The sequence below is a fragment of the Aliifodinibius sp. S!AR15-10 genome (genome assembly GCF_031569985.1).
In the GTDB taxonomy this organism is placed as follows: domain Bacteria; phylum Bacteroidota; class Rhodothermia; order Balneolales; family Balneolaceae; genus JAMQKA01.
On sequence record NZ_JAMQKA010000032.1, the window covers coordinates 1 to 57,671 of the forward strand.

General features: G+C 45.8%; 56 protein-coding genes and 1 tRNA gene (1 of these 57 running past the window's edge). 34 read left to right on the forward strand and 23 right to left on the reverse strand.

Annotated features, from left to right (window positions below):
* The first annotated feature begins 41 nt into the window (after positions 1-41).
* Complete coding sequence (locus NC796_RS17665; protein ID WP_310686313.1) at positions 42-1,340, forward strand: TRAP transporter large permease subunit; 1,299 nt, start codon at positions 42-44, stop codon at positions 1,338-1,340.
* 680 nt (positions 1,341-2,020) lie between these two features.
* On the opposite strand, the gene NC796_RS17670 is transcribed toward NC796_RS17665, so the two are convergent.
* From NC796_RS17670 to NC796_RS17680, 3 genes are all read right to left on the reverse strand, one after another.
* A complete protein-coding gene (locus tag NC796_RS17670) occupies positions 2,021-2,851 on the reverse strand; it encodes a hypothetical protein (protein ID WP_310686315.1) in 831 nt (276 codons plus the stop codon).
* Positions 2,844-4,010: an integrase gene (locus NC796_RS17675; RefSeq protein ID WP_310686317.1), complete on the reverse strand. Its 1,167-nt coding sequence runs from the start codon at positions 4,008-4,010 to the stop codon at positions 2,844-2,846. Before NC796_RS17675 ends, NC796_RS17670 begins: the two co-directional genes overlap by 8 nt.
* A 183-nt stretch (positions 4,011-4,193) precedes the next feature.
* Positions 4,194-4,267, reverse strand: a tRNA-Arg gene (locus tag NC796_RS17680).
* 278 nt (positions 4,268-4,545) lie between these two features.
* Here NC796_RS17680 and NC796_RS17685 point away from each other — a divergent pair.
* Both NC796_RS17685 and NC796_RS17690 read left to right on the forward strand, forming a co-directional pair.
* Entirely contained in the window at positions 4,546-5,388 is an 843-nt protein-coding gene (locus NC796_RS17685) for a dienelactone hydrolase family protein (RefSeq protein ID WP_310686319.1), read from the forward strand.
* Positions 5,389-5,432: 44 nt separating this feature from the next.
* Positions 5,433-6,104, forward strand: a complete 672-nt coding sequence (locus NC796_RS17690; protein WP_310686321.1) for an FAD-binding oxidoreductase — start codon at positions 5,433-5,435, stop codon at positions 6,102-6,104.
* A 42-nt stretch (positions 6,105-6,146) separates the two neighbouring features.
* Here NC796_RS17690 and NC796_RS17695 read toward each other — a convergent pair whose 3' ends face one another.
* A complete protein-coding gene (locus NC796_RS17695; protein ID WP_310686323.1) occupies positions 6,147-6,743 on the reverse strand; it encodes a nitroreductase family protein in 597 nt (198 codons plus the stop codon).
* Between the two features lie 243 nt (positions 6,744-6,986).
* Here NC796_RS17695 and NC796_RS17700 point away from each other — a divergent pair, with 243 nt between their 5' ends.
* Positions 6,987-7,367, forward strand: a complete 381-nt coding sequence (locus NC796_RS17700; RefSeq protein WP_310686325.1) for a hypothetical protein — start codon at positions 6,987-6,989, stop codon at positions 7,365-7,367.
* A 650-nt stretch (positions 7,368-8,017) separates the two neighbouring features.
* On the opposite strand, the gene queA is transcribed toward NC796_RS17700, so the two are convergent.
* Positions 8,018-9,019 (reverse strand): tRNA preQ1(34) S-adenosylmethionine ribosyltransferase-isomerase QueA, encoded by a 1,002-nt coding sequence (gene queA, locus NC796_RS17705; RefSeq protein ID WP_310686327.1) that lies wholly within the window; start codon positions 9,017-9,019, stop codon positions 8,018-8,020.
* A 97-nt stretch (positions 9,020-9,116) separates the two neighbouring features.
* Complete coding sequence (gene dinB / locus NC796_RS17710; protein ID WP_310686329.1) at positions 9,117-10,205, reverse strand: DNA polymerase IV; 1,089 nt, start codon at positions 10,203-10,205, stop codon at positions 9,117-9,119.
* A 110-nt stretch (positions 10,206-10,315) separates the two neighbouring features.
* Here dinB and NC796_RS17715 point away from each other — a divergent pair, with 110 nt between their 5' ends.
* The 12 genes from NC796_RS17715 (at position 10,316) to rho (ending at position 24,888) form a co-directional block, all read left to right on the forward strand.
* A complete protein-coding gene (locus NC796_RS17715; RefSeq protein WP_310686331.1) occupies positions 10,316-10,600 on the forward strand; it encodes a hypothetical protein in 285 nt (94 codons plus the stop codon).
* A gap of 387 nt (positions 10,601-10,987) precedes the next feature.
* Positions 10,988-11,749, forward strand: coding sequence for a hypothetical protein (locus NC796_RS17720; protein WP_310686332.1), 762 nt, complete (start codon positions 10,988-10,990; stop codon positions 11,747-11,749).
* A 72-nt stretch (positions 11,750-11,821) separates the two neighbouring features.
* Positions 11,822-12,349, forward strand: coding sequence for a 2'-5' RNA ligase family protein (locus NC796_RS17725; RefSeq protein ID WP_310686334.1), 528 nt, complete (start codon positions 11,822-11,824; stop codon positions 12,347-12,349).
* A 98-nt stretch (positions 12,350-12,447) separates the two neighbouring features.
* Positions 12,448-13,851 carry a Glu/Leu/Phe/Val dehydrogenase gene (locus tag NC796_RS17730; RefSeq protein ID WP_310686336.1) on the forward strand — a complete coding sequence of 468 codons (1,404 nt, stop codon included), beginning with the start codon at positions 12,448-12,450 and terminating at the stop codon, positions 13,849-13,851.
* Between the two features lie 234 nt (positions 13,852-14,085).
* Positions 14,086-15,576 carry a sodium/proline symporter gene (locus NC796_RS17735; RefSeq protein WP_310686337.1) on the forward strand — a complete coding sequence of 497 codons (1,491 nt, stop codon included), beginning with the start codon at positions 14,086-14,088 and terminating at the stop codon, positions 15,574-15,576.
* Positions 15,577-15,756: 180 nt separating this feature from the next.
* Positions 15,757-17,622 carry a 1,4-alpha-glucan branching protein GlgB gene (glgB, locus tag NC796_RS17740; protein WP_310686338.1) on the forward strand — a complete coding sequence of 622 codons (1,866 nt, stop codon included), beginning with the start codon at positions 15,757-15,759 and terminating at the stop codon, positions 17,620-17,622.
* Between the two features lie 165 nt (positions 17,623-17,787).
* A complete protein-coding gene (locus NC796_RS17745) occupies positions 17,788-18,618 on the forward strand; it encodes a phosphosulfolactate synthase (protein ID WP_310686339.1) in 831 nt (276 codons plus the stop codon).
* 36 nt (positions 18,619-18,654) lie between these two features.
* On the forward strand, positions 18,655-19,452 hold the full coding sequence (locus NC796_RS17750; protein WP_310686341.1) for a glycogen/starch synthase: 798 nt from the start codon (positions 18,655-18,657) through the stop codon (positions 19,450-19,452).
* A 51-nt stretch (positions 19,453-19,503) separates the two neighbouring features.
* Positions 19,504-20,730 (forward strand): hypothetical protein, encoded by a 1,227-nt coding sequence (locus NC796_RS17755; RefSeq protein WP_310686342.1) that lies wholly within the window; start codon positions 19,504-19,506, stop codon positions 20,728-20,730.
* A 57-nt stretch (positions 20,731-20,787) separates the two neighbouring features.
* A complete protein-coding gene (locus NC796_RS17760; RefSeq protein WP_310686343.1) occupies positions 20,788-22,089 on the forward strand; it encodes an outer membrane protein transport protein in 1,302 nt (433 codons plus the stop codon).
* A 61-nt stretch (positions 22,090-22,150) separates the two neighbouring features.
* Complete coding sequence (locus NC796_RS17765; protein ID WP_310686345.1) at positions 22,151-23,479, forward strand: hypothetical protein; 1,329 nt, start codon at positions 22,151-22,153, stop codon at positions 23,477-23,479.
* A gap of 206 nt (positions 23,480-23,685) precedes the next feature.
* On the forward strand, positions 23,686-24,888 hold the full coding sequence (gene rho / locus NC796_RS17770; protein WP_310686347.1) for a transcription termination factor Rho: 1,203 nt from the start codon (positions 23,686-23,688) through the stop codon (positions 24,886-24,888).
* A 69-nt stretch (positions 24,889-24,957) separates the two neighbouring features.
* Here rho and NC796_RS17775 read toward each other — a convergent pair whose 3' ends face one another.
* From NC796_RS17775 to miaA, 7 genes are all read right to left on the reverse strand, one after another.
* Positions 24,958-25,695 carry a ThuA domain-containing protein gene (locus NC796_RS17775; RefSeq protein WP_310686349.1) on the reverse strand — a complete coding sequence of 246 codons (738 nt, stop codon included), beginning with the start codon at positions 25,693-25,695 and terminating at the stop codon, positions 24,958-24,960.
* 64 nt (positions 25,696-25,759) lie between these two features.
* Positions 25,760-26,089, reverse strand: a complete 330-nt coding sequence (locus NC796_RS17780; RefSeq protein WP_310686350.1) for a rhodanese-like domain-containing protein — start codon at positions 26,087-26,089, stop codon at positions 25,760-25,762.
* Between the two features lie 115 nt (positions 26,090-26,204).
* Positions 26,205-26,963, reverse strand: a complete 759-nt coding sequence (gene lptB / locus NC796_RS17785; RefSeq protein ID WP_310686351.1) for an LPS export ABC transporter ATP-binding protein — start codon at positions 26,961-26,963, stop codon at positions 26,205-26,207.
* Between the two features lie 251 nt (positions 26,964-27,214).
* Positions 27,215-27,916 carry a phosphoribosylformylglycinamidine synthase subunit PurQ gene (gene purQ, locus NC796_RS17790; RefSeq protein WP_310686353.1) on the reverse strand — a complete coding sequence of 234 codons (702 nt, stop codon included), beginning with the start codon at positions 27,914-27,916 and terminating at the stop codon, positions 27,215-27,217.
* Positions 27,917-27,918: 2 nt separating this feature from the next.
* Positions 27,919-28,257 (reverse strand): ATP-dependent Clp protease adaptor ClpS, encoded by a 339-nt coding sequence (locus NC796_RS17795; RefSeq protein WP_310686355.1) that lies wholly within the window; start codon positions 28,255-28,257, stop codon positions 27,919-27,921.
* 12 nt (positions 28,258-28,269) lie between these two features.
* On the reverse strand, positions 28,270-28,518 hold the full coding sequence (gene purS / locus NC796_RS17800) for a phosphoribosylformylglycinamidine synthase subunit PurS (RefSeq protein ID WP_310686357.1): 249 nt from the start codon (positions 28,516-28,518) through the stop codon (positions 28,270-28,272).
* Between the two features lie 264 nt (positions 28,519-28,782).
* The gene (gene miaA / locus NC796_RS17805) at positions 28,783-29,697 is read right to left on the reverse strand and encodes a tRNA (adenosine(37)-N6)-dimethylallyltransferase MiaA (RefSeq protein ID WP_310686359.1); all 915 of its coding nucleotides are present in this window, start codon (positions 29,695-29,697) and stop codon (positions 28,783-28,785) included.
* Between the two features lie 190 nt (positions 29,698-29,887).
* On the opposite strand from miaA, the gene dnaN reads away from it, so the two are divergent.
* From dnaN to NC796_RS17820, 3 genes are all read left to right on the forward strand, one after another.
* On the forward strand, positions 29,888-31,003 hold the full coding sequence (gene dnaN, locus NC796_RS17810; protein ID WP_310686361.1) for a DNA polymerase III subunit beta: 1,116 nt from the start codon (positions 29,888-29,890) through the stop codon (positions 31,001-31,003).
* Complete coding sequence (locus NC796_RS17815; protein ID WP_310686363.1) at positions 30,996-31,790, forward strand: SAM-dependent chlorinase/fluorinase; 795 nt, start codon at positions 30,996-30,998, stop codon at positions 31,788-31,790. Before dnaN ends, NC796_RS17815 begins: the two co-directional genes overlap by 8 nt.
* A gap of 123 nt (positions 31,791-31,913) precedes the next feature.
* Entirely contained in the window at positions 31,914-32,726 is an 813-nt protein-coding gene (locus tag NC796_RS17820) for a methyltransferase domain-containing protein (protein WP_310686365.1), read from the forward strand.
* A 91-nt stretch (positions 32,727-32,817) separates the two neighbouring features.
* Here NC796_RS17820 and NC796_RS17825 read toward each other — a convergent pair whose 3' ends face one another.
* Both NC796_RS17825 and NC796_RS17830 read right to left on the reverse strand, forming a co-directional pair.
* Positions 32,818-33,207 (reverse strand): VOC family protein, encoded by a 390-nt coding sequence (locus NC796_RS17825; RefSeq protein ID WP_310686366.1) that lies wholly within the window; start codon positions 33,205-33,207, stop codon positions 32,818-32,820.
* 87 nt (positions 33,208-33,294) lie between these two features.
* Entirely contained in the window at positions 33,295-34,176 is an 882-nt protein-coding gene (locus tag NC796_RS17830; protein WP_310686368.1) for a YegS/Rv2252/BmrU family lipid kinase, read from the reverse strand.
* Between the two features lie 191 nt (positions 34,177-34,367).
* Between NC796_RS17830 and NC796_RS17835 the strand changes: the two genes are divergently transcribed.
* From NC796_RS17835 to NC796_RS17875, 9 genes are all read left to right on the forward strand, one after another.
* Positions 34,368-35,015 carry a S24 family peptidase gene (locus NC796_RS17835; RefSeq protein ID WP_310686369.1) on the forward strand — a complete coding sequence of 216 codons (648 nt, stop codon included), beginning with the start codon at positions 34,368-34,370 and terminating at the stop codon, positions 35,013-35,015.
* 128 nt (positions 35,016-35,143) lie between these two features.
* Entirely contained in the window at positions 35,144-36,238 is a 1,095-nt protein-coding gene (locus tag NC796_RS17840) for a Gfo/Idh/MocA family oxidoreductase (RefSeq protein WP_310686370.1), read from the forward strand.
* Positions 36,239-36,583: 345 nt separating this feature from the next.
* Positions 36,584-37,243 carry an energy transducer TonB gene (locus NC796_RS17845; RefSeq protein ID WP_310686372.1) on the forward strand — a complete coding sequence of 220 codons (660 nt, stop codon included), beginning with the start codon at positions 36,584-36,586 and terminating at the stop codon, positions 37,241-37,243.
* Between the two features lie 183 nt (positions 37,244-37,426).
* Positions 37,427-37,624 (forward strand): hypothetical protein, encoded by a 198-nt coding sequence (locus NC796_RS17850; RefSeq protein WP_310686375.1) that lies wholly within the window; start codon positions 37,427-37,429, stop codon positions 37,622-37,624.
* 252 nt (positions 37,625-37,876) lie between these two features.
* Positions 37,877-38,128, forward strand: coding sequence for a hypothetical protein (locus tag NC796_RS17855; RefSeq protein WP_310686376.1), 252 nt, complete (start codon positions 37,877-37,879; stop codon positions 38,126-38,128).
* Between the two features lie 120 nt (positions 38,129-38,248).
* Positions 38,249-39,550: an ergothioneine biosynthesis protein EgtB gene (gene egtB / locus NC796_RS17860; protein WP_310686377.1), complete on the forward strand. Its 1,302-nt coding sequence runs from the start codon at positions 38,249-38,251 to the stop codon at positions 39,548-39,550.
* 257 nt (positions 39,551-39,807) lie between these two features.
* A complete protein-coding gene (folP, locus tag NC796_RS17865; protein ID WP_310686378.1) occupies positions 39,808-40,665 on the forward strand; it encodes a dihydropteroate synthase in 858 nt (285 codons plus the stop codon).
* A gap of 124 nt (positions 40,666-40,789) precedes the next feature.
* Positions 40,790-41,608, forward strand: a complete 819-nt coding sequence (gene cdaA / locus NC796_RS17870) for a diadenylate cyclase CdaA (protein WP_310686379.1) — start codon at positions 40,790-40,792, stop codon at positions 41,606-41,608.
* A gap of 84 nt (positions 41,609-41,692) precedes the next feature.
* A complete protein-coding gene (locus tag NC796_RS17875) occupies positions 41,693-42,586 on the forward strand; it encodes a DUF4097 family beta strand repeat-containing protein (RefSeq protein WP_310686380.1) in 894 nt (297 codons plus the stop codon).
* Between the two features lie 102 nt (positions 42,587-42,688).
* On the opposite strand, the gene meaB is transcribed toward NC796_RS17875, so the two are convergent.
* The 3 genes from meaB to NC796_RS17890 all read right to left on the reverse strand — a co-directional run bounded on the left by meaB (position 42,689) and on the right by NC796_RS17890 (position 48,169).
* A complete protein-coding gene (gene meaB / locus NC796_RS17880; protein ID WP_409070394.1) occupies positions 42,689-43,678 on the reverse strand; it encodes a methylmalonyl Co-A mutase-associated GTPase MeaB in 990 nt (329 codons plus the stop codon).
* A 255-nt stretch (positions 43,679-43,933) separates the two neighbouring features.
* Positions 43,934-46,072 carry a methylmalonyl-CoA mutase gene (gene scpA / locus NC796_RS17885; protein ID WP_310686382.1) on the reverse strand — a complete coding sequence of 713 codons (2,139 nt, stop codon included), beginning with the start codon at positions 46,070-46,072 and terminating at the stop codon, positions 43,934-43,936.
* A gap of 75 nt (positions 46,073-46,147) precedes the next feature.
* Positions 46,148-48,169: a methylmalonyl-CoA mutase family protein gene (locus NC796_RS17890; protein ID WP_310686383.1), complete on the reverse strand. Its 2,022-nt coding sequence runs from the start codon at positions 48,167-48,169 to the stop codon at positions 46,148-46,150.
* A 280-nt stretch (positions 48,170-48,449) separates the two neighbouring features.
* Between NC796_RS17890 and NC796_RS17895 the strand changes: the two genes are divergently transcribed.
* The 4 genes from NC796_RS17895 (at position 48,450) to NC796_RS17910 (ending at position 53,621) form a co-directional block, all read left to right on the forward strand.
* The gene (locus NC796_RS17895; protein WP_310686384.1) at positions 48,450-49,613 is read left to right on the forward strand and encodes an acyl-CoA dehydrogenase; all 1,164 of its coding nucleotides are present in this window, start codon (positions 48,450-48,452) and stop codon (positions 49,611-49,613) included.
* 221 nt (positions 49,614-49,834) lie between these two features.
* On the forward strand, positions 49,835-51,097 hold the full coding sequence (locus NC796_RS17900; RefSeq protein ID WP_310686385.1) for a PAS domain S-box protein: 1,263 nt from the start codon (positions 49,835-49,837) through the stop codon (positions 51,095-51,097).
* A 67-nt stretch (positions 51,098-51,164) separates the two neighbouring features.
* Positions 51,165-51,608, forward strand: coding sequence for a SufE family protein (locus tag NC796_RS17905; protein WP_310686386.1), 444 nt, complete (start codon positions 51,165-51,167; stop codon positions 51,606-51,608).
* Between the two features lie 168 nt (positions 51,609-51,776).
* Entirely contained in the window at positions 51,777-53,621 is a 1,845-nt protein-coding gene (locus NC796_RS17910; protein WP_310686387.1) for a response regulator, read from the forward strand.
* 163 nt (positions 53,622-53,784) lie between these two features.
* Here NC796_RS17910 and NC796_RS17915 read toward each other — a convergent pair whose 3' ends face one another.
* Positions 53,785-53,997 (reverse strand): cold-shock protein, encoded by a 213-nt coding sequence (locus tag NC796_RS17915; protein ID WP_310686388.1) that lies wholly within the window; start codon positions 53,995-53,997, stop codon positions 53,785-53,787.
* A gap of 369 nt (positions 53,998-54,366) precedes the next feature.
* Entirely contained in the window at positions 54,367-54,582 is a 216-nt protein-coding gene (locus NC796_RS17920; protein WP_310686389.1) for a hypothetical protein, read from the reverse strand.
* Between the two features lie 57 nt (positions 54,583-54,639).
* On the opposite strand from NC796_RS17920, the gene NC796_RS17925 reads away from it, so the two are divergent.
* Positions 54,640-55,143 (forward strand): cupin domain-containing protein, encoded by a 504-nt coding sequence (locus NC796_RS17925; RefSeq protein ID WP_310686392.1) that lies wholly within the window; start codon positions 54,640-54,642, stop codon positions 55,141-55,143.
* Positions 55,144-55,340: 197 nt separating this feature from the next.
* Here the strand turns inward: NC796_RS17925 and NC796_RS17930 are convergent, their stop codons facing one another.
* Together NC796_RS17930 and NC796_RS17935 are read right to left on the reverse strand one after the other, a co-directional pair.
* The gene (locus NC796_RS17930) at positions 55,341-56,291 is read right to left on the reverse strand and encodes an MFS transporter (RefSeq protein ID WP_310686394.1); all 951 of its coding nucleotides are present in this window, start codon (positions 56,289-56,291) and stop codon (positions 55,341-55,343) included.
* Complete coding sequence (locus NC796_RS17935; RefSeq protein WP_310686395.1) at positions 56,216-56,569, reverse strand: hypothetical protein; 354 nt, start codon at positions 56,567-56,569, stop codon at positions 56,216-56,218. Before NC796_RS17935 ends, NC796_RS17930 begins: the two co-directional genes overlap by 76 nt.
* A 562-nt stretch (positions 56,570-57,131) precedes the next feature.
* Here NC796_RS17935 and NC796_RS17940 point away from each other — a divergent pair.
* The gene (locus NC796_RS17940) at positions 57,132-57,638 is read left to right on the forward strand and encodes a class I SAM-dependent methyltransferase (RefSeq protein WP_310686397.1); all 507 of its coding nucleotides are present in this window, start codon (positions 57,132-57,134) and stop codon (positions 57,636-57,638) included.
* A gap of 18 nt (positions 57,639-57,656) precedes the next feature.
* On the opposite strand, the gene NC796_RS17945 is transcribed toward NC796_RS17940, so the two are convergent.
* On the reverse strand, positions 57,657-57,671 hold the final stretch of the coding sequence (locus NC796_RS17945) for a TrpB-like pyridoxal phosphate-dependent enzyme (protein ID WP_310686399.1). The gene runs 1,356 nt beyond the window's last position; only the last 15 of its 1,371 coding nucleotides appear in the window; its start codon lies beyond the right edge, outside the window; the stop codon is at positions 57,657-57,659.

Below are 57,671 nucleotides of genomic sequence, written 5' to 3' on the forward strand. Positions count from 1 at the left end.
ATCAGACACCCGCCGAAATTAAAGAAAACCAATAGGGACACATGGAACTTTACGAAATTCTGGTACTTGTTTTAAGCTTCGTCATATTGCTGGGCATCGGGGTGCCCGTGGCATGGACACTGGGGGTTTCCGGCGTCCTAACCATCCTGTTGAGCATTGACACAATCACAGCCTTCACCACGATGGCCCAACGCTTTGTCACCAGCCTCGACAGTTTTACCCTGCTTGCCATACCCTTTTTCATACTGGCTGGTCAGCTGATGAACCAGGGTGGCATTGCCACCCGGCTTATTAATTTTGCCAAAAATGTGGTGGGGGCACTTCCCGGTGGACTTGCCCACATAAACGTCGTAGCAGCTATGCTGTTCGGTGCCATTGCCGGCTCTTCGGTTGCTGCAGCATCTGCTATCGGTAGTATTTTGGGTCCCCGTATGGAGGCGGAAGGATACTCGAAAGAGTTTGGAGCTGCTATAAATATTACCTCTTCTACGACTGGGCTTATTATCCCGCCCTCCAACACACTCATTGTATATTCACTGGCCAGTGGCGGAACCTCCATTGCGGCTCTTTTTATTGCGGGATATCTTCCGGGAATCCTGATTGGGCTTTCGCTCATGGCTGTCGCGGCAGTCTGGACGCTGTACAAGGATTTTCCAGTCGGAGAGCGCGGCACATTTAAAGAGCTAATCAAATCGTTCTTCGTTGCATTCCCAAGTCTTTTCCTGCTGGTGGTCATCATTGGTGGTATTGTTGTCGGCATTTTTACTGCAACTGAAGCGGCGGCTATCGCTGTAGTTTATACGCTCGTACTTGGCTACTTTTATAATGAAATTTCTTTCGGCGATCTGCCCGATATTCTAATGAATGCGGTCAAAACCACAGCTATAGTCATGCTTTTAATTGCCACCTCGGTGAGCATGTCTTGGGTAATGTCCTTCGAAAGTATTCCACAGGCAATCAGCGATGGGCTGTTATCACTCAGCGAGAGCAAGGTGGTTATCTTGCTGCTTATCAACCTCATCCTGCTGTTCGTGGGTATGTTTATGGACATGACGCCGGCCGTATTGATATTCACCCCGATCTTTCTGCCTATTGTGACTGAACTGGGTATGGACCCGATTCACTTTGGCATTATGATGGTACTGAATCTCTGCATCGGTATTTGTACACCGCCTGTAGGTACACTTCTATTCGTTGGCGTGAGTATAGCCGATACAACGATACCGAAGGTCATCAAGCCTTTGTTACCATTATTTGCGGCTATGCTTATTGCCCTGTTGCTTGTCACATTCTGGCCGGCACTTAGCATGTGGCTGCCACAACTGTTTGGTCTTGCGTAAGCTGAATTTTCTTTAGTCTGGTTTTAAAATTTTATTGTAGCATTGGACAAAGCTTGGAATTTAGTTTTCATCCATTTTAAAATTTTTAACGGAGTAGAAAAATGAAATACTTTCCCAGTATTCCTACGCGTTGTTACAAATGGTGTTACATGAAGCTTTAAAATACGGCTTTATGAAGCCTACGATTTGATTTCGCTATGATTACGGATCAGTAAAGTTGAGGGTTGAACTTGCTACATTTTGGTAGACACCCAGTTAAGCCATAGATTGTCGCTGCAATTTATGACAAGAAACAATTATGAGTAAATAAGAACCTACAGCAAAGAATTTAAACTGGACGTAATCCAGCAAAGTTACCAACCAGCGGGATAATCTCAGCGAGTTGGCCGATGAGTTAGGCATCAAGGTTGGTCTTATCTATGCTTGGGCGATCGGTGTACAAAAACCAATCCCCGCAAAGTTTCCCGGGCAAAGGGATTCCCAGTCTTGCCAAATAAATAGATTGCTAGTTCACGAAACAACTCGTGTGGCCAGATATTCTTAACCATGGACTCGCTCCGTTTTTCTCTACCACTCTATCTAATTTATGGATACCCACTCTCCCTCGATAACCGGAGATTCAAAACGTAAATGGCTCTCTTATTATGGGATTTAATTTCATTTAAATTCTGGTTGATTTGCTATACTTTTTTAAGTGTGGTCTTAATACGATGCCTTAAAATAGACTTGTAAGCTTCTGGATTGACTAAGTAAATAGGAGCATTTAAAACCTCATATTTGTTTGCCGCTTCGCGTACAAGTTCATCGACTGGTTGTTGGGCTTTTACTTGGTTGATATCTCCTGTTGAACTGTCGATAAGAAAATCCTGAATCAATTCGTCAAGGTTCCCAACCAATGATTTATAAGTGTACTTTCCATGAAGACCAATCCTGATATTCAGAAAGGAAATAGCATCCTCCAGGCATGCAAATTGACCAATAATTCGCAGTTTCCCCTCCAGTCGATTCATAATATCCTTCGAACAGTCGGGAATTCGTGCTCTCCGGCAGGTCCAGGGGTGATCTTTCATTTTAAGAACTTCTTCCCCATACGTATTAGATAGGCTCTCTATCAGTTGGGAATAATGAGGATTGGTCTTTGTTCCCTCAGAGAAGTACACATCCAATGTTTTTTTGTGATTTATCTTCCCTTCGGCAAATTCTAACATTGCTTTCCCAAGATAAATAAGATGATCCTGATAAAGCGTTCTTAAGGCTTCAACAAAATCCGGTCGAAAAGTCTCGGCCGTTCGTCCTGAAAAGTTTTTCAGACAAATTTGCAGCTGCTTTCGGTATTGTTGGGTTTCCTTTAAGAATTCAATCGCTGTGATACTTGGTGCCAAGCATCTACTCGCCTCAGACTCAAAACCATGATTTAGGCGCAGTTTCGAAAAGTAATCAGCTGTGATCTTGAGTAGTAAATCTCTCTTGGGAATAGTATGGGTTGGAACTAGTGGGGCTATCTTAGGCACTTTTATCTTTGATTAATCCATTTTTGTTTGCGGTGGCCAGTAAGTCTTTAGCAACAAGGTGTACATAACGGTTGGTTACCTCCAGGCTTTTATGACCCAGCATATTTTTGACTTCTATGACATTAAATCCATTTCGAAGCAAAAAGGTAGCACAGGAATGCCGCAGGCCATGGAAGTTGATCGTATCTTTTAAATCAGCTTCTTCGGTTGCATAGAACTTAAAGCGTTTCGAAACATTATCGCCCGTCATAGGGATTTCAAGCTTTGAGTTTGATTTGGGACTAGGAAATACGAGCCCTTTTTTCGGATTGCCCATCAACTTCCTCCATGCTTTTAGTCGCCAGTATAACGGGTCAAATATAGGAACTGTCCGTTCCTGGCCATTCTTGGTATCAGTAACTCTAAGAAACTGTTCTTTCAGATGTACGTGCTCCCATCGAAGTTGAACAATCTCTTTTCTTCTCAACCCCGTATAGAATGCAAGGGTGATCAGGGGCTTGAACCATAGTTGCATCTGATCTGTGGATTGTATTGCTCTGGCTTTCTTATGCTTTAGCTGGTAATCTCGGAACTTCTTGAAAATTATATTCAGATCTTTTTCCTCAATAATTTTGTCCACCAAATTATCTCTTGTCTTCGGCAAGTTTATTTTGTCACAGGGATTGGACTCAATGAATTCTTTTTCCACAACCCAGTTGAAGAATGCTTTCAGGTGCTTCAAGTAATTCTTCTTTGATGCGTTGGCTAACTTATCACGAAGACAAAAATTCCTGATATCATCAGCTGTAATCCTGGTAACCGGCATGGTATGCCCGACCTGATCCATGAATTGCCGAATGATATATTTGTAAGTCCTTTTGGTCTTTTCGGTTACATTCGTTTTCTCTTTCAGGAACTGTTTCTGGAGGCTATTCATAATAGGGCTTAACACAGATGTTCCTTCGAGATCCTGCATCTTTTCATATTCTTGCAGATTCCAGTTGTCGTCGAAGGGGTTAATCTCTCCAGCTTGATAGAGCTTCTCGTATTCTATCCTCTTTTGTTCGGCGATCTTTTTGTATCGCGTCCCAAGTGAATACGCTTTCTGAATTAGTTTGCCATCAACCCGAGTTGCAAAAACGATAGAGTAGTAGTTGTTACGCTTTCGAAGACTGGCCATATGCTCTCACATAAGTAGTTAAGGTTGGAGAGTAATGTAACATCATATGTAACATCAGTCCAGTAAAAAATGTATGATTTGGGAAAAGTTTTCACTCGGATGGGAGGCTTCTAGGTGGTATATATCAACAAAAAACCCCGCCTATCGTTAAATAAGTGGGGTTTTTGAAGTGTTTTAGAGGAGTACGCCCGGAAGGATTCGAACCCTCAGCCTTCTGATCCGAAGTCAGACGCTCTATCCAGTTGAGCTACGGGCGCAAAAAAGTACTACTCATTTCAGAAAGAGTCGAAAGGTAAGGAATAATTACCTTTTGTTCATTTAAAAAAATAAGATCTAATTTCATGGGTCTATAAAATGAATTTAGAAAATAAGCCGCTTACCTTAACAGTCGGTTTTACCTATTCAAATATGTATTGGCACAATACCATACTATTTTTCTAAAAACAGATTAACTCCACAATCTGTAAAAATGATGCAACTTTTTTGCTGTAAATGTTATTACAATAGGTCTAACCACAAACTAATCAAAGGAGTTATGAAACAGTTAGGGAAGCTATTGTTTGGTGCTAGCCTTGTAATGTTATTAGCAGGATGCAGCTCTGATAAGAAGGATTATTTAGACCGAATGGCAGAAGAGCATGATGGAGATGTTCCCGTTGAGAATGCGGCTTCGGAAATAAGTCTGTCAAGTGCAGTAACAGGTGAAGAGGTGACCTATGCTACTGTGAATGGAGAGGATATTACCGGATATCTAACTAAGCCTGAAGGCATGGACCAAAATCGGCCGGGACTTATTGTTATCCACGAGTGGTGGGGTCTTAATGACAACATTCGTATGATGACTGACAAGCTGGCTGGTGAGGGGTATACCGCCCTCGCAGTGGACTTGTACAATGGGAGAGTCGCTGAAACGCCGGAAAATGCAGGTAAATATGCAGGCTCCGTAAACAGTGAAGAGGCGATTGACAATTTAAAACAGGCCTATAACTATCTTGCCGAGCAACAGGGTGCAGCCAACATCGGAACTATCGGGTGGTGCTTTGGCGGTGGATGGTCACTCCAAACCGCCCTGGCACTCCCCCAACAGGTTGATGCCACCGTTATATACTATGGGCGACTTATTATCGAGAACGAACAGCTTAAAAAGCTGCAGATGCCTATTCTTGGCATTTTTGGGGCTGAAGATAGCGGTATACCACCAGAGCAAGTTAAAAAGTTTGAAGCGGCCCTGAATGAGGTGGGCGTAACTAATTCCATTCACATTTATGACGGGGCCGGCCACGCATTTGCAAATCCTTCTGGAAACCGGTATCAGAAAGAAGCGGCTGGAGATGCGTGGACTAAAACAACGGCGTTCTTTGAGAAGCATTTAAAATAAAAGAGTAAAGTTAAACCTAAATAAGTAAATCAGGCAGATAAGTTATGTCGTACACTGTTGAGATCCAGAGTATCAAAAATGTAACCCATGATGTTAAGCAGTTTACTTGTCAAAAGCCTGAAGGGTTTACATTTGAGCCCGGGCAGGCGACCGAAGTATCGGTTAACAAGGAGGGCTGGAAAGATGAAAAACGCCCCTTCACCTTTACTTCCTTAAATGATGATCCGCACCTGCAGTTTACGATCAAAATTTATGATGATCACGATGGGGTGACCAAGCAGATCGGCAAGCTGTCCGAAGGGGATGAATTTATCATTGATGACCCGTGGGGCACCATCCAGTACAAGGGGCCGGGAGTTTTTCTTGCCGGTGGCGCCGGTGTGACTCCGTTCATCGCCATTTTTAGGGACCTCTACAAAAAAGGAGAAGTCAATGGAAATAAGTTGATTTTTTCCAATAAGACCGACAGAGACATTATCCTTGAAGATGAGTTCGAAGAAATACTTGGTGACAACTTTGTCAATGTGATTACAGATGAACCAACCGATGAGTATGTCTATCTCGATGGTTTCATTGATAAGGCATATCTTGAACAGCAGATCGACGATTTCGATCAACCGTTTTATGTATGCGGGCCAATGGCGTTTAATGAAGCTATGATGGATTACCTTAAAGAATTAGGGGCAAGCCCGGATGCCCTGATTTTCGAGGAGTAGCAGAAAAAGTGTGCGACGCACTTTTGAAATGTGCCAACACGTTTAACCATCCTGTCCGATAGGTTCACGGTTTTCCCAGTCGCCCTGGAAAACGAATTCATCTATCTCTTTTCGTTTGCGACTGGATGGCGGATCAGCGTCGCCGAGGTATCCCAGCGCAATCCCCGTGAACGGTTCATAGCCCTCGGGAATACTGAATGTCTCCCGTGCTTTGTCAAGGTCAATACCTGCCATCTGGTGCAGATAGAGGTCATGATTGGTAGCTTCAAATGTAAGATGTGCAACGGCTTGCCCCAGGTCATGTTTGGCTGCCCTGTTTGTAGAACCGTTTCTTGAAAATTGGATTTTAACAATCGTGAGGATAAGGACAGGGGCTTCCTGTGCCCATCGTTGATTACCCGGCAAGAGCACGTCAAGCATCCTCTGGTATTTTTGCGGGTGTTCTTTGGTGGCAACGATAAAACGCCAGGGTTGTTCATTATAAGAGGATGGAGACCAGCGGGCAGCTTCAAATAATTGGCGCAACAGTTCACCATCAACAGCTTCATCAGAAAAAGAGCGCGGACTCCACCGCTGTTGAATTAAATCATGAACAGGGTATTCAACATCTGTATTGAGATTGGTTGTTTCAGTACTCATAAAGTTAAATGAAATTATGTCGTTCAAGTTTAAACAAGATAACGACTCGCTATTAATCAGCATTCCCAAAAGGAAAACAGAAGAGAGACTGGCAGAATCCTGGAAAGAATTTGAAAATGATTTGACACCATGGATCTAGAAAATATATCCCGTCTCCAGATTTGAAGCTTTGCCCAAGGATTGATATCCTGTTAGTTCGTGTTATAAAGACAGAAATCAGAATAAGAATGAAGATAAAATATAATGAAACTCGTAGATCCTTCAGGTAAGGAAGTAACTAGTAAGCAAAACGAGAATGCACAGGAGCTTGAAAAGCAGGTATCTAAAAAGGTAGAAACACTGTTGGAGCCGATTTTGAACAAGGTAAAACTTTCTGGTGCTCAGGTACCGCAGCAGCAGCTTGTACAGCTTAGCTCTATGGCGCACCAGATGCTCTTTAACCGAATGATATATAATTTGATTCAAAAGGTAGGCATCGAAAATATCGATGAGCTGCTTGGCGAAGATGATGTAGAAGAGTTGAAAACAGAACTGAGTAACCAGATTCAGATGGTGGATCAAGCTGAAATGCAGCAAAAAATGCAACAGCAACAACAGCAGCAAAAAGACAATCCTGAAAGCTAGCGGTCGTCGATCGTATTTGGTAAAAGGCCTGCATCCTTTGGATGTGGGCTTTTTTTATTAGGGAATTTATACAGATAGGGACGTGAAGAATTGAGCAGAAAAAAGGATGGACACTAAAAAAGACCGGAGTTCTTTCCGGCCTTTTTGAATCAACTGTTATTAAAATAGGGAGAATATGCTATGCAGATCAACTATAATTTTATTTATTAACTTATTATATAACTAATATATATCTATTCATAAACTAATGGAGAATTATTAGGTAGGTCGTGTAGATACGTGAAGGGGATAAAGTCCACTCCGTAACAAAGAGAGAAATTGATATTTGTTCAGGAATGTTATAAGCCAGCGCTTTCTTGTTAGTCGATAGCCATTCGGAAATTTAATTGAGCAGGATTAATTATAAGAAAGGAAAGTTGATGTCTCTATCGATATGAATGGAAGAAAAAAAGAAAAAGCCCGTTCATCTCGGGCCTTTTTGAATCAACTATTTTAAATATAAGGTGTTGAGGGTATTCGGATCAAGTTAATTTTTTGATAAGTATTTAATCTATAAGTAATGTATAACTAAGTTGTGATAAAAAGGAATTAAGGTGTGTTTTATATAGTATAGATAGACACGAGATTGATGCTAAATTTTGAGAGGTAGGTTATAAAATAAGCATTGCATCGCCGAAGGAGTAGAAGCGGTATTGCTCGTCAATGGCATGCTGGTATACGCGATGCATCTCTTCAAAGCCCATAAAAGCAGCCACCAGCATTAAAAGAGTACTTTTAGGTAGGTGGAAATTAGTGATCAGCGAATCGACGGCATTGAATTGATATCCCGGCCGAATAAAGATGTCTGTCTCTTTTGTTTCTGGTTTAAAATGTCTTGGTCTATCAGAATTTGATTCGAGCACCCGAATGCTGGTAGTGCCTATAGCGGTCAGGTGTGAAGATCGATTCAATTTTTGGGCAGTAGCATCATCTATCTCGTACCATTCGCTGTGCATCGTATGTTCATCAATATCTTTCGTTTTTACCGGTGCAAAAGTTCCAAGTCCAACGTGCAGGGTTACTTCTGCCCAGCCAATGTCTGAGTCCCCGATTTTTTGTACGAGATTATCCGTAAAATGGAGCCCTGCAGTTGGGGCCGCCTTGCTACCCAGGTCGCGAGCATACACCGTCTGGTATTCCTCAGATAGCTCCTCATTCTGTTTAATATATGGCGGGAACGGGGTGTACTTGTAGGTTTCGTAAATGGGATCTCTCAGGCTTGGTGACAGGCGGAGTGTGCGGATCCCCTCCTCGTCAATCGAAAGTACTTCTGCCGAAATTTGATCCGCCAGTTCAACAACCCCCCCTTCTCTGAATTTTTTTCCTGGCCGCACCATCGCGCGTACGGTTTCTGGATTCAAAGTTTCAAGAACAAATATCTCGCGAGTTCCGCCATCGAACAACAGGCGGCATTTTTCGACTTTGCTATTGTTTGCTACCAAGGTGGTTTCAGCCGGGAGGTAGTCCAGGATGTTATAAAAGTGATCGTCGGTTATTGTTTTTGAAGAGCGATCATAGACCAACAGCCGCGCGTGGTCTCGGGGAGAAGCGGGCTCCTGGGCTATCAGTTTTTCGGGAAGCTCGTAATCAAAATCGGAAAGGGAATAACTCATGTCTGGATATTCTGGCAACAGCTAAGAATGAATGATTGACGGTGGAATCTAAAAAATATTTTAAGCCGATGTGAAGCATTTTTGACCCGGCGTGGGGCTAATCAAAAGGGAGTTCAAGTTGTTCGTATATGCCTTCATCATTGAGATTCAAATTGGAAAGCGTGATCCCCAGCAATCGCACTTTTCGCTTGCCGGCCTGGGTTTGTTCCAGCAGTATTTTTGCTGCTTCGGCTATATCACTTCCCTCATCAATATAATGGTCAAATGAGGTGCTTCTTGTTATTGTCTCGAAGTCTGAATAGCGAACTTTGATCGTGATCGTTTTGCCGGCCACATTTTTTTGCTTTAAGCGTTCGGATATTTTTTCTGCCAACTCATCAAAAAAATTATTGATCCACTCGATATCGTCTACATCTTCAGAGAACGTTCGTTCTTTGCCCAGCGATTTACGGATCCGGTCGGTTTTCACCTGCCGGTTGTCTACCCCGCGAACAATACGGTAGTAAAATCGCCCGGTCTTACCGAAATGCTCTACAAGATCTATTTTCGACCATTTTTTTAGATCCGCACCTGTTTTAATACCCAGAGAATGCATCTTTTTCTCTGTGGCATCCCCAATACCGTAGAATTCCCCGATATTGAGTTGCTCTAAAAAATCGGGGGCTTTCTCGGGCGTGATTACCGCAAGTCCGTCGGGTTTGTCGAGATCGGATGCGACCTTCGCCAAAAACTTATTATAAGATACACCCGCCGATGCGTTCAGGTTTACCTGATGTTTAATGAGCTCACGTATTTTTTGAGCAATCAGGGTGGCAGAGGGGATATCCTGGTGGTTTTCAGTGACGTCCAAGAAGGCTTCGTCCAGCGAAAGGGGTTCCACAAGGTCGGTAAACTGGAAAAAGATTTCACGAACCTGGCTTGAGACTTTGCGGTATACTTCAAATCGGGGCTTCACAAAAATGGCGTGGGGACAGAGTCGCACAGCTTTGGCGGCGGGCATGGCCGAATGAACGCCATATTTTCGAACTTCATAACTGGCAGCGGCTACCACTCCGCGTCCTTCCGGCGATCCACCCACAATGACGGGCTTGCCACGATACTCCGGGAAGTCACGCTGCTCAACAGATGCATAAAAAGCATCCATGTCGATATGTATGATTTTCCGTGTTTTTTCTGGTTTCGGCATAGACAATAAATTATTATACCGGAATTTAACAGTTATGCTTCGAATTTTAAGCATGTTCCCTATATTTACAGGCACAAAATTTCAACAAAGTTTATTGGAGGTTATCTCAGATGGAACAGGTAAGTGGAGAAATAGTTTTTTGGCTTCTGGCACTCGGGGCACTGACCGGATGGCTATCACAGTTAGTTATGGGGAAAGATGGATTTGGTTTAGTTCCTAACTTGATTGGCGGCGCGTTTGGCAGTTTGGTAACGGGCCTGCTGGCACTTTCACTTAATCTCCCGGGTACCCTCCTGTTTGGCTTTCTTGGATGTATGTCGATCTTATTCCTGGCGAATGTTTTTAGTGTCGGTTCCGCGCACGAGACAGGCATGAAAGTCAGCAAACAAGAGTAGGTGTTAAATATTTTTTAACTCCTATCTTAAATAGACGTTCGATTCCTGAATCGAATTTGATGGAATAAGGCCTATTTTTTAGGAGAATTGCCTCGTCGGCAAAATATTTTTCCTAATTTTGCATTAGTGAAAAAAATATTAGGACTTTTCCTGAAATTTTGTACTTTATGTGTAGGGATTGTGATGGGATGATAACAAAAAAGGCCTCGTTTTAGCGTCGAGGCCTTTTTTATCCCACCTGCCATTCTTCATTTGTTTCCCTTTTTTTGCCCTCTATCCAATTTTTTAGACTTATTTCCAGTCTTTATGTTCCTGGTGCAACTTTCAAAAGCGTAAATCCGTGCAAAAGAACTAATGAAATAAGATGAAAAATAGATTTTGCACGCTATGTCTACCGTGGGCTCTGACCGATCATCGTTAAAACAACTGCGTGAGCTGGACGCACAATTTGACGCACAGCTTGCCGAGTATTCATCCCCGAAGAAAAATCCCAAGCCTGCAAAAAAAGGCAAAAAACCGTTTTTACTTTACAGGTGGATTGCAAAATTACTGGTTGCCATTGGACTGTTGCTACTTCCCTTTTTCCTGTTAATTAGAGTCTCGCTATTTACGTATTCCTCATATGGATTGAATGGCTGGTTGGCACTCGGCTCTGGCGTGCTGGCTACAATCACGCTCTTGGTTTTTTATGGATCATATTTATCATTTCGGTTTAGTGGTAAGGCCCGGATGAGGAAATTTTTATTCCAGTCGACGGCTGTTATGGTTTTGTCTTACTGTTGCTATGCCTTGTTATACCTTTCTAGCATGAATGTTAAAAACGAGCAGGAACGCGCACATTACCGGTCGCTGCACCCAATCCTGAGAGTAACTGTTGCTACTGCAACGCTGGCGGATTCTGATCTTGTCATAACTGATATGCACCGAACGCCGGAGGAGTATCTCAAAATGGGTTTAACACCGCGCCAGCAGTCATTGCACTACCACCAGCCGACGGGTTATGTGCATGCAGTAGACTTGCGAACAAGGGGACGGGCGGAATGGAAAAACTGGTTGACCGCTCATCTGCTGAACATGCTGGGTTATCAAACGCTGCGTCATGTGGGTACGGCCGACCATTTGCACGTGCCTCTGCCGTTGAATGATTGATCAAACTAATGTAGCTTGCACACGGATATTTCAGGTTCTACCTAAGAATGTTGAATCAAAAAATGCTTACATATGAGTCAAAAGAAGACCTACTCATTGTGGCTTCGTCCATTTGGTGACGTTGCATACAGTTTGAAGGAGCGAATCAAAAAGCTAAGCGAAAAGAATAAAACTCCTGTTTTTGATCCTCATGTTACCCTGCTTGGGGGACTGCAACTCGGAGAGACAGAGCTGATACAACTGACCGATACGCTGGCGAGGTCGCTGCATCCTTTTGAGGTATTGCTCACACGGGCGGGATACACGGATACCTATTACCAGTCACTCTTTGTCCATGCCGAAGAAAATAAAGGCATCATAAATGCGAGAAAAACGGCAGAAAAGCTATTCAATATCTCCTCAGAAGAGGAGTATGTGCCCCACTTAAGTCTGCTCTATGGCGATCTGTCCAGGAAGGAAAAAGAGCGCATCCTCAATGTGATGGGACGTGAATTCCATATCCGGTTTGAGGTGCACAATGTGCTATTGATGAATACTACCGGGAAGCCCGCAGAGTGGAAAAAAATTCACTCCTCGGAGTTTAAGAAGCCAGATGAATGAGATGGTACTAATTGCTGTTGGACAGCATGTGATGCGTTGGCTAGCAAATGAGAATTTATTAAATAGACCCAGACGTACCCTAAAATCATTAGTTATTTATGTCAGACTATCAATTTTTTGCCCAGGTAAATAAAGCATTTGACAAGGCCGCTCAGCACTCTCGTTTTGATAAAGGCCTGTTGCATCAAATAAAAATTTGTAACACCGTTTATCACGTCACGTTTCCCCTTCGCAGGGATGACGGCAGCATTGAGGTGATCCAGGGTTGGCGTGTAGAACACAGTCACCATAAGTTACCGACCAAAGGGGGGATTCGATTTAGTACCACGGTAAATGAGGATGAAACGATGGCCCTGGCCGCCTTGATGACCTACAAGTGTGCAGTGGTCGATGTTCCGTTTGGTGGAGCAAAAGGCGGTATCAAGATCGATAAAAACAACTTTTCGGATGCTGAAATAGAGCGTATTACACGCCGCTATACCTTTGAGCTTATCAAAAAGGATTTTATTGGCCCCGGTTCCGATGTGCCAGCTCCCGATTACGGGACGGGCGCCAGAGAAATGGGCTGGATCCTGGATACGTACCGGCAGCTCTCAAACGATATAAACAGCGAGGGGTGCGTGACCGGAAAGCCTATTCCCCAGGGCGGAATCCGTGGGCGTACGGAAGCCACCGGTCGCGGAGTATTTTTTGGCGTGCGCGAGGCGTGCAAAAACAAAGACGATATGAAGGAGCTTGGCCTGGAGCCGAGCATTGAAGGTAAAACTTTTGTTGTGCAGGGACTGGGTAACGTCGGATACCACTCAGCAAAGTATATGAGCGAAGCCGGGGCTAAACTAGTAGGAGTAGCCGAAATTGAAGGTTCTATTTATGATCCCAACGGTATAGACCTGGAGAAGTTGGTGGAATACCGAAAAGAGACCGGTTCAATTATAGGCTTCGAGAGTACCAAGGAGCTGGAAAATAACAAGGCGGTCATGGAGGCCGAATGCGATATCCTGATACCTGCTGCTCTGGAGAATCAGATAAATGCAGATAATGCATCTAATGTGAAAGCCAAAATTATTGCCGAAGCGGCCAACGGTCCCACCACTTCAGAAGCCCATGAAATTATGAAAAGCCGGGGCGCTCTGATTATCCCGGACAACTATCTGAATGCGGGTGGAGTGACAGTATCCTACTTCGAATGGCTTAAAAACCTGTCTCACGTGCGCTTCGGGCGGCTAGAAAAAAGAGCCGAAGAGACCAGCTATCGAAAAATTCTTAGTGTAGTTGAGAATATCTCGGACCGAACATTTACGGAAGAGGAGATGCAGTCGCTGGCCCATGGAGCGGGGGAATACGAGCTGGTGGATTCCGGCTTGGAAGAGACGATGGTTAATGCATATAACGAAATTAATGAGCTCCGTAAAAAGCATAATATCGATCTTCGAACAGCCGCATTCCTGAATGCCATTGAAAAGGTTGGCATTATGTACGAACAGATGGGCATTTTCCCATAAAAAAGAAGCCCCGACTTTGCGGGGCCTCGCTTTGTATATAGGTATAATTCTAGAGCCTTGTAACAACTGGAGTAATCATCTTTATAAGCGTAGCCTTACTAGGCTCTGAAGACCAATACGCATTTAAAAACCGATTGTTACAATGTTTTCATTTTATATGATGATGTTTGTCGTTCCGGTTGCCATTATGCTATTTGGTTTCTGGCTGGCCCATAAAGCAAAAACAGGATAAGATTGGACGAAAGCCAGGTCATTTCCATAGCGGTCAATGAGTATGCAGTCGGGGCCTTTGTGGGATATCTGTTGTTATTGGTGGGAATCGGTCTCTACTCCTCCCGTTTTTCTTCAGAGGGAATCAGCGAGTTTTTTATTGGCGGGCGAAAGATGAACCGTTTTGTCATCGCGCTGTCTGCCGTTGTTTCGGGTCGTAGTGCATGGCTGCTGCTCGGAGTTACCGGCATGGCCTACAGCCAGGGCGCCTCTGCTGTTTGGGCGGTTATCGGGTATATTGTGGTGGAGCTTTTCCTCTTCCTTTATTATGCCCGCCGGCTGCGCAACTTTTCCGAAGCTTACGACTGCATCACCGTTCCCGACTTTTTTGCAGAACGCTTCAACGATAAAAATGGAACGCTGCGCATCGCCCTGGTTGTAGTATTCCTGATTTTCATGGTGGGATATGTCTCATCCCAATTTGTGGCCGGTGGCAAGGCATTTGCTTCCAGCTTTCATATTGAGCAGACAACCGGAATCGTGCTTTCGGCGGCTATAATCCTGGCCTATACCGTACTTGGTGGATTCCTGGCGGTCAGCCTCACAGATATGTTCCAGGCCATTTTCATGATTTTTGCACTGGTTGTGCTGCCGTTTATTGCTGTCATTGATGCCGGTGGACTCCAGGCAGTTCTTTCCGAACTCACCAATCTGGATGCCTCGTTGGTCGACCCATTAGCACTTTCCATGGGTGGGCTGTTCGGCTTCCTGGGGATAGGGCTAGGTTCACCGGGCAACCCTCATATCCTTTCCCGCTATATGGCGATCGATGATGTGGAGCAGCTTCGTTGGACAGCTGTGGTGGGCACTATCTGGAACGTGGTGATGGCCTGGGGCGCCCTGTTCATCGGGCTGGCCGGACGAGTCTATTTCCCTGAGGTGGAAATGTTGCTCGCCGCTGACCAAGAGAATCTCTATCCCGTATTGGCACAGCAGCACCTGCATCCCATCCTGTTTGGAGTAGTTGTTGCATCAATTTTTGCTGCTATCATGTCCACAGCCGACTCCCAGCTGCTGGTCGCGGCCTCTGCCGTTGTCCGGGATGTCTACGATCGCATCCTTGCAAAAGGCAAGGAGATCCCGCAGAAAACATTGGTGCTCTACAGCCGGATTGTTGTATTGGGTCTTGTGATTATTGCCCTCGCATTTGGCATTTTTGCACAGGAATATGTGTTTTGGCTGGTGCTGTTTGCCTGGGCAGGTTTGGGTGCCGCCATCGGGCCGACCTCTATTCTTGCGCTTTATTGGCGTGGCACTACTAAAGCAGGCATTTTCGCGGGATTATTTACCGGGACCGCAGTTACCCTTATTTGGTATTACGTGCCTGTTTTGAAAAACAGTCTTTATGAGCTGATCCCCGCCTTTCTCCTGGCTTTGCTGGCAACGTGGCTGGTCAGCCTCTTCACGAAGAAGCCCGAAAATATTGATGAGGCATTCATCGAGCTGGAGAAGTGAAGTGCGGATGATCGGAAGAAAAGGAGACCGGAAACCGGAAAATTTCCAAAAAAAATATAAAATCGATTTGACAGCAGTAACTAGAAGATATATGTCGTCTCCCGTCATTTTCTCCTTTCACCTTTCCCGCATTTTCCTTAGCCTTTCAGTCAGACAATAAGAACTTAAGGGATCGGGCTTGTGGAGAAAATAATATCCAAGGATAACAAGTGGTTGTGGAACGAAGGTAAATATCACCGGGCGTACGAATTACTTGGTGCTCATCTCACAGAGAAAGATGGTGAAAAGGGCGTTCAATTTACGGTTTGGGCTCCCAATGCCCATCGCGTAAGTGTTGTTGGAGACTTCAACAACTGGAATGGCGATGTTGATGTTATGGAAAAAGATCATGATAGCGGGCTGTGGAGCACTTTTGTCCCGGGGGTGGAAAAATGGGCATTGTATAAATATGAGCTAAAAACTGGAGAACACACTCCTCCTTTTCTAAAGGCGGATCCCTATGCATATGTAAGCGAGCTACGCCCTAAAGTGGCATCTTTGGTCTACGACGTGGACAGCTATTCCTGGGAGGATGATGAATGGATGGCCCAGCGGCAAGAGCGTCAGAGGCATGATAGGCCGATGTCGATTTATGAAGTACATCTGGGCTCGTGGCGCCGCAAAGGTGAGCACCAGGAATACCTGACCTACAGGGAGCTGGCTGATGAGCTGGTTTCTTACGTCAGTGAGATGGGCTTTACGCATATCGAGCTGATGCCGGTGGCCGAGCACCCGTACGATCCCTCATGGGGATACCAGATTATGGGTTATTTTGCGCCCACCAGTCGTTTTGGGGATCCGGATGACTTTATGTATTTCGTGGATCAGTGCCATAAAAATGACATAGGGGTACTGCTTGATTGGGTACCCGCTCACTTTCCACGGGATGAACAGGGGCTACAGATGTATGACGGGTCTCCGCTCTACGAATATGAAGATCCCAAACGGCGTGAGCAAAAAGACTGGGGTACCCACATTTTTGATTACGGCAAGGCGGGTGTGCGCAATTTCCTGCTTTCCAATGCTCTTTTTTGGTGCGACAAATACCATATCGACGGTCTGCGCGTCGATGCGGTAGCCGCAATGCTATACCTGGATTATTCCAAAGAAGACGGGGAGTGGTCGCCCAATGAGTACGGCGGCCGTGAGCACTTGGAGGCGATTGAGTTTCTCAAGCAGTTCAATGCCATGATCCACAAGGAATACCCCGGCATACTGACATTTGCAGAGGAGTCGACCTCATGGCCGGGGGTAACGCATCCTACCGAGCACGGCGGCTTGGGATTCGACTTTAAATGGAATATGGGCTGGATGAACGACACACTGACCTATATGGAGATGGAACCGGGCGATCGCCGCCTGAATGCGGACAACATAACCTTCCCGATGGTGTATGCCATGTCAGAAAACTTCGTGCTCCCCCTTTCACACGATGAAGTGGTGCATATGAAGAAGCCACTTGTATACAAAAGTCCGGGCTTCCACCATGAACAGTTCCCGAATCTAAGGTTGTTGTACCTCTACCAAATGGGCCATCCCGGAAAAAAATTACTGTTTATGGGTGGAGAGTTCGGTCAAACCAGCGAGTGGGCTGAAGATAAATCTCTAGACTGGCACCTGCTGGAATATGATCCACATCGCGGGGTGAAACGTTTTTACAAGGATCTGTTGGCCCTTTACAGGGAGGAAGAGAGTCTGTTCGAGCAGGATAACCGATATGAAGGTTTTGAGTGGACTGACCTGGGCCGAACACATGGCGGAGTCTTTTCATTTCTGCGAAAAGCCCGTGATCCCAGCAACCATCTGCTTTTTATTTTAAACTTTTCCGATGACGTCATCGGGGAGTATAAGCCGGGGCCGTTCCAGGGGGTGGATTACAAGGTAATATTGAATAGTGATTCTCGTTTCTATGGCGGTAACGATCAGGGTGGGATTATTGACCGATTTAATAATTCGGTACCGGTTGCCCCCTTTTCAGGGTTAATCCTTAAACCGGAAGAACAGTGAGACGGTTATTTTGCAATCAAATTTTGATCTTACCTGAGGATTCCTTACTAATAAAAGCCTGTTTCTATAAAATAACACGTGCGTCGGGGTGTTGTGAAGCAAACTTTATTAACAGGCTTCATTTTAGTATCTTAGACCGTTTAAATTTCAATTTCAAATAGGCAAATGGCATTTAAACTTAACCATCTTCCGAAACGAACGAGCAAACCGCGCGAAAAGGGTGTCACCCTAGTTTTGGACAAAGGCTTAAGTGTTAGGCAGGCTGAAGATTTTTGTGAATCCAGTTCCAACTATATTGACATTGTCAAGTTGGGCTGGGGCACGAGTTATGTTACACAGAATTTAGAAGACAAGCTCTCCGTTTACGCCAATGCAAACATCCCTGTTTATTTTGGGGGTACACTGTTTGAGGCGTATATGTTGCGCGACCAGCTGGATGGATATCGCCAGCTGCTGGATCGTTTTGGTATAGAATATCTGGAAGTTTCCAATGGCACTATTTGGCTCTCTGATCAGCGAAAGCTTGAGATTATACGTGATTTAAGTCGTGATTATACGGTGCTTTCAGAAGTTGGGAGTAAAAATCCCAATGATATTATTCCTCCTTACAAGTGGGTGAAAATGATTGAACGAGAGCTGGATGCTGGTGCCTGGAAGATCATATGTGAAGCACGAGAGAGTGGAACGGTCGGTGTCTTCCGGCCCAATGGTGAAGTTCGGTCGGGATTAATTGATGAGATTGCCGACCAGATCTCTGTGGAAAACTTGATTTTTGAAGCTCCCAAAAAAGAACAGCAGGTTTGGTTCATCAAAAAGTTTGGCAGTAATGTCAATCTTGGAAATATTCAGCCTTCCGAAGTGATACCTGTTGAGACTCTGCGTCTTGGCCTGCGAAGCGATACGCTGTTTGATTTCTACTCACTTAATGATGAAGAGATGGATCAGCTCTACATAGAAAAAGAGTTGAACGAAGAGAATAATGAGAACGACGAATAATATTACTCACCCCAATTTTATAGCCATCACAATTATATGAAAGTATTATACGCTGCTGCCGAGATATCTCCGTTTGCACGAATGACAAATACTGCGGATCTGCTGAGGTTTTTGCCGGCATCCCTTCAAGACAAAGGATACGAAATACGTATTCTGCTACCAAAATACGGCACAATCAACGACCGAAGGAATCGATTGCACGAGGTTATTCGGCTCTCTGGAATTGAGGTGGAGGTAGGCGACCAAATAGAAAGCATGCGTATAAAAGTGGCGAGCATTCCAAATGCCAAGCTGCAGGTCTACTTTTTGGACAATGATGCCTTTTTTGAGCGAAAAGCGCTGTTTCTGAATCCTGAGACCAACGAGCATTACGATGATAACGATCAGCGACTGGTCTTCTACAATAAAGGAGTGTTGGAAACAGTTAAGAAGTTGGGTTGGGAGCCAGACATTATTCATTGTCATGACTGGCCGGCCGGCTTGATACCATTACTGGTAAGGGAAAAATACAAGGACGTAGGCATTTTTAAGAATTCGAAAATTGTATACAACATCCATCACCCTGAAAATCACGGCATTTTTGACCAATCGCTGTTGGATCTGATCGGGTTGCCTGATTCATTTGATCGCGACCAAGTAGTGGAGGACGGCAAAGTTGATCTGCGAACAATTGGTTTGAAATTCAGTGATGCGGTGGTTACTGGTAATCATCTGACCGACCAACTCAATGGTTTGTTTGAGAAAATGGGCATTGAGCCAACCAAGATTCAAGGTTCCCCGGAAAGCGTTTCCAATCAGTTTGCCGACTATTATGATGAGTTGGCTGGTGAATAGCGCTGCATTAAATGATACCAAATTAGATTTTACATACTGTTAATTTAGCTTATGAATACTGCACAATATCGTGCATTAGCAAGCAGAAATATCCTGTTTCTGTTATTGACTTCGTGTTTGACCTTTTTAATCGTGGGATGTGAAGATCCCGGAGTTGTGGGAGGAGGTTTTACCGATACCAATACCGCTGTCAAGGTGGATACCCTGATGGTGAATGGTATTGAAACTGAGTCCTACAATTTTTATTCGGGTAATTTAACCTACTTTTCGGTCGGGCAATTCAGCGATCCCCTCTTTGGAGACATGAAGGCAACCGGTCTGATTCGTCCCCAGCTTATTTCAACAAGCTCTGAGATGGCGGACACTGCCAATATGAAGCTGCGACTGGTCTTTAACCAGGATGTTATCTATGGCGATTCCCTGCATACCGCTGAGTTTGATATTATAGAACTCAACCAGGTTTGGCGCGGTAATGCGTGGAATTTGAAGGATGAGCCTCAATTTGATGAGAATGCCACTGTCGCTTCCTTTACAGTTGAAAAGGAGGATTCGATAGAAGTAGATCTTTCCGAAAGCTGGATGCAGGCCTACCGGGAGTTTGCCACAAGCGAGGCCGCTGATCGCGATTCAACATACCGCATCAACTTCCCGGGTCTGGCGATAGTGCCAAAAAGTTCGGGTAAAATTATACCGATCGATGCCCAGGAAAGTGATTTTATTATTGAAAATCCGGAAAGCGATACCCTGCAGGTTTCCGCTCGCGATTGGGCCTACAGCCTTGATCGGGCGAATGTGAGTGCAGCACCCAGTCAAACATTTAAGCTGCACAGTACCTTTGAGCAAGTAATAAATTTTGATCTGGATCTGACACGGGAAAATATCGGGTCGGTGAATCTATCAAAGGTAGAACTGGTATTTTATGAGGATCGCTCAGAGTTGGACGGGTCTCTCAGCCAGATGCCTCCAAGCACAGGGCGCGCTCCCATTACTTCCGCACGGTTGCAGCTGGTAGAACCGAGCAACATACCCATTGTATTGCAAACGGGTTCGATTCTGTCCAATGCAAATTACGACGAGGAGGAAGGTAGTTACCGATTTGATATTACCTCGTTTACTAACAGCGTGCTGATAGACGGGATACCCTCGGAACTTAAGTTCTATGTTAGCCTAGAAACCAATAGTGGTATAATTCGGTCAAGTTTAATACACGATGAGGAGGCACCGGCAGAAAAGCGGCCTAAAATCATTGTCACATACGTACAAAACCAAGAAAGTTAAATATTGAAGAAATTCTTTTTCATAGCGGTTATATGTAACCTGGTAACGATTCAAGCTTTGGCCCAGACCCCTGGCGATCAGGCACAGACGGGCTCCATCTACTCAAAGATTGGTGTGGGAATGCCCGTAGATTTTACCTCATCCAGTGCTGACGGGATGGGTGCCTTGGGCGTTTCGTTCAACGAAACCAATGTAGCCGGATTGGCTAACCCCGCCACATGGGGCAACATGGCCTGTTTTGAACGCGAGGGTATGGGATGCTTTGCATTGGCCTCGGGCGGATTTTCATTGGAGCATGTACAGGGAACCGATAACCTGGGATTGAATGGGAGTTCAGGACGCACGGAAAGCTCTGTATTTTCAGCTAACCATTTTCAGCTTCAGCTTCCGGTAAAAAAGAATAGGATCGGAATTTCTGCATCGATCACCCCCTTGACGCGATCCAATTACAGTATCATTGGCCGCAATACATGGGCCTCAGGACCAGGTGGACAAGTAGATACGGCTACGGTACGGAATGTGGGATCTGGAGGAATTAACAGTCTTGAGCTGGGATTCGGCTGGGAAATTAACCGAAATATCTCTGTCGGTTATGCAGGTTCGCTTGTGCTGGCATCGATGGAGAAAGATGTAACAACGGTATTCCAGGAAAGTGGTTATCAGACTGTGGAATACAGTATGCAGACAAGCGGCACAGGTTTTGGAAATCGATTTGGCGCACTGATTACTCTTCCCAATGTATTAAAACAACGTGATTACCTGCGGATTGGTGCAGCGGTAAATCTGCCGGTGGTGATTGATGCCAAACGTACCCAGAAGTCTGAGAAACAACTGGGAACCAATACTATAGAAACTGTTACTGTAAGCGACGGTCAGGGCCTGGGCAGTGGAGAGTTGAGGTTGCCCCTCGAGTTAAGTGGTGGACTGACATACCAAATTAATCCCCGACTTTCGTTTACTACTGAGGCATTGTATGAACAATGGTCAGATTTTGGATACGATTTTAACAGCGGACTTCGAAAAGAGGAGCAGCTGGGGGACCGATATAAAGCTGCTTTTGGAATAAGATATTTTCCTTTTGTGTCAGGATCTAATAAATTTCTATCTCGTTTTAAATATCGAGCCGGGGTTTCTTACGATACAGGGCATTTAAATATCGATGGAAAAAAGATTGAAACCATATTATTTTCTGCTGGTCTTGGAGTTCCATCACCGAATTCTAACTCCTCTGTTGATATAAGTTTTCACTACGGTTTGAGAGGTACTGAAGCCCAAAATCTGGTCAAAGAATCGATTTGGGGAGTGAAGCTCTCTATTAATTTAGCTGAACTGGTGTTTAGTCAGCCCAAATTGCAGTAAAATATTTTCGGTACTTTAGGAGTTTTCTTACAACAAGTAAATATTCACCAAATACTGAGTCATGAAAAAACTGGTACTTGCAATAGGGTTATTGATACTTTGCAATCCATTTGCTTCTATTGCACAAGAAGCACAACCACCCATGGGGTTGGATGAGCTATCAGCTTATTCGATATACTACGAAAATTATAAAAATGAAGAATATGAAGGTGCTATTCGCTATGGCCGATGGATTTATAAGTCGATGCCCCAGAAGCTGAAAGGATATTCGCGCTTTGATCTGGAAACCAATCTTAACCGTTTGATAACAGCCTATAGCGAGGTTGCCAAGCAGAAAGAAGATCCCAGTGTTCGTTCAGCTTACCTGGATACGGCACAGACAATTTTTGAAAACGTTTATACTGAGTTCGGGGAAGACCAAATAAATATGTTTGACTGGAAGTTCAAGCAGGCCCGCTTCCTACAGGAAAATTCCGATTTTGTCGATAACGGTCTTTCAAAAGCGTACGGCATCTATATGGAGCTTTTCAAATCCGATCCTGAAAAGTTTACCAAACAGGGAGAGGGGTATTACGTTCAAGTAACCCTGCAGAACCTGATAAGTGACGGCAAGGAAGACCAAGCGCTGGCTATGATCGATACTGCAGAACCGTATGCCAGCCCAAAATTACTGGACTATTTTGACAAAGTTCGCAACCAGTTGTTTGACTCACCTGAAGAGCGTATCACGTTCCTTGAAGGCAAGCTCGAGCAAAACCCTGACAGCCTGGGTTTATTGCAGGATCTGGCAGATCTCTACAACCAGCAGGGACAAACGGACAAGGTCCGAGAAATTCGGAACAAGCTGTATGAAATTGAGCCAAATTTTGAGAATACGCGGGCACTTGCCGACTACGCCATTAACAACGCCAACTACGATCAGGCACTTAAATACCTGAAAGAAGCACTTGGCAAAACGGATGATCAGACTCAGAAGGCGGGAGTTGCCCTTGACATGTCGGAGGCTTACCTCAACAAAGGGGACCTGCAGCAGGCACGCAGCTTTGCTCGCCAGGCGATGAATTTTAATTCCCAATGGGGACAGCCACACATGCAGATGGCGTCCATTTACAGTCAGGCAGTACAACAGTGTACGGAAGGGCGAAAAATGGATCGAAAAGATAAGGTGGTCTACTGGTTGGTCTTGGATCATCTAGACCGAGCACGTCAGTTGGAGTCTTCTCTTGCAAGCCAGGTGCAAAATCAATACAGTTCATATAAGCCGGTTACATTGACAACTGAGGAGAAGTTTTTCTGGCAACCACCGTTGGAGGCAGGACAGGACATTGAGGTAGACAGCAACCTGATGCCTTGTTATGACTGGATTGATGAAACAACAACGGTTCGATAAGTTTTAAAATAAGCCAAACATTCTTATCTTCTCTAATAGATATTAGAATTCGCAGTGCAGCAGGCTAAGCTGCACTGCTCTTTTCTTCACCTCTCAAGAACTTCTTAACTTATTTACGTAGGACCAATCTTTTTGCTTCAGCCTGTCCGAGACGCAATTTGCATGTAGCTGAGCAGGATTGTTAGTTTAACTCAAATTATTGATGTATGGGACGTTCCAGAAACAAGAAAAATCGCGGTAGAAAAAACAAAGGCAAAACCAACGTCTTTGTACCCCGTTTTAATGAGAACCACAATGTGGAAGTGGCTGGTAAATATCGGGGAGTGTTAGAAATAAATGAGAAAACGTACGGTTTCGCACGAAAGATCGACCATGAGTTTAGTTATGAACCGCGCGATCCTTTTTTGAAGCCGGACGAGGTAAAACATCATGATCTGCGCCCGGGTCTTATTTTAGAAGGGGAATATGAAGAGGATGGACATGGTCACCGTCACATCCATTCTATCGAAAAGATCAATGACCGTGATCCCAAACACTGGCAGCTGGCTACCCGTTTTGAGCTTCAGACCCCTATCATGCCGAACCAGCAGGTTAAGCTGGGCTACGATGCCGACGACATCGAGATGCGGGTGATGGATCTGGTCTCCCCCATCGGAAAAGGGCAGCGTGCACTAATTGTAGCGCCGCCGCGAACCGGGAAAACGGTACTTTTGAAGAAGATTGCTGAATCACTCACCAAGCATCATCCGGACATCCATACCAGCGTGCTGCTGGTTGATGAGCGCCCGGAAGAGGTGACCGACTTTATGCGAAGCACCGATGCCCAGGTCTTTGCCTCTTCAAACGATAATCCCACCCAGAGCCACGTACGCGTCAGTGAATTGGCGCTGGGCTACGTAAAGCGCATGGCTGAGCTTGGGGATGATTCGGTGCTGCTGATTGACTCGCTGACGCGCTTGGGGCGAGCCTATAATAACATACAGAGTGGAAGTGGTAAAACGCTTTCCGGTGGACTTGATGTCCGCGCCCTGGAGATTCCGAAGAAAATTTTTGGTTCAGCCCGTAAAATTGAGGGCGGTGGATCGCTAACCATTATTGCCACCTGCTTGATCGAGACCAATTCCCGAATGGATGACCTGATTTTCGAGGAGTTCAAGGGAACCGGTAATATGGAGCTGGTGCTGGATCGCGAGCTGGCTAACGACCGAATTTTCCCGGCTATAAATATTGCCGCTTCCGGAACGAGAAACGAGGAGCGTTTCATCGAAGATTCGCTGGAGGAGCGGAATATGGTCCGCCGTTACCTGCTGAAGAAATCACCAAAGGAAAGTATGCAGAGCCTGCTGAAAGTGTTACGTAACACCGACAGCAACGAAGAGCTGCTCAACCAGATTGCTGCGATGGTGTAGGTAGCGTTTCACATCTTTCAAATAGAAAAGGCTGATATCTACTACAAATAGATATCAGCCTTTTATGTTTTATTCATCCAATACGTATTGAATACCGCCCAGCAGGTGCTGCCTGAACATTGGGTTGGAATAGCACTCTGAAGTGTGTCCACCGGCAGTGTAGAAGGCACGTCCCCCCAACGTTTCGTGGTACCAAGCCGCAGGGTGATTATCGCCGTTCGTTCCCCCCTCGTAGGTCGATTCGTCTAAATACGCCAAAACGTTCAGGTGATCCTGGATGTTTTTAAAGTTGTACCATTCATCGGTGCGGACCCATTCTTTGGGAAGGTGCTGAGTGGAGGGATGGCTTTGATCAACAACTCTGACTGTCGCCTCCTGAACTTCGGGATGGCCGTTAAAATAGGCTCCCACCAGCTTGTTATACCACGGCCAGTCGTACTCGGTATCACTGGCGGCATGAATACCCACAAATCCACCGCCGTTGGTGACATACTGCTCAAAGGCATCCTGCTGCTGCTCGTTCAGGATATTTTCGGTGGTATTGAGGAACACAACCGCATCGTATTGCGAGAGGTTTTGTTCATTGAAAACAGTCGCATCTTCAGTGTGGTCAATAGCATACCCATTGTCGGCACCAATCTCCTTCAAAGCTTTAACACCGGCTGGTATTGATTTATGGCGCCATCCGTCGGTTTTGGTGAATACAAGTAGACTTGCGTTGTCAGCATTCTGTGCATTTGTAGTTGGAACCGCACATATGCTCAGTAGAAAAAAAGAGATTGTTAAAAATAAAACCGAGTTTTTCATAGTAGGCCTGTTGGTTTAGTTATTTATTTAAGGAATCTCTCAAATTGAGATGCAATAAGCAAAATCAATAGATCGGCAGGCTGTTGTCAATCTCCCTGGCCCACTGGTTGATGCCACCTTTCAGGTTCTTGACATTTGAGAAGCCTTGGCCTTCCAGGAAACGGCACGCCTTTGCACTTCTGGATCCACTGCGGCACATGCACACAACTTGCTTGTTTTTATAATCATCCAGTTCTTCAAATCGGTCCTGTAGACTACCAACTGGAATAAGTGTCTTGTGATCGTAATCGATATCGGATTGGTGTTGTTCAAACGGTTCGCGTACATCCAGGATAAACAGATCCTGGCCGCTCTCTATCTTGTCCTTTAGCTGTTGAACAGTGATCTCTTCCATGGTGGTGTAGTGGTATTTTTTTGTTTTTTACTTATGTATAGACAGAACGAATCTCTATATGCCTATTTGAAAAATAAACAGACGTATTCGATGCGTCTCTACAGTTACTAAATATTTAATCATTGTCGTAGCGGTCCAGCCGAAATTGTTTGCCGAGATACAACTGTTTGGCTTCTTCATCCTCGGCAAGGAAGTCGGCAGACCCTTCTTTTAGAATCTTTCCTTCAAACATCAGGTAAGCCCTATCTGTAATGGCGAGTGTTTCATGCACATTGTGATCCGTAATAAAGATACCGATATTGCGATATTTCAGTTCGGCTACAATCTCCTGGATATCCTCCACGGCAATAGGATCTACACCGGCAAACGGTTCGTCGAGCAGTATAAATTTAGGGTCGGTGACAAGTGCCCGTGCTATCTCTGTTCGTCTGCGTTCTCCGCCAGAAAGACTGTAGCCCTTGCTGTCTACTACCCGTTCCAGCCCAAACTCTTCAATGAGTTCGTCCGCCCGTTCGCGAACCTTCTTTTTCGGCATATCGAAAAACTGCAGTACCGACTCTAGGTTTTCACGCACCGTTAGATTTCGGAATACGCTTGCTTCCTGCGAAAGGTATCCAATCCCCATACGGGCCCGCTTGTACATCGGCATGCCAGTGATATTCTTTTCGTTCATGAATATCTGCCCCTCATTCGGCTCTATCAGCCCGACAAACATATAAAAGGTAGTGGTTTTTCCCGCTCCGTTGGGACCAAGTAGCCCGACGATCTCTCCCTGCTTCACATCGATAGAAACGTTCGAAACAACTTCACGCTTTCGGTAGCGTTTGACCAACCCTTTGCTGTGAAGTTTCATCTGTTTCGAATCATTGGGCATGTTATTTGTAAGTATCGTGATGCTGTTGAATTAAATAGTAAAATATTTATTGGCAGGTTGTATTTTTCCTGACATTAATGAACAATAATCAGTGTGTCAGTGAACAATTATTAACAAGCAAAGAGCGTGGTGTAAGGTGTATAACGTGAAACAAACAGACTAAATACGGAGCATCAACCTTCTTCATAATCGTGACTGATTTCTAAGAAATGAGCAACCTTTGATAACTGATAACTGATAACTGATAACTGTTAAACTGTTACAACTTCATTTAGTATAGACTCAAAAATCAGCTTGCCATCTTCTGAGCCGATCATTTTCTCCACGGCGCGCTCGGGATGCGGCATCATACCAAGTACGTTGCGCTGTTTATTGCAAATCCCGGCAATATTGTCTACCGACCCGTTGAAGTTGGTTTCGTCATCGACATTGCCAGCTGCATCAGAGTATCGGAACAGGACCTGGTCATTATCCTGAAGCTCTTTTAAGCCTTCATCATCGATAAAGTAATTTCCCTCTCCATGGGCGACGGGGATTTGTAGCACTTGTCCCTTTTCAAGTCCACGCGTATAGATCGAGTTGGTCGACTCGGTACGCAGGTGCACTTGCTTGCAAACATAGCGCAGTTCCTTGTTGTGGAGCATAGCACCGGGCAAGAGACCTGCTTCCAGCAAAATCTGGAACCCGTTGCAAATACCCAGTACAGGTCCGCCCTGTTCGGCGAATTCCACGACTGATTGCATAATGGGTGAAAAACGGGCGATGGCCCCGCAGCGGAGATAATCTCCATAGGAGAAGCCGCCCGGTATCAGTAGGAAGTCAATGCCGGAGAGGTCGGTTTCTTTATGCCACAGAAAGGTGGTTTCTACATTCATGATATGGGCCAGCGCATGATAGGCATCATGGTCGCAGTTGGAGCCCGGAAACGTGATTACGCCAAAAGTTATAGACACGGTTATCCTTTAATTTCAGTGATTAGTTGAATTTCTTTTAGTATGCTGTTGACCTGGAAACACTCTTCAAACGATCCTTCATATACATTTGCCTTTCCTTCATTGTGTACCTTGAAGGTGAGTTTTTCGGCCTTGGCCTGGCTACACCCGGTGGCTTTCATAAGTTGGCCGATTACTTCGTCAAATGTGTGTTCCTCGTCATTATAGAGTATAACGCGCCACGGGGTCTCTTCCTTATCCTCTTCTTCCTCTTCTGTGAGTACTTCCACAGAGGGTGTTTCCGTTGGGTCGGGATCTGGTGTGGGATCGTTTGCCGCAAAAATGTGGAACGGATCTACCATAGGCATCTCCGTTTAGTTTTCGTTGATCGTAATTTCGAAATCTTCCATTACTTCGTTGGCCAGTAATTTAGTGCAGGCTGTTTCTGCAATCTCGCGGGCCTTTTCTTTTGAATCGGCCTCGATATCCAGTTCAATGAGCTTGCCGATTCGCACTTCGTTTACTTCTTTGAGCCCCAGATTTTCCAAGGCGTGATGCGCTGCCTTGCCCTGAGGGTCTAAAATGGATTTTCGCAGCGTTACGTTTACTTTTGCTTTGTACATAAGTGATTTAATTCAAATTGTATTTCCCGCCATTTAATAGATCATGTTGGCAGGTTTAAAATGGGTTAACAAAATGCCCTGTAAAGTCAGGAAAATCAGTTGTCAAAGTTAATAGTTCTAGGGCTTAGCTGCTAACCTGAATTTCCTACTATATTCGAAACGCGGATGAGCAGGATTGATCAGATAAAGGTTTATAAAAAAGCTATTAATGAGCTTCTATTTGTGCCCGTACATTGATTTAATTGAAACCAAGTTGCATCTAAGTTAGGATGGTAATTTCTCCATAATGATACCCAGGGCTTCCTTATTCGTGTGCTCATCCATGTCAATCCACTCCACGAAATCCCATCGCTTGAACCAGGTGATCTGCCGTTTTGCATAGCGGCGGGTCTGTGTTTTCATATCTTTGATCATCTTTTCCCGGCTTTTATCACTCTCAAGATAGTCGATGGCATCGCGGTATCCCACTGAATTGAGAGCCCTGGTTTCCCTGGTATAGCCCATATTAAGCAGTTTTTGCACCTCATCGAGAAACCCCAGTTCGAACATCTGGTCCACGCGCTGGTTGATACGGTCATACAACTTTTGTCGTTCCCGCTTCAATCCAAAGACATATGTATCACCGGGAATCTCGATCTCATCGTCGTCCGAATGGTAGGAGCTGAATGCTTTGCCGGTCTGCATCCACACATCCAGGGCGCGCAGGATACGTTGGGTGTTCATGCCATCCATCTTTTCGGCGTAGTGAGGATCCACATCCTCCAGCTGTGCGTATAACGATTCGACGCCCTCATCCGCAAGACGCTGTTCAAGGTGCTCGATATTTTCTTCATCGGCTTCCGGCACATCGTCAAACGGCTTGATCAACGACTGCACATGCAGCGTGCTGCCGCCAACAAACAGGACGTTTTTACCCTTCTGTTCGATCTCTTGCTCCCATTGCTGGGTCCGCTCATAAAAATCGACCGCACTGTCCTCCTCATCCGGTTCAAGAATTGAAATGTTGTAATGTCGCACCTCATGTAACTCGCGCTCGGTAGGCTTGGCGGTGCCGATATCGAGGTATTTATAGCACTGGCGGGAATCGGCAGAGATAATTTCAGCGTTGGTTGATTTAGCCAGGTTGATGGAAAGTTCTGTTTTTCCTACTGCAGTGGGACCTATTAGGAGAATACGCACGTATAAGGATCAATTTGATTAGGATTCAGACGAAAATAAGTGTCCTCAAAACAGAGGTCAAAAATAAGGTATTATATGGGCCACTTTGGTTGCTAAGAGAGCAAGGATTTATTAGTATAAGGTATCTTTTTGGAGTGCATCTCAAAGGTAAAATTAAGTGATTACCCTAATTTAGAAAACATTATTAGATATGAAATTTAATGCTTCAAGCAGTGACCTCGTAAAAGCGCTATCTGCTGTATCCGGCGCTGTCCCCAACAAGGCGACCCTCCCCATTCTGGAAACCATTTTATTTGAGAGCGAAGATGGGAAACTCCGCCTGACGGCTACTGATCTTGAGATCTCTATCATTGAGTATATGGAGGCCGATATTGATGTCGATGGTGCTGTTGCCATACCCGCACGGCGACTGATAGACACACTGCGCCAGCTGCCGGACATCCCGGTTTCATTCGATGTAGACGAGAAGTTTAATATCAAATTCCGCACAGACAAGGGTACGTACAAGCTGGTTGGAGAAGATCCTGATGAATTTCCCGAGGTGCCCGATCTCGATTCCGGTCAGAAGCTGGAAACGACCAAGGAGCTGATCCTCGATTCCATTGACAAAACGCTGTTTGCCGTCTCCAATGACGACCTTCGGCCCGCCATGATGGGCGTATATTTTGATATCGGTCCTGAAGAGACCAAGTTCGTGGCCACCGATGGTCACCGGCTGGTTCGTTTTGTGAAGTCGGAGCTGACCTCAGACCAGGAAGTGAATTTCATTGTCCCGGAGAAAGCACTGAGCCTGGTACAAAAAGCACTCCATGGGGAAGAGTGTGAACTGACTGTTACTGAAGATCATGCTCGTTTCAAAAGCGGAAACACGATTGTCATTACCCGCCTGATCAATGAGCAGTATCCCAATTATGAGTCCGTCATCCCGCGCGAAAATGACAAAAAGCTGGTCATCAACAAAGAACAGATGTTGGCAACCGTGAAGCGGGTCTCCATTTTTTCCAGCTCTACTACACGTCAAATTCGACTGCAGTTGGATAAAGATAAGCTCACCATCCGCGCTGAGGATATCGATATGAGCAGTGAAGCGCGAGAGACGATCAGCTGCGAGTACGATGAAGATTCAATGGAGATCGGTTTTAATGCGAAATACCTGGCTGATGTGCTGGGTAACGTAGACGGCGAAGAGGTCTATTTTGAATTCTCTACTCCAAACAGGGCAGGCATTGTTAAGCCACTGGAAGAGGAAGAAGACGAAGAGATGCTGATGCTTGTCATGCCGGTGATGCTTAATTCATATGCGTAATATCGTAACGCTAACAACTGATTTCGGGTTACAAGACTACTACGTGAGCGCTATGAAGGCGGTCATGCTGGGTATTGCACCGGACGTGCGGATGGTGGATATTTCGCACGAGGTGCCCGATCAGGATATCATGGCCGGATCGTGGGTGCTGCAAAATTCTGCGCCTCTTTTCCCACCCAACTCTGTTCATTTGGTGGTTATAGACCCGGGTGTGGGAACCGACCGTAATCCTATCGCGCTGAAAGTTGACGACCAGTATTACGTTGGTCCCGATAACGGTATTTTTTCTCTGCTTACCGAGAATAAAGAGTTTGAGGCCGTTCGCCTCACCAACCCAAAATACTGGAAAGAAAAACCGTCCAACACCTTCCACGGGCGTGATATTTTTGCTCCGGTTGCCGCCCATCTAAGCAACGGTGTTGAGCTTAGTGAACTCGGGGAGCCGGTCAATGAACTAAAGACATACCGCTGGGCGTCTCCCATTGCTGATAAAGACGGCCTGCAGGGGTGGATTATCCATATCGATAAGTTCGGTAACCTGGTCACCAATCTGCCTGACACCCTGATCGATGAAGTGATTGGGGAACGGCCTGTTAAAATTTATGTGGGAAACATGATTCTCGATGAACTCGTCAATACGTTTGGAGCGGTGCCCGAGGGAGAGCCGGCCGCATATATCGGGAGTGCGGGCATGCTGGAGATCGGGATCAACAAAGGAGATGCTGCCGAGATGATGAGCGTTAAAAAAGGAGCCCAGATTTCGCTCGTTTTGCAAAAGGAGGATTAAGACTGTAACACACTCTCACCCACTGCGTATTAATTGTTGTGTTCTCAATAAATTGTAAATGTTGAATGGAATGGGGACAACGAGCGTTTAAATTCAACATTCAGCATTTAACATTCAGAATTGATGAGTATGTCTTTAGAACTGAGGTCTCCCCTGCATGAACGAGCAGGAATTGAAATTCCTGAAGAAGCGGCACACCTGAACAAGCCATTCAACGGCACTATCTGTTCAAATAAGGGAGATGAATATGTCATCCAGAATAATATCATTGATCTGTTGGGTGAAATTCCTCCCTCCTTGTCATGGGCCCAGAGTACCAACCACTGGAAAGTCACTGCTGCACTGTACGAAGATATCTGGCGGAAACGTTCGCTTTCTATCCTGACCGGGGAAGAATTTCCGATCGATAAGGAGAAAGAGTTGCTCATCGAGTGGCTGGATCCGAAAGCGGGTAAATTATACCTGGATATCGGCTGTTCCACCGCGCTGTATGGACGTTTGGTGAAAAGAGCGCAGCCGGATTGCCGGGTTGTTGCCATCGATTTTTCTACCCAGATGCTGGAGGAGGCCCGCCTGAAAGCTGAAGCCGACCAAACCGATCTTTTCCTGCTACGCGCCGATGCCCATGAGCTCCCGTTTTTTGGCACTACCTTTGACGGGCTGATGATGGGCGGCACTTTGAATGAACTTACCGATCCGCTGAAAGTGCTCTATGAGTCGCGGCGGGTGATTAAAAAGGATGGCACTTTCTTTATGATGCACCTAATAAAATCGGGAGCTTGGTACGTGCGTCTGCTGCAGGATTCGGCAGAATTCAGTGGACTCAAGTTCTGGACTGTGGAAGAGAGCAACCAGCTTTTTGAACGGGCCGGTTTTTCGGTCGAAGACCAACTGGCTAAAGGGGTCGTTTGTTTTAGTAAATTAAAGCCCGCCTGATTAAGGAATACATAAAGAAGTAAATATCGTCAGTTCAATGTGAATAACTGTCATTGCCTACCCCCGAACTTTCATTAGGCTTTACCGGGCTTTAATCCCACATGCCGGAAGGCACAATCTCCAGGGAATGGCCATCCGGATCGCGGAAATAGCATGATTTGAAATCGCGGCCCCACGATTGCTCATGCTCTATTTCTATGCCTCTCGATTGCAACCAGGCTTTGGTTGCCTCGTACTCTTCTTTCGGCACTTCAAACGCAATATGCATATTCCCTTCTCCATAATGAGACGGCAAATTCTCACCTGCTTTTGTCTTATCTGCAATAAAACACAGCAGGATAGAGAAACCTGACTTAAAGAATATATGTCGCCCTTCTTCTTTACCAATAACCTCCAGTTGTAGTTTACCACTGTAGAAGGCCTCCGTCCGGTCCAGGTCTTTTACGTAAAGGGAGGTCTCTTTAATCTGGTTAAAATGCATATGCCAAGAAAATTTTATTACTGTTAATAATACACTCTTTCCTATCTCCAGCTCGATGCAAGTTCCGCATCGAGTTCACTAAAATATTCAACCCGAAACAATCACCCGCAGGGCCTGCTTTTCAATACGAAAGCTAAAATGATCAGTTGGCTCCACAATTTCGCCGTCGGCGTGCGCGTAGATGGAGGAATCGAGAGCAATGGATACCGATGATTTAAATCTTTTTTTCAAAACAACCTTTTCGCTAAAGGGTAATCCCACGGAGAGTTTCAGGAATTCCACCAACAGTCGTTGGACCGATATATCCCGGACGATGACCACTTCACAAACTCCATCTGTATTGTCAGATTCGGGTGAAATTTCGTATCGCCCTCCTTCAACTGCCCCATTTGCCACGATTATCATCCAAGATTTTCCTGCTGCTTTTTCTCCATCAATAATGCACTCATAATCAAATTTCCCGGAACGAAATAAGGCCTTCAGTGCAGACACAAAATACCGGGTGACCGCAGTTTTTAAAGAACTCTTTGAGGAATAATAATTTGTAAGACCATCTAGTCCGATTCCGAACGTGTTAAGGAAATAGCCACTGTTGGTTTTAATTACATCAACCGAGACTGTCTTTCTTTGGTGTAATACCTGGAGATCCGTTTCAAGTTGAGAGGTTAATCCCAGGCTTTTGGCAAAATCATTTCCGCTTCCCAGGGGTAGAACGCCCAAGGTCGCCCGTGTGCTAATTAATGCCTTTGCCACCTGCTGAACGGTTCCGTCACCCCCGGCCGCAACAACGTATTTATGATGTTTTGCTGCCCATTGCACGTGTTCTTCAATCGGATCTTTTTCTTTAATATAGATAAATCGTGCGTCGGGAAAATTATGCTTTATGAACTCGATCTGACCTTTAAAAAGGTGTGCTGCCTTTCCCCTGTTAGCTAACGTGTTTACAATAAAACAAAATGAACTGTGCACTATCCTTCCCCATTTCTCGATAACCGATTAAATGTACCAAATATTGATTGTTCTGATGCGTAAATAAATTAAAAGAATGAGATTCGGAGCTCTGTCTCTTAAAAAACTTACATAATAAATTGAAATAGGGGTGGCATTTTATATTTTAAACAGTATATTTCATATGATTTTTCATATAAAATAGCTGTCACATGAAAACATTGACCGATAAACAATCCAGGCTTTGGCAGTTTATCCTGCAATTTTATGAGGAATACCACCTGCTTCCCAGCTATTCTGATATGCAGGAGGAGTTTGGCTACAGCTCTACCAATAGTATCTACCAGCTGCTCAACAGCCTGGTTAAGAAAAAATACCTTACCAAGGATGGACCCGGCAATTACGACATCCATCCCACAAAACGATCTGAACTCTCGTCGGCTTTTCCTGGCATCCCAATTAAAGGACGAATAGCGGCGGGCGGCATGCATGAGGCCATTAGTCAAAATCTCGGGCATCTCCCCGTAGAAATCCACCCTGAGAAGTCTGACCACTACTTTGCCCTTATTGTTGACGGGGAAAGTATGATTGATGCCGATATACAGGATGGCGACTATATTATCATCGATCCGCGTCCGCCCAAAGATGGAGAGATTGGGGCTATCCTATACGGGGGTGAAACGACCTTGAAAACAATCCGCATGAAGCAGGATGGTGTTGAACTCCAACCCGAAAATCCCTCTTACGAACCGATCCATATTACACCTGACGAGTGGGAGCAGATCACTGTATTCGGAACCTTTATTGGCAAGGCGTGGAAAAAGAACGGGGACTGGGGCCTGATCTTTCGATCGGGGTAATACTTACTCCTGCTGTTTTACAACTTTTAAGCCTTTTTCTTCTCCAGGGCATTCCAACTCGTTGATATGCATTTATCAATTCTATTATATTGGTTTCACACCGAATTAAACCAATAAAGTGAAGAGTTATGGCTGACAACATATCCAGGAAGAGTTTTCTCAAACGTGCCGGTTCTGCACTTGCTGTTTCAACCCTTGGGTTTCCCAACATCATTCTCTCAAAAACGCAAGAAAAGCTAGGGGTTGCCCTGGTCGGACTGGGCAGCTACAGCACGGGGCGACTCGCGCCTGGTCTCCAGCGAACCGAGCACTGTGAACTGCGAGGCATTGTAACCGGATCACCCTCCAAGATACCGGTGTGGCAGGAGCGCCATAACATCCCGGACAGTAATGTCTACAATTACCAGAATATGCATCAATTGGCCAACAATGACGATATTGATGTGGTTTATATTGTAGTGCCTACCGGTCTGCATGCAAAATATGCCATCATTGCTGCCGAGGCGGGCAAACATGTGTGGTGCGAAAAACCGATGGCGATGAATGTGCAGGAGTGCCAGGCCATCATCGATGCTACAAATAAAAATGATGTACAATTGGCCATTGGGTATCGCATGCAGCATGAACCCAACACAAAAACCATTATCCGGTTTGGCAAGGAGGAAACATATGGGGCAGTTACTGGAGTACAAACCGGCGCCGGGTACGATGGCAGCCACCCCGAGGGTAACTGGAGACGTGATGCTGAGCTCGGTGGAGGAGCATTGTACGATATGGGAGTATATCCTATAAATGCGGCCCGATACTCTACCAGCATGGAGCCGATTGCGGCCAGCGGCATTCAGAGTTCCGAGCGCAAGGAGATGTATGACGAAGTGGATGAGACAACCGTTTTCGAGCTGGAATTCCCGGGCGGCGTCATTGCCAAAGGAGAGACCAGTTTTGGTAAATCGATGAACTACCTGGATGTGGACTGTACTGACGGGTGGTATCACCTGCGGCCGTTTCAATCCTACAGCGGTGTTCAGGGCAAGACCAGTGATGGCAAAACGCTGCCGCCCGACCCAAATCACCAGCAGGCGCGGCAGATGGACAACGAAGCGCTCGCCATCAAAGAGGGTCGTGACCCGATAGTACCTGGCTCAGAGGGATTTAAGGATATCCGGATTGTGCGGGCTATTATGGAGTCGTCTACTAAAGATGGAGCTCAAATCAAGTTATAGGACTACTGTAACCATGCCCCCGCTATGGATTAAGGCGGAAAGCACAAGTAGGTGTCGACACCCTGTTCAGCCCCTGATAGTGTGAATTTCAATCGGTAAATGTGTTTACATAGGTACCCTTATTGCATTTAAATCTTAGCTTTTAATTTTGTGGATCTCTCCCAGTAAAAGAGGGCCCACTCATATCGGAAGCTTTTAGCCTCCCTTACCTTTCAAAATCCCTCACATCCATATCAGTTTTTATCCTACATCGCTCTTGGACTTTTAAAATTATACTGTAATCGCTATAAGTACGTTTATTACATACTAACAGCAAAAACACCCACTTAAAGCGGGGGGGGTATTATGGGTCTTAAATGGAAAAAACCAGAGGCTGATTTAACAAATTACTACACCCTGTTTATTGAAATAGGCATAGTTGTGGTTTTGATTATCTTCCTGACTGCCACAAAAATGCCGATCAGGCAGGTACAAAAAGAGGTTGATTTGACGGTGGAGCAGGAGGTCGTAAGTATGGAAGAGATTGTGCAAACCAAGCAATTAGAGCGACCGCCAGCCCCTCCGCGACCACCTGTACCGGTAGCAGTCCCCAATGATGCCGTAATAGAGGATGAAATCCTGGATATCAGTGCAGATCTAAATTTGGCAGAACCGCTGGAGCTTCCACCTCCACCAAAAACAGAAAAGGAAGATAAAGAAGAGGACTTCTTTGTTGTCGTTGAACAGATGCCCCAACTCAAGGGCGGTCTCAGCTCGCTGCAACAGTGTGTGCGATATCCCGAAATGGCCCGTAAAGCAGGCATTGAAGGTCGGATTATCGTTCAATTCGTTGTCAACGAGCAGGGAAAGGTAGAAGATCCGAAGGTGATACGGGGAATTGGCGGCGGCGCTGATGAAGAGGCTCTGCGCTGTGTTAAGCTGGCTGAATTTGAACCCGGTCGTCAGCGAGGTGTGCCTGTTCGCGTGCAGTACAGTTTGCCCGTAGTCTTCAAATTGCAAAACTAGCCGCTGGTAAAATCATCTCCCAAAAGCATGAAAGGGCCTATGTTTCTTGAAGAAACATGAGACAAGAGTATGTTTATTGAAAAAGCTGCTGAAATCCATTATTTAGGTATTTGAGAAAAAGCAGAATTTTTTTAGTGTTTTTCTCGTTTCTATTCTTGAACATGAACTTAAGTTTATATGAATATGGCTGAGAAAAAAGAAAAGTTTGAGAAGATGATCGACAACCCCACATCATATCAGCTTAAGGCTTACTATGATGCGAAAGAAAAAGCCTGCCTCGATGCGATGAAATCGTCCAAATCCAAAAATCCACACAATAAAGGATCTCAACTAGCCGATTTTTGGGACTATGTTTATGAGCAGTTTTATGAGATACAATAAATTATATGATCTTTATCACCTTACCATTGCATTGTAGTACTGAATAACTTTTACAATTTATTAACTTAAAGTGTATACAGAAGGTTGCAGGAACTAATATTCCTGCAACTTTTTTATTTTAAGAATTTTAAAAAGATTAATTTTTCTTGAAATAGTAAATTACATGAACTTGCAACAGTATATTTTTGTGTAAAAATTAATATCTTTATACAAGTTAAATTATAGACTAACGTTACAATTATAAAAGTTGTTATGGACATTAAATTTGTAGAACGAGAAAAAATAAAGACCTCCAAGAAGAGATCATCTAAATTTAAACCTTTGCTGGAAGCGCTTGATCAGCTGGATGTAGGTGGTGACGCTATTGAAGTTCCTTATGAGGATGACAAAAATGTGAACTCTATGCGCACGGCTGTATACCAGTATAACCAGGAAAAAGGGGTCAAAATCAAAAGCGGGAAAGATTCCAAAAACAAGAAGATCTATTTCTACCGGGAAAAATAGATTCGCTACAAACAGGCCGGCCGGTAACCATTTGATACTTTCTAAATGGTAACTAATGGAATGCAAAAAACTACTTTTTGCTTACATTAATATCACCCCTTTGAAAGAACTGATCGTACCATGGCTATAACAACAGAAGAAGAATCTACCCGAGAGCTTGATCAACGATTTGACAAAAAGTATCTGATTGATTCGTATACCAGAGTTCGTAATTTTAGCCACGAACTTGTTGAGCCACTGGAGACGGAAGATTATGTAATTCAGGCCATGGAAAACACCAGCCCTGCCAAATGGCACCTGGCCCATACAAGCTGGTTTTTCGAGACTTTTATCCTTGAAAAGGCACTTGATGATTATGAGTCGCTGCACCCAAAATATGCTTACCTATTCAACTCCTATTACCTGCAAACTGGGCAGCCGCATAACCGTTCCGAGCGCGGACTAATATCTCGACCGACTGTAAGTGAAGTTTTTGAATACCGGGAATATATCGACCAGCAGGTGTTCGGTTTCCTGGAAGATGCAAGCCCGCAAGATCTTGCCCAATGGGGACCGGTGGTTGAAATCGGCATTAATCATGAACAGCAGCACCAGGAACTAATCCTCACCGACATTAAATACCTGTTTTCCCAAAACCCGCTAAAGCCGGCCTATCGTAATCTCAGTACGAACAAGGGACCGTCACCTGAGGAACTGGACTGGATCCAATTTGATGAAGGGATCTACTATGTGGGAAACGAAGGTGGTGAATTCACCTACGACAATGAACATCCCCGGCACCGGCGATTCCTGGAAGCATTTGCCGTGACCGACCGCCTCATTACCAATGGAGAATACCTGCAGTTTATTGAAGACGATGGCTATAACCGCTCCCCGCTTTGGCTGGATGACGGTTGGGCCACGGTGAATGAAAGAGACTGGAATGCCCCACTATATTGGGAAAAGAGAGGGGGCGACTGGCACAACTTTACGCTGGGTGGGATGAGCAAGGTGAATCCTGATGAGCCGGTTACTCATCTCAGCTACTACGAAGCCGATGCCTTTGCACGCTGGGCTGGGGCCCGCCTGCCTACTGAGGGTGAATGGGAAACGATTGCCGGCAATCTGCCTTATGAAGGTAATTTTGTGGACTCTGGAAATTATCACCCGCAAGCCCTGCAATCGCCGCAAGAAAACGGCTTCAAACAGGTATATGGTGATGTCTGGGAATGGACCCAAAGTGCCTACGACCCGTACCCCGGTTACAAACCGCTAGAAGGGGCACTTGGTGAATACAACGGCAAATTCATGTGCGGACAGTATGTGTTGCGCGGCGGTTCTTGTGCTACCTCTCAGAGTCATATCCGAAAAACATATCGCAACTTTTTCTATCCTGACGCCCGCTGGCAGTTTAATGGTCTCCGGCTAGCCCGCTCGCTTTAGGTTGAGTTGGTGAATTATTGAGTATTGAGTTTTCCTTTCGGAATTATCAAACATAGTTATTTCAGTAGAAATTTTTGAATAGCGTAATAAATACCTTCAGATATTAAAAATATGCTGCCCCCTGTTTAAAAAGGTTGGCATAATTACCAGATGAAATGGTTATCTGCTCAAGAAGGTACTCTGCGGCTACGTTCTTACGTTAATAAATTGTAATTTACTTTAAGTCATTCAACTTAACCAACAGACCGATATCGACTTTGGGATACTCGCTACAAACGGAAGCAGATCAACTGCGGTGCAGAGATAAAATGCTGGATCTCTCTACCCCTGTCATTATGGGGGTGCTCAATGCCACGCCAGATTCCTTTTCCGACGGCGGCAAATTCAACCAGCTGGACAGTGCCCTCAAGCAGATCAGCCTGATGGTCGAGGAAGGGGCTTCTATCATTGATGTAGGGGGGGAGTCAACACGTCCCGGTGCTGATCCTGTTTCCGATGAGGAGGAGTTAAACCGGGTAATGCCGATCCTGGAGCGCGCAATTCCACAATTCCCAGAAACTATTTTTTCGATTGATACTACAAAATACAAAGTAGCCCAAAAGGCGCTTGACAGTGGAGCCCATATTATAAATGATATTAGCGGGCTTCAAAAAGAACCCAGGCTCGCAGATCTCTGTGCAGAATATGATGCCGGGTATATCCTGATGCATTCCCAGGGAGATCCACAGACGATGCAGGATGATCCGTCTTATGACGATGTCATTGCGGATGTCCATCGTTTTTTTGAGAAGCAGGCGGCCCTGGCGAAAGGGAAAGGCGTAGAAAGCATTTTGCTGGATCCAGGAATAGGCTTTGGCAAAACACTGGAGCACAACCTGGCAATCTTGGCGAACCTGGAAAAATTCAGTGACTTGGGATACCCGCTGCTGGTGGGGGCATCGCGCAAGTCGATGTTGAGCCCGATTTTGAACGATCGAGAGGTTGAAGGGCGGCTGATCGGAACGGTAGCCATTCACTACCACGCCATGATGAAAGGTGCAAAAATCATCCGCGTTCACGATGTCCATGAAGCAAATGATTCAGTATTAGTGTATAATGCACTAGCTGGATACTAGAAGCTGGAAGTTGGACATTGGACTTTCAGGTCTGACAGGTGGTTTTACATGTAGAAAACTGACTTCGGTATTCCAGTATCTAATTTCAAACTTCCACTAATCAATAACTTTAACGAGGATTATATTGATTCCCGTAGGATTTCTCGAATTTGGTATTAAAGACCTTTTCGAGGTACTGATTATCGCTTTTATACTCTTCTACCTTTACCGGTGGATACGGGGATCGTTTGCGATACAGGCTGCAGTTGGACTCGTTTTTATTATTATGATCAACGCGCTGGTCAGTGCCCTTGGGCTTACGACCATCAATTTTATTTTGCGCAGCATCCTGGATGTGGGTGTCTTAGCCGTATTCATCATCTTTCAGCCGGAAATCCGCAAACTGCTGTACAGTCTGGGGCAAAACACCAACCTTGACCGTTTCTTTTTCCGTTCCAACTCAGATACGGTCATCGACGAAGTTATAGAGGCGGTTCGGAACATGTCACATTCCAAGACAGGTGCACTTATCGTTTTTGCACGCTCATCATCCCTGCAGGACCTTGTAGATGTCGGCGTAAAACTGGATGCACGGGTAAATAGCGAACTTTTAGAATCGATCTTTAACAAAACCAGTCCCCTGCACGACGGAGCCATTGTTATCAGGAGCAACCGCATTGTAGCTGCAAGTTGCTACCTGCCTATTTCACAAAATCCCAATCTCTCTTCGGTATTCGGCACCCGTCACCGGGCAGCTGTAGGTATCACCGAAACCAACAACGTATTCGTGGTAGTCGTCTCCGAAGAAACAGGCCGGATTTCCGTAGCGCGCAACGGCTCCTTGACAAGCGGGCTCACTATTCAAAAGCTGCGCGCTGAAATGCAGCAGACACTCGGTGAGCAGAAGATGGATGAAAGCGAGATGACCTTTTCATCTACCAAATCGGAGCTCAATCTAAATTAATTGCCTTTTTGGGCGAACATTTCGAGCTCCATGGCGTATAAATGCCCCACTTAGCCAAAACTTTAACTAAAATATTTAGGAAAAATGAAGGCGTTAAGGGTACACTTTTTTGCACTTTTGGGGTTGCTTTTTCTCGGAATGACAACCATTGCTACTGCACAAAAAACGGACACGTATAATCTCGACGAGACCTACAACATCTCGGAAACCGGCACTATTGAACTGCATAGCGACGACGCCGGCCTTGTAGAGGTCACCGGCTCTGATCGCACCGACGTACGGGTCATAGTAACTTTTCGGCGTGAACTGGATGGCGTACGAATTGGTAAAAAAAATCAGTTCGGCATGGAGGTCACTGAACAGAATGGAGACCTGATTATCCGTGAGACTCCGCGGGATAGCCGTGGCCTCAATCTCAATATCGGAACTGTCACCAGGAAGTACACCATTACAATCCTAGCTCCGCAGAATGCGAACCTGGAGCTACACGGTGATGATGATACCTACGAAATAGCAGAAATGAACGGCAATATCCAGATCGATTCTGATGACAGCGACATTTCCCTGCGAAGATGCCAGGGTGAGGAATCCCGGTTTAATTTTGATGATGGTGAATTGATTATGGATAACGGCCGTGGCAGCCTGGTAATGAACTTTGATGACGGGGAAGCCGACATTCGGAACGGTAAGTTCGAGCGCATGGATATAGAAACCGACGATGGTGAAATAAATGTCGCTACGACTTTGGCTGACAATGGCGATTATAATTTCTCATCTGATGACGGGGATATCGATTTAAGAATTCTTGGTGGTGGTGGCGAATTCCGTATTGATCACGATGATGTCCGTGTCTCAACCGGCTCCAACTTTGAGCAGCTGGGAAGAAACGAAAATTATACCCGGTTTCGACTGGCCGGGGGTAATGCCCGTGTGCAGATCGATACCGATGATGGGGATGTACGTCTGTTTACGCAATAGATATGCATTCAAAATTACACAGGGTTTTATGACAAAAATCTTAGCTCTTTCGTAAAACTCTGTGTTCCTCCCTGTATTCTGTGATTAAATCCAGGATCCAGGCTATCGAAATATCTCCAATAGCATTTTAGCTGCTTTAAACGAACTTACTTCCCCTTTTAAGACTCGCTTTTCCACACTTTTTAGCTTCTTTTTTACATTCGGGTCGTTGTAAAACTCATCCATCAGCCGGTTCTGGATCGTTTCATAAATCCAATTTTTTGCCTGCCGGCTCCGCTTTTCCCAGAAAAAGCCACTCTCTTTGGTATTTGAGACATAATCACCAATAAGCTCCCATATCACATCTATACCTTTACCCGTCGTCGCTGAACAGGTCGTGACCTCAGGTCCCCAGCCCGATTCGGGCTTTGGATACAGGTGAAGGGCGTTTTTATATTCTCGAACCGCTTGCTTCACTTGTGCCGAATCACTACTGTCGATCTTGTTAACCGCTATGGCATCAGCCATCTCCACAATGCCCCGTTTGATGCCCTGCAGCTCATCGCCCGCACCGGCCAGCATCAGAAGCAGGAAAAAGTCAACCATGGAGTGCACGGCTGTCTCCGACTGACCTACGCCCACCGTTTCGATAAAAATGGTATCGTAGCCGGCAGCTTCGCAGAGATAGATCGTCTCACGTGTTTTTCGCGCTACGCCACCCAGTGATCCACCTGTTGGAGAGGGACGAATATACGCTTTGGGATTATTGGCAAGCGTTCCCATCCGCGTTTTATCCCCCAAAATACTGCCTTTGCTCTTGGTGCTGCTAGGGTCTATAGCCAGCACGGCCAGCTTGCGGTCTTCCTCAATGATGTGATTTCCAAGCGTTTCAATGAATGTGCTTTTCCCCACGCCCGGCACGCCCGTTATGCCTACCCGAATAGATTGGCCGGTATGAGGCAGGCACTGTTCGATAATTTCCTCAGCTTGCTCATGGTGTTCGGGGCGCGAACTTTCAATCAAGGTAATCGCCCGGCTTAAAACTGTTCGGTCATTCTGTAGGATCCCTTCCACATAATCTTCAATCCCCAGTTTCTTCGGGCTATTTTTCATCTGCTCAAGTCCTTTCAGATTGATGGAGTTCTTGGATCTGTTTTCTTCCACTTCTGAAGCGGATGACTGGGTTTTGTTATTAGAGTCAGACAAGACGTGGCTTTTTACATATTTGCATAGAGAGACTTGGTTTGGTACAAGTTACAAATTTGCGCCAGTATAGTGCCATTTTTATTAATGGCTAAAATCTGGTTCAAGTTCATAATTTGGACCAACAATGTGCTTACAATACGGTTCTGATCAGTTGATAGAGCGCTAGTCATCCTCCCGACTCTTGATCAGCACTTCCAAAATTTGCTGTGCAGCAAGGGAAATAACCGTGCCCGGGCCAAAAATTGCGATCACGCCCTCGTCATAAAGAAACTCGTAATCCTGTTGTGGAATAACCCCGCCCACAATTACCATAATATCATCACGGCCCCGCTTTTCCAATTCCTCAATTACCTGCGGAACCAGTGTTTTGTGTCCCCCGGCCAGGCTGGAAACACCAAGAATGTGCACATCATTTTCTACAGCCTGTTGGGCCGCCTCCTCCGGGGTCTGGAACAGCGGACCTATATCCACATCAAAACCGAGATCAGCAAAACTGGTAGAGATCACCTTCGCGCCACGGTCGTGCCCGTCCTGCCCCATCTTGGCTACCATGATGCGTGGACGGCGCCCTTCCAGCTCTGCGAAATCGTCCGCCAGCTCCTGGGCCTTTTTAAAGTTTTTGTCTTTATCTATTTCTGAAGAATACACGCCGGATATGGATCGTACGGTTGCTTTATAACGTCCGAACACCTGTTCCATCGCATCAGAGATTTCCCCGAGCGTTGCCCGTTTGCGGGCGGCCTCCACAGCAGCTTCCAAAAGATTACCGTCGCCGGTTTCAGCCACTTGGGTCAGGGCATCGAGTGCCGACTTAACTTCGGCTTCATTTCGCTCACTCCGGAGCTTTTCTAGCCGACTGAGCTGTTTGTTTCGGACTTTCGCGTTATCCACCTCAAGAATGTCAATCGGGGATTCTTTGTCAAGCTTGTATTTGTTGACGCCCACGATCGTGTCTTTACCCGAGTCGATGCGGGCCTGCTTGCGGGCGGCAGCTTCCTCAATGCGCATCTTGGGCAGTCCTGTTTCAATCGCCTTGGCCATGCCGCCCAGCTCTTCTACCTCCTGGATAAGATCCCAGGCACGTCGGGCAATCCGGTCAGTCAGATATTCCACATAATATGAGCCTGCCCAGGGATCCACCGCATGCGTGATGCCGGTCTCTTCCTGCAGGTAGATTTGCGTATTTCGGGCAATGCGCGCCGAGAAATCCGAGGGCAGGGCTATCGCCTCATCGAGCGCATTGGTGTGGAGCGACTGCGTGTGCCCCAACGCTGCGGTCATCGCCTCAATCGTAGTTCGCGTTACATTATTAAACGGATCCTGCTCAGTCAGACTCCAACCCGACGTCTGGCTGTGCGTGCGCAGTGACATCGATTTGGGGTTTTGGGGATCAAATTGTTTCACCAGCTTAGCCCAGAGCATTCGTCCGGCACGCATCTTGGCTATTTCCATAAAATGATTCATCCCGATCGCCCAGAAGAACGAGATCCGCGGGGCAAACTCATCAATATCCAAGCCCGCATCGAGACCGGTGCGCAGGTACTCGAGTCCGTCAGCCAGGGTATAGGCCAGCTCAATATCACAACTGGCGCCCGCTTCCTGCATGTGGTAACCGCTGACGCTGATGGAATTGAACTTCGGCATATATTGGGATGTGTATTCAAAGATGTCGCCAACAATCCGCATGGAGGGTTTGGGCGGATAGATATAAGTATTGCGCACCATAAACTCCTTGAGGATGTCGTTCTGTATGGTGCCCGCCAGCTGTTCTTTGGCAACACCCTGCTCCTCGGCCGTTACAATGTAGAATGCCATTATCGGGATGACCGCCCCGTTCATGGTCATCGAAACAGACATTTGGTCCAACGGAATCTGATCGAACAGAATTTTCATGTCGAGAATTGAGTCTATTGCCACTCCTGCTTTTCCGACGTCGCCGGTCACGCGTGGGTGATCGGAGTCGTACCCCCGGTGGGTAGCAAGGTCAAATGCCACAGATAGTCCTTTTTGACCCTGTGCCAGCGCCTTCCGATAAAACTCGTTCGATTCCTCAGCCGTCGAAAACCCGGCATACTGGCGGATGGTCCACGGGCGTAGGGCATACATCGTGGAGTAGGGCCCACGCAGGTAAGGTGGAATGCCGGCAGCGTAATCCAAGTGCTCCAATCGCGACACATCCTCTTTCGAGAAGGCAGGCTTTACCGGGATCTGTTCCGGTGTCAGCCAGGCTTCTTCCCCAACCTCTCGGCCATTAGCAGATAATGCCGGTTCGTAATCTATTTCAGAAAAATCTGGTCTCATCTAGTATAATATTATAGAACGCGGATGAAGATGGATTAAGCAGATAACCACAGATTTAAAACTGTGAATATCTGCTTAATCCTCGTTATTTGCGTTCCCAATTCCGAGTTTTTTGTGTAGCTCTCTTAGCGTTTCCAAGACATTGGATTTCCGGTGTATAAATCCATCCACCCCAAAATTGCAGTACTCTTCCTCATGCTCTTTGGGGTGCCCGGCAAGCAGTAGCATCGGCTTCTTTTTCAATGAATCAAGCCTTTTACAGAACGGTTCAACCAGATCCTGATATTCCTTGTCCGAACTACAGAATACGGCTATTTCCGGCTTTATCTTCTCGATCTCTCGTATTGCTGCTTCAATATCTTCAAAACCGATCGGCTCTTTAATTTCGTAACCTGCACATCCCAAAAAGTTGGATGCGAAGGTTGCACGGGCTTTACGCATCTTCCGGTTGCCCAGTGGTATGATCAAAACGGTAGGTGTGCTGGAATGCTGCTCTGTCTCCATCCGGAGCCGCTCAAATGGCTCAGTGCCTCGATACGGTTCCACGGCCCGGTACAGCTGCTTGCCCGGTGCTAACAGTACAGGTACTACATCACCGAGCTTGCCACCCAGATCAAAATTTTCGGCCAGCGACTCGATAATATTCTCGCAGTCTATCTCAAGCTCCCTGTCCGACTCTTTCAGTGAAACGGCCTTGTAGTCTACATCCAAACTTTCTGCCATCCGCTCCTCGGCATTGGGATATTGGTTGGTACCCACAAAAATGCGGCCCCGCTCCGCAATAGCCTGGTCACGCTTTTGGGCTGAATCCTGGATCACTTGAGCCACCACCCCCTGCGTGATCGCCTTCAGCATTCCTCCCTGCTTCTCTATTTCCTGGAATTGCTGCCACGCCGCATTTGCAATCTTATCAGTCAATACTTCAATATAGTAGGAACCGGCTCCGGGATCATAAACCTGGTCCAGGTAGGCCTCTTCCTTAAAGATAATTTGGGCATTTCGAGCAATGCGCTGGCCCAGTTCACTCGGTTGTTGGAACGTAATATCATATGGATTTATAGTGATCAGGTCACAACCGGCAATAGCAGCTGACATTCCTTCAGTGCTGGTGCGCAGCATGTTGGTATAGGGATCGTAGACGGTCTTATTCCGTCGCGAGGTTTCCCCGTGAATATAAGCTGCCTTCACATCGCCTGATGTTTCGCCGTAAGCTTCCACAACCTTTGCCCACAACAGCCGGGCCGCACGAAATTTTGCAATCTCAAGAAAATAGTTACCACCAATAGAGAAGGAAAAAAAGATTTGGGAAGCGATGTTATAGATAGAGAGCCCGCGTTCCGAGAGCTTGGCCAGGTATTCACTACCGGTAGCCAGCGCCAGTGCCAACTCTTCGATGATAGTGCCACCTGTATTGTGCCAAAGCCGGGCATCGATCCCGAGGCAGCGGATATGTGGCAGGTTCTGTTTACAAAAGGATACCATCTGGCGGGCATCGTCAAGAAATACTTTCTCAGGCTTAGGTAGCTGACCGTGCTGCGCGGTATACGCATAGGGATCATACAAGAAGGTGGCATTTGCTGACTTGGGATCCACATCCCTGGCCTGAACCTCGTTTTGAAGCATGGCTACAAGTGCCGGGGTAGCTATACCGGAATCAAAGTTTAGGGACGGGGCATCCAGTTCAACCCCCTCAAGCAGCGCAGTAAAATCGGACTGACTTTGGATCGCCGTGCCCTGAAGATCGCCGCCCAGCATCCCTTCCGTGCGACGTACCCGGAATTCGAATTTCAGGGCATCTGCACCCTGCTTTATGGCTGTCCGGGCCGACTTGTTGGCGTCGGTAACTTCCTGGTCAAAGATCGGCTGACAAATCTGCCAATTATTATCCCGCTTCCCGGGGGTTACAGGGGAATCTGGTATCGTTAGCTTTTCCAGTTCCTCCCTGCGATAGAACGGTTGTACATCCACGCCTTCGCCGGTGTCCCATTTTAGCTTCTCCCTGTAATCGGCTCCACCCAGGTCTTCCTCAATTACTTTTTCCCATTCTTCTGTTGATACCGGTGGAAACTCTTCGAACAGTGATTTCTCCGTATCCATAATTTACTCTCCCATCCAAAGTAATTTGATTCACCTTAATCACAAGATAGGTAGCTTATCACTTATTTGATAACTACAAATTGTTTATTAACAAAACGTCATGTCATCTTGAACTCATTCCAGGATCTCTAAATATTAAAAACGTTATGAACTCTTTTAAGTCACTAGTATTTGCAGCATCGGATCATTTCGAGTTGTCAAATGAGTATGAAAATGAATATCATGCTTTGTGTTTCATTGAGAGAGCAGGGAAATGACTACTTAATTTATACAGGAAACTATGGAACAGATACATCAGGGTATTTTGCCACTTACCAAGTTTACAGGCGACGAACGGATGCTAAAGAACGCAGCTGCCGATTTTGCTGAATCCTTCATTAAACCCCGCGTTGAAGAGATGGATGAGAAAGCCAAGCTGGATCCGGATCTTATGGAAGAGTTTTTTGAGATGGGCCTCATGGGCATTGAAATACCGGAGCAATACCAGGGTGCCGGTGGCAACTTTTTTATGTCGATCCTGGCGATTGAGGAGATCTCAAAAGTAGACGCTTCCGCCGCGGTATTTATGGATGTGCAAAATACGCTGGTCAACAACGCCTTCCTGCGATGGGCTGACGAGCAGATCAAACAGAAATATCTGCCCCAGCTGGCTACTCAAAAAGTCGGGGCCTACTGTCTCTCCGAGTCCGATTCGGGCAGTGATGCGTTTGCGATGAAAACAAGCGCCACGGATGAGGGCGACCATTACTTGCTCAACGGCGCTAAAATGTGGATCACCAATGCCGCCGAGGCAGAAATTTTTATCGTGTTTGCCACCCTGAATCCCGAAGCAGGATATAAAGGCATCACCGCATTTATTGTGGAGCGCGACTTCGAAGGGTTATCGGTATCCAACAAGGAGAATAAGCTGGGAATTCGCGCCAGTTCAACCTGCGAAGTGCTGCTTGAAGACTGCAAAGTTCCCAAAGAGAATATACTCGGGGAGCCCGGCAAAGGCTACAAGGTGGCGATGGAAACACTCAACGAGGGCCGCATAGGCATCGGGGCACAGATGGTGGGTATTGCACAAGGGGCGCTGGATGCTGCCCTGGCCTATACCCAGGAGCGCAAGCAGTTTGGACAGGCAGTATCTGATTTTCAGGGGGTGCGATTTCAGCTTGCTAAAATGGCTACGGACATTGAAACCGCCCGCCTGCTGGTGTACAACGCCGCCCGGATGAAGGAAAATGACCAGCCGTTTACCAAAGAGGCAGCAATGGCCAAATATCACTCTTCAGAGGTTGCAGAAAGCGTATCATCACTGGCTGTTGACCTTTTCGGGGGCTATGGGTACGTGAAGGAGTACCCTGTAGAGAAATTTTACCGTGACTCAAAAATCGGAAAAATCTATGAGGGGACATCCAACATGCAGCTGAATACGATAGCCAAGCTGTTGTTAAAATAATTACTTAACTAATCTAGCCGTCTTGAGCGTGGCCTTCATCTTGGATGGTTTTATTTTCCACAACAGATGCAGCCCCCCATGGAGGTGGCCACCTGCGAGATCTTATTTTTTATATATGGAACGAAAAAGTTTCCCAAAAAATTAATTAGATTGGAATGATTTAGTACAATATCATTGTTGGGTGCGCTTGAAATCAAAATCACGAAGAAAACTATCGACTAATGGAGTCTAATTGGAAGCAAAAGATTAAAGAGTTAAGCAAAAATGAAGAAGCTCGAAAAGAGCTTGAGAATCTTTTTGCGGAGGTCATAGAAGAGAGAGAACAGTTCCAGTCAGATTTAAGCCTGTTGGAAGCGGCAATAAAAAATGATTATGACTCCATTCTCATCACAGAACTTGACCTGGAGGAGCCCGGTCCCCGTATTGTATATGTCAATGACGGGTTTACCAAGATGACCGGTTACAGCCGCGAGGAAGTAATCGGGAAAACACCCCGTATTCTCCAGGGACCCAAAACCGACCGCGCGGTTCTGGATAAGCTGAAAAACCGTCTCAAAGAGGGTAAATCATTTTTTGGACAGGCCGTAAACTACCGTAAAGACGGCTCAGAGTTTGTAAACCAGTGGGATATCCATCCGCTTACCGATGAGGAGGGGAATATTACACACTGGGTTTCCTACCAGCATGATATCACCCAGCGCAAGCGTGCGGAAAAAGTGCTTATCGATACCCAAAAAGAATTTGATGAACTTCGGGAGTCCTCCCAAAAAACGGTGCTCGACGTAGATCTGCAGGGCACCGTCGTGATGGCGAATAAGGCGTTTCGCGAACTGGTGGGTTATAGCAAAGATGAGCTAAAACAGATGAAAGTCTGGGACTTTTTCCCAAAAAAATACCGCGACTCCCTCAAGAAACGATTTGATGACGGTGCCGATGAGGAACGGTTTGACGGACGCCACTTCAAAGGTATCATCCGTCACAAAAACAACGTGCCGATCCAGATTGAGGGGAATACCACTCTGCTGGACCTGAAAGATGGAACACTGATCCGGGCTGATATCAATAATATTTCCATGCAAAAACGTATTATTGATACGCTCAAGAAACGGAATCATGATTTTGGCCGCATTGTGAAAAAAGCTTCCGAATTCACCTATCGCCTGCAACTTAAAAACGGGGAACCCCTGTTTGAAACTGTATCCGAAGAGTTCCCGATTTTTACGGGGCTTTCTTCAGAAATAGTGCAGGAGAAGGGCGGTTTCAAGAAGTTTGTGCACGAAGAGGACCTCGAAAAAGTAAAAGAACACTATAAAAAAGTGCTCGAGGGGCAGAGCTGTACCTGTAGTTACCGCGTCCACACCGCTGATGAAGATTACGTGGAAATTGTTGACTATGCCAAGCCAGAATGGGATAACAGCAATAAATCGGTGGTTTGCATTTCTGGCGCCGTTAGCCTGAAACACGAAAATGAAGCCGCTGTGTAATGTTGCACTAAATATCCAGCATATTTCTTCTTATCTTACGACAAAGCAACATGACGGACGGATATTTATGCCTGATATACAAGATATACAACTCCAAATTATCAAAGAGTTCGAAGCCCTAAGCGACTGGACTGAACGCTATAAGTACATCATTGAACTGGGCCGAGAACTATCACCGCTTGACGAGAAGCACAAGGTGGAGGAAAACCTCGTGCGAGGGTGCCAAGCTCAAGTGTGGCTGAATACCTATTTGGATGATGGTAAAGTTATTTTTGAAGCGGATAGCGATGCAGCGATCACCAAGGGACTGGTGGCGCTGATGGTCCGGTTTTATTCAGGACAAGACCCAGACACCATCATTTCAACATCACCACAGTTTATTAAAAAAATAGGAATGGAGGAGCATCTTTCTCCAACACGCTCAAATGGGCTGGCCTCCATGGTTAAACAGATGAAGATTTATGCTATGGCCTATAAAACAAAGCTGCAAAAACAGCAAACAGGTTCGTAACAAATATCTACTACAGGCCTAGTGGTCAGGTGTAACGAAGATTCAATTACTTCCGCATAAATGCAATAATTCCAGTGCTCTGATAAACATTAGGATGCATTAAGGAATTTTGCCCGTTTCTTTTTTCTTCGTTACTTCCTTTATAATAATAGAATTCATAATCAGGCGATGGGTACTCTATCTGCACTTAAACGATATGCTTTGGGGCTGGACCTCAAAGAAAACCGGCAAGATGTGATCAAAAAAAGCAGTTTGATCGTCTTGAACTCGGTTTCTTTTTTCCTGGCGGGCGTCAGTATTATATTTCTTATCGCCTTCCAGCTCAACCAGTCGATCTCTCTCTCCTGGTTTTTTCTATGTGAAGCAGTTGCTTTCACATTAATTCCGATCTTGGCGCGCAAAGGGTATGAAAATACCTCAAAATTTTTGCTTATCATCTATGTCAATGTCGCGATTATCATTTTGAGCTCTGTTTTTGGCACCAACATGTTGATCCAGACATTTTTCATTCCCGCCAGTGGGCTTTCTGTACTCCTGTTCGACAAAGACAAAAAAGTACTACGTAATGCGGGCATCGGCTTCGCTATTTTCTCATACTTTGTGTTGGATTATATCATTTTTGACCAGATCTATTTTTCCAAGGAGGGTTATTGGTTAATAAAATGGTGTGTGCTTTCCGCTGCCTTTATTTCTACCTGGATGATCTTCAACTCATTCTCCGACTCCAAGGAGTTGGCGGAAGAGGAAACTCAGCACCTGTTGGAAGAGCAGCAAAAACTGAATACAGAACTCAATGAAAAAAAACAAGAGCTTGAACAAAATGTGGCGGAGCTCGAAGAGGCCAAAAAACGAGTAGAAGAGGGATCGCGGGCAAAAACGGAGTTTCTCTCTACCATGAGCCATGAAATTCGTACCCCAATGAACGCTATTATCGGGATGACCAACCTGCTGGCCAAGGACAATCCACGAGAAGACCAGCTGGAACAGATCGAAATCCTTGATTTTTCAGCCAAGACACTGCTTGCATTGATTGATGACATTCTGGATTTCTCCAAAATTGAGTCCGGCAAGATTGAGCTGGAACACGCAGAGTTCAATCCACACCAGGTTTTGAACCAGGTGATTGAAAGTTTCAGGTTTACGGCACGAAACAAAGATATTGAGTTGAAGACCGAGATTGATGAAGAAATTCCCCGGATGATTCTCGGCGACTCGGCGCGATTGACCCAAATCCTCAATAATTTAACTGGGAATGCCGTCAAGTTCACCGATGAAGGAGCCGTAACCGTGCGGGCAAAATGCAAGAAGAAAACAGGTCAACGTGCATATCTACAGTTCCAGGTTTCTGATACCGGGGTGGGCATTGCAGAAGACAAACAGAACGCCATTTTTGACAGCTTCACACAGGAGCGCACAGATACGACACGGATCTTCGGCGGAACAGGACTTGGACTCTCAATTACGAAAAAGCTTGTGGAACTGCAGGACGGCACCATCAGCATGGAGAGCCAAAAAGGGGCTGGCAGTACCTTTTACGTTGACTTGGCGTTTGACATTGCACAGAAAGAGCCCGGCCAAACAAACGGTAACGGCAGCGCTTCGACCTATCAAAAAGTAAACAGCCTGGAAGGCATAAAAGTACTGGTAGTTGAAGACAACCCGATCAACCAGAATGTGATGAAGCGGTTTCTCTCACGCTGGGATATGGAAATTATCCTGGCAAACAACGGGCAGGAATGTATAGAGAAAATACGCCGGGAAAACTTCCACATTATCCTGATGGACCTGCAAATGCCGGAAATGGATGGTTACGAAGCAACACGCCAGATCCGCATGATGGATGAGGTACATAAACGTTCGGTTCCCATCATAGCACTGACAGCTGCTGCGCTGAAGGAGGTCAAAGAAAAGGTCTTTGCTTCTGGTATGAATGACTTTATCACAAAGCCGTTTAATCCCAATGACCTTCAAGACAAGCTTGAACGCCATGTCTTGAATTCCAAGAGTAAATAGCTGTTTCCCTATTCAGCCTTAATAAATCTATAACAAACTAGCACGATCACCATCCCGAATGGCAGATCGTATAACAACACTTTTTGATTAGGATATTATCTTTTCCGAAAATGGAATAAAAAAGCACCATGTAGTTCATGGTGCTTTTTAAATAATATTAAACCTAATCTAGGAGAATCACCTCCTGAGCCTGTAGCCCTTTATCCCCTTCAGCTACAGTAAACTCAACCTGTTGGCCTTCCTCAAGTTTTTTGTATCCCTCCATATTGATCTCACTGTAATGCACGAAGATGTCTTCTCCTTCTTCTCGGGAAATAAACCCGTATCCTTTACTATTATGAAACCATTTAACGGTTCCAACTTCTCGATCTGCCATAATTAATACTCCAAATTTAACTTCTTTACTACTGTTCAAACGTCTGAAAGGGAGTAAATATGGTAAATTCTCCCAACAGACGTCTTAGTATAAAATATTTTTTGGGGATTCCCTACTTTTTATGAATCTGGCTGCTAAAAATTTCATTACCTTCAACAGATGACGCTTATCAAAACCAAACTTATGCCACCTATATAAGAGGGTTTTTTATACCACTATTACCTCGGATAAACTTTCCGACCTTCAAGATCTTCAACAGTTCAGCAATCCAACGTTTCAACATAGATAGGTTACATGTGCATACCTCAAGCTGGGCTAAATACCATTTCCTCAAAATGATTAATTTTATACCATTAGTGTCTGGGGAAATTAATTTTTTCGGCAAATAATGGCATTTAAGTTCATTACTGCAGTTTTTTTAGCGTTAAGACGAGCCTTCAGGTCAACTTTACCAGGGCCGGCGATCTTTTTCGTGGACAGTTCGCTAGTCCGCCCAGCGGCGGATTTCATCGCTGAAAAAATGAACAGCAGGAATGAGAAGTAGGGCAACTCCAAAAGTTTTATACCCGACAACAGTGATTTCATACCATAAATTATAACTTATAACACTCTTCTTAATTTAATTCACGAAATTTAGTACTGATGATTAACTGTGACATTTACCAATTTGAAGATGACGGGGAGATTCCCAACAATCCAACGCTCCCGCTCGTGATGTACCCGGGGGCGATGAGCGACCAGCAGAACAACCCGGGTGCCGTACAAACCATACTGAACAAGCATGGCTGGAGCGGCACTTGGGTCAACGGCATCTATTCTTACCACCATTACCACAGCACCGCACATGAGGTACTCGTCGTCACCGGTGGTTCGGCCAGCGTCCAGTTTGGTGGAAAGATGGGGGAAGAGCTGCAGATTAGGGCTGGAGATGTAGTCACTATTCCGGCGGGCGTGGGTCATTGTAAAGTCAACAGCTCCATGGGCTTCCAGGTAGTAGGAGCCTATCCCAACGGACAAAGCTGGGATCTATGCACCGGCAAAGTCAGTGAACGCCCGAAAGTGCTCCAGAATATCAAGTCGGTACCATTGCCCGAATTCGATCCTGTCACCGGGGAGGCGGAACCGTTGCTGGGTTATTGGGGATAGAGTGCACCAGTACCTGGACAAGGATAGAACCTTGATTAGGGGCGTAAACCAACCTTGGAAGTACTCATCCTTATGAGAACCTGCATCAAGTACTACTTCGCCCAGGGTTTACATACCGAAGTCTTACGCGAAGGCATGTTTCATAGCACAAGTTCAGGATGAGTGGCAAAATGTATTGGTCTACTTAAATCTCGCATCTACCCCATATTATTCTTCATAAACAACCGCAAGCGAGAAGAAAATGCTGCAATAGCCAGCAGGGTACCGATGAGTGTCGTTACGACGGCCCAGAACAGGATAGTGGTTGTGGCCACACCGTTATCGATCAACCAACCCATCATAAACGGACTAAGAGCAGAACTGAAAACCATCAGTGAAGAGAACATACTGCGAACGGTTCCCACTGTTTTTGTTCCATAGAGTTCGGCCCAGAGGGCTGATTTGAGTGCGCCGCCCATACCCATGGTGGCACCCAGCAGCGCCATATATACAAAGGCCGACCAGGAGCCGGGATGGTAGAAAGCAAACACGAAACCGGCGGCCATCGGTAGCATGTAGTAGGGGAAGATAGTGCGCGCTTTGTAACGGTCGATCAGCGGCCCAACCCCGAGTGATGATAAAATACGCGCAACGGCAAACATCACAAATGCAGATGCAATCAGGGTGGCGGTCCAGCCCAAGGATTCTGCCACCGATACCTGGTAAAGGAAGAAGCCGGTGGCCCAGAATGCAGGCAGCAACACCGCTGGGAACAGGAAGTAAAACCGGTAATCGCCGAGAACCCGCATGTAGGAGTAGTCTGCATCACTGTTTTTTGAGAGCGAATCATTGTCAGCCTCCAGGTCGGCATCATCCTGCTTTAGCACCAGTTGGATAAAAGGAATCATGATGCATGTGATAACCAGCAGGATAGTACCCCAGGTCATGCGCCAGTTAAAAACGGTCAGCAAAGCTGTAATGCCGAGCGGGAGGATCGCCTCTCCGATGGGAAAGCCCAGGTTGGAAATACTCAGTGCCTTTCCGCGCTCATGATCAAAAAACTTGGCCATTGCCGTCTGCGCAGTGTGGCTGCTTAATCCCTGCCCGGAAAGACGGAGCAGCAGGAGTCCCACAAACAGGAGTCCAATATGCCAGGAGATAGCCACCATAAGGAGGCGACGATGAGCCCGATGGCCACAAATGTGCTATAGAGCCGGAGGGGAATGTGGTCTATCCACTTGCCCAGCCAGGGTAGTACAGCCGCACTAACCAGTGTGGCCCCGGAGTAGAGAGAACCGAAACCGGCATTAGAGAGTTGGAAGTCCTGCAGGAAATAGGGAACAAACAGGGAGATTAAAAAGGTTTGTCCAAAACTGGAGAAAAAGGTGAATGAGAGCCCAAAAGACAGCAGGCGCCGCTCTTTCAAGACAAAAGTGAGGTAGCTCATTGGGTGTCGTAAAGGGGGATTGTGATGTGATTATGTCGTGTCATCAATCAGGCGGCAAAAATACGGGTAAATCACTTAAACGTAAAGATTAGTTCAAGTATTAATATTGGCTTAACATTGGGGGTTTGAGGTGTTGAGGGTTAAAGTCGAAAGTCAGAAGGTTTAAGGTCGGAAGGTCCAACGTCTAAGGTTGAAAGTTGAAAGGTTGTATGTTTAATGTTGGTCCCTTGAATTCAACATTCCTATTGTCATTCAACATTGCCTTCCTCCACCCTAACGTAAATTTTCACTGAAAAAATGAACAGCAGTTTTCTACGGGCAACAGTGATTTTTAATTCTTATGTCCTAACTCCCTATCTTTGATAACGGTGAAATCAAACTAAAGTCATAGATTATCCAGGAACCAGCCAAAAGCCCAAACACCTGCATTCTTTGTGGAGGTAGTAACATCAGCCTCTTCTACCGGGATCTCTCGGATCAATATCGATCAGACTATTACAAATGCAGAAACTGCTCGCTGATTTTTGCCCCAGGTCGGCATCGGCCTACAGCGGAAGAGGAAGTGGAGCGATATGACCAGCACAACAATGACCCGGAAGATCCAAGGTATCGGGAATTCCTCGGCAGGTTATTTCATCCGCTATGTGAATTGTTGGAGCCGAAGAGCAAAGGACTTGATTTTGGATCGGGCCCTGGTCCTACGCTCAATATCATGTTTGAGGAGCAGGGCCACGAGATGAACATTTACGACCCTTTTTACGCGGACGATCCCACCGTTTTTGAAGAGACGTATGATTTCATTACCTCAACAGAGGTTGCCGAACACCTACACAATCCAAAAGAGGAGTTCGATAAGCTGTGGAGCTGTCTTCGACCGGGCGGCTACCTCGGAATAATGACCAAACTGGCAACCGACGACAAGGATCACTTCGCCGACTGGCACTACCGGCTAGACAACACCCATGTCACATTTTACACCAGGGACACCTTCCGGTGGCTGGCTGAATACTGGGACGCCTCCCTCAATTTCTATAAAAATAGTGTCATGATTTTCCAGAAAAGATCTTAAGGCATTGCGTCGCCCCGGCTACATTTTCTGATT

Excerpts from the sequence above, each read along its gene's own strand:
- NC796_RS17840 (WP_310686370.1), top strand. The coding sequence starts at position 35,144 with ATGGCTGACAACATATCCAGGAAGAGTTTTCTCAAACGTGCCGGTTCT.
- NC796_RS17755 (WP_310686342.1), top strand. The coding sequence starts at position 19,504 with ATGAATACTGCACAATATCGTGCATTAGCAAGCAGAAATATCCTGTTT.
- NC796_RS17850 (WP_310686375.1), top strand. The coding sequence starts at position 37,427 with ATGGCTGAGAAAAAAGAAAAGTTTGAGAAGATGATCGACAACCCCACA.
- NC796_RS17920 (WP_310686389.1), bottom strand. The coding sequence starts at position 54,582 with ATGAAATCACTGTTGTCGGGTATAAAACTTTTGGAGTTGCCCTACTTC.
- rho (WP_310686347.1), top strand. The coding sequence starts at position 23,686 with ATGGGACGTTCCAGAAACAAGAAAAATCGCGGTAGAAAAAACAAAGGC.
- NC796_RS17765 (WP_310686345.1), top strand. The coding sequence starts at position 22,151 with ATGAAAAAACTGGTACTTGCAATAGGGTTATTGATACTTTGCAATCCA.
- NC796_RS17745 (WP_310686339.1), top strand. The coding sequence starts at position 17,788 with ATGGCATTTAAACTTAACCATCTTCCGAAACGAACGAGCAAACCGCGC.
- NC796_RS17685 (WP_310686319.1), top strand. The coding sequence starts at position 4,546 with ATGAAACAGTTAGGGAAGCTATTGTTTGGTGCTAGCCTTGTAATGTTA.
- NC796_RS17905 (WP_310686386.1), top strand. The coding sequence starts at position 51,165 with ATGCCTGATATACAAGATATACAACTCCAAATTATCAAAGAGTTCGAA.
- NC796_RS17795 (WP_310686355.1), bottom strand. The coding sequence starts at position 28,257 with ATGGTAGATCCGTTCCACATTTTTGCGGCAAACGATCCCACACCAGAT.
- NC796_RS17875 (WP_310686380.1), top strand. The coding sequence starts at position 41,693 with ATGAAGGCGTTAAGGGTACACTTTTTTGCACTTTTGGGGTTGCTTTTT.
- NC796_RS17895 (WP_310686384.1), top strand. The coding sequence starts at position 48,450 with ATGGAACAGATACATCAGGGTATTTTGCCACTTACCAAGTTTACAGGC.
- NC796_RS17750 (WP_310686341.1), top strand. The coding sequence starts at position 18,655 with ATGAAAGTATTATACGCTGCTGCCGAGATATCTCCGTTTGCACGAATG.
- NC796_RS17725 (WP_310686334.1), top strand. The coding sequence starts at position 11,822 with ATGAGTCAAAAGAAGACCTACTCATTGTGGCTTCGTCCATTTGGTGAC.
- NC796_RS17780 (WP_310686350.1), bottom strand. The coding sequence starts at position 26,089 with ATGGAAGAGATCACTGTTCAACAGCTAAAGGACAAGATAGAGAGCGGC.
- NC796_RS17925 (WP_310686392.1), top strand. The coding sequence starts at position 54,640 with ATGATTAACTGTGACATTTACCAATTTGAAGATGACGGGGAGATTCCC.
- NC796_RS17695 (WP_310686323.1), bottom strand. The coding sequence starts at position 6,743 with ATGAGTACTGAAACAACCAATCTCAATACAGATGTTGAATACCCTGTT.
- NC796_RS17845 (WP_310686372.1), top strand. The coding sequence starts at position 36,584 with ATGGGTCTTAAATGGAAAAAACCAGAGGCTGATTTAACAAATTACTAC.
- NC796_RS17910 (WP_310686387.1), top strand. The coding sequence starts at position 51,777 with ATGGGTACTCTATCTGCACTTAAACGATATGCTTTGGGGCTGGACCTC.
- NC796_RS17715 (WP_310686331.1), top strand. The coding sequence starts at position 10,316 with ATGGAACAGGTAAGTGGAGAAATAGTTTTTTGGCTTCTGGCACTCGGG.
- NC796_RS17900 (WP_310686385.1), top strand. The coding sequence starts at position 49,835 with ATGGAGTCTAATTGGAAGCAAAAGATTAAAGAGTTAAGCAAAAATGAA.
- NC796_RS17720 (WP_310686332.1), top strand. The coding sequence starts at position 10,988 with ATGTCTACCGTGGGCTCTGACCGATCATCGTTAAAACAACTGCGTGAG.
- NC796_RS17935 (WP_310686395.1), bottom strand. The coding sequence starts at position 56,569 with ATGAGCTACCTCACTTTTGTCTTGAAAGAGCGGCGCCTGCTGTCTTTT.
- NC796_RS17855 (WP_310686376.1), top strand. The coding sequence starts at position 37,877 with ATGGACATTAAATTTGTAGAACGAGAAAAAATAAAGACCTCCAAGAAG.
- NC796_RS17675 (WP_310686317.1), bottom strand. The coding sequence starts at position 4,010 with ATGGCCAGTCTTCGAAAGCGTAACAACTACTACTCTATCGTTTTTGCA.
- NC796_RS17775 (WP_310686349.1), bottom strand. The coding sequence starts at position 25,695 with ATGAAAAACTCGGTTTTATTTTTAACAATCTCTTTTTTTCTACTGAGC.
- lptB (WP_310686351.1), bottom strand. The coding sequence starts at position 26,963 with ATGCCCAATGATTCGAAACAGATGAAACTTCACAGCAAAGGGTTGGTC.
- queA (WP_310686327.1), bottom strand. The coding sequence starts at position 9,019 with ATGAGTTATTCCCTTTCCGATTTTGATTACGAGCTTCCCGAAAAACTG.
- NC796_RS17665 (WP_310686313.1), top strand. The coding sequence starts at position 42 with ATGGAACTTTACGAAATTCTGGTACTTGTTTTAAGCTTCGTCATATTG.
- scpA (WP_310686382.1), bottom strand. The coding sequence starts at position 46,072 with ATGAGACCAGATTTTTCTGAAATAGATTACGAACCGGCATTATCTGCT.
- NC796_RS17890 (WP_310686383.1), bottom strand. The coding sequence starts at position 48,169 with ATGGATACGGAGAAATCACTGTTCGAAGAGTTTCCACCGGTATCAACA.
- NC796_RS17835 (WP_310686369.1), top strand. The coding sequence starts at position 34,368 with ATGAAAACATTGACCGATAAACAATCCAGGCTTTGGCAGTTTATCCTG.
- meaB (WP_409070394.1), bottom strand. The coding sequence starts at position 43,678 with ATGAAAAATAGCCCGAAGAAACTGGGGATTGAAGATTATGTGGAAGGG.
- NC796_RS17690 (WP_310686321.1), top strand. The coding sequence starts at position 5,433 with ATGTCGTACACTGTTGAGATCCAGAGTATCAAAAATGTAACCCATGAT.
- dnaN (WP_310686361.1), top strand. The coding sequence starts at position 29,888 with ATGAAATTTAATGCTTCAAGCAGTGACCTCGTAAAAGCGCTATCTGCT.
- NC796_RS17700 (WP_310686325.1), top strand. The coding sequence starts at position 6,987 with ATGAAACTCGTAGATCCTTCAGGTAAGGAAGTAACTAGTAAGCAAAAC.
- NC796_RS17930 (WP_310686394.1), bottom strand. The coding sequence starts at position 56,291 with ATGGTGGCTATCTCCTGGCATATTGGACTCCTGTTTGTGGGACTCCTG.
- NC796_RS17915 (WP_310686388.1), bottom strand. The coding sequence starts at position 53,997 with ATGGCAGATCGAGAAGTTGGAACCGTTAAATGGTTTCATAATAGTAAA.
- purS (WP_310686357.1), bottom strand. The coding sequence starts at position 28,518 with ATGTACAAAGCAAAAGTAAACGTAACGCTGCGAAAATCCATTTTAGAC.
- dinB (WP_310686329.1), bottom strand. The coding sequence starts at position 10,205 with ATGCCGAAACCAGAAAAAACACGGAAAATCATACATATCGACATGGAT.
- NC796_RS17815 (WP_310686363.1), top strand. The coding sequence starts at position 30,996 with ATGCGTAATATCGTAACGCTAACAACTGATTTCGGGTTACAAGACTAC.
- egtB (WP_310686377.1), top strand. The coding sequence starts at position 38,249 with ATGGCTATAACAACAGAAGAAGAATCTACCCGAGAGCTTGATCAACGA.
- NC796_RS17820 (WP_310686365.1), top strand. The coding sequence starts at position 31,914 with ATGAGTATGTCTTTAGAACTGAGGTCTCCCCTGCATGAACGAGCAGGA.
- NC796_RS17730 (WP_310686336.1), top strand. The coding sequence starts at position 12,448 with ATGTCAGACTATCAATTTTTTGCCCAGGTAAATAAAGCATTTGACAAG.
- NC796_RS17825 (WP_310686366.1), bottom strand. The coding sequence starts at position 33,207 with ATGCATTTTAACCAGATTAAAGAGACCTCCCTTTACGTAAAAGACCTG.